Here is a 57,671-nt window from a genome sequence, read left to right on the forward strand (position 1 = left end):
CCGAAAAATTTGTTAGGCCGGATTTAAGCGGAACGGAGATACGGTGCTACGGCCTAGCTACGCCGAAATGCATAGGTTCCGCAAGTCACTCATTAATAGACAATTGCAAAATAACGTCAATGGTAGCGTAGTCGAAGAACCTCCATCAAATATACTGAAGGCGTTTCGACAGGCTCAACGTGACACGTTAGACATGAAATTACAAAGATGATACAGCCTCTTTATTTTCATAAGATACTGACTGAAAATTAGTTAAGCACTTACCATCGGAGCGATTCAGTCATTACGCTGCTCTCTGTTTTTCAAATACGTCATGATTGCTTCATAAACTCCTGACGAATTCTCCTCAAACATATAATGACCGGTATTTTCCAGGTTGAGTAACTGATAATTTTCAGCTATCATCGGCAACGTATACTGATAAAAACCGTACGACACATTGCTGGCAAGACCTAAAACCGGCATCCTTAACTTCGGATAATGTTTGGCATCAGCAATATCCTGATTAAAAGTCTGGTACCAGCCATTGGAAGCGCGTATCCGTTCCGGCTGATTATAAACGTAAGCATATACCTCCCGATCAAAATCAGGCATTTTCGAGCTGTCCACCATCACGTAATCGAAAAGCCAGTCGAGCAAATACCGGTAACGTCCTTCCAGCAATTTTTCAGGCAGTTCTTTAACTTGATTAAAACTCATCCACCACGTGTAAGGTTGCTGGTGATCTATTTTTTCACCAAAAGTTTCCGGTGGCGGCATGAGTTTTATTTGCATCATTCCTTCATTAGGATGCAGACCATCTGCAAGGATCAGGCGTTCTACCACTTCCGGATAATTATGCGCCAGGCTGGATGCGACCATACCGCCTATATCATGGCCCAACACATACGCTTTACCAATGTTCAATAAGCCCATCAGCTTGTACACATCAGTAGCCATTGTTTTTTTGTCATAACCTGATGCTGGTGTTGCCGAACTGCCCATACCACGAATATCGATTACGATAATCCTAAAATGATCGGCCAAAGGCAGCGCGACAGCACGATACGAATACCAGGTTTGCGGCCAGCCGGGCAGACAGATCAGGACCGGGCCTTTGCCCCCGCCATCTACAAAATGCAGTTGCGTTCAGTTCACTTCTACCAGATGGCTGGTAAAGCCGGGCCAATGTTTAATGAGCTGCTCATCATTATATACCTGTTCCATTTTATGCTATTTTGTTGTTACTTATTTCGTTAAGTGTTATTTCTGCGGTTTGCCAGTTTATACCAGGGTACCGGTCATTATCAAGCTTATGATGATGTGCCGCATACATGCTGTAGAGATATTGCATCTGCTGCCATTGCGGGTATAGCTGGTTTTCTCCATCAGGATTTTCTGTCCGCAACTTTTGAATGTAAGCCGAAAATTGCTCCAGTGTCCCCTGTTCTTTTAGTTTGAAATGTTCACCAAAAACGCGGCCGGTGAGCGCTGCGAGTCCGTTCGGACTTAGCTGAAAACCAGCAATACGGAGATACCGGGGCGCGGTATCATCCAATGCGGCGTATGCCGTGAAAGTAGCCGTATCTGCTATAGTGGTAAAGTCGATCTGCCAGTCAGCTTTTCCTGAATAGTAGGCAATTGTCTTTCCCTTTGTATCTAACAGTGGGATGCCATACTGCAAAACATAGGCAAAAGCGCCGTTGAATACCGAGGTAGCCTGAATGTTACTGGTTTCCAGCAGGGCTTGGAACTCCCTACGCAGGTCGAAATTTCTGTTTTCGCCCGCTTTTAATTGGGTAAAGTCTGTACAAAAATCGGATGGAATAAAACGGGGAACACCCGCTTTTACTGCGGCCTGGAGCAATTGACTTTGTGCTGTTACAATTACCTCGCGCAGGCCGGCGAGTACCGATACCACACAGGAAACACCTTTACAAACCGATACTAACCCATCTTCATCTGCGAAGTTGACGGCTATAATCTCTACCCCTGATTTGCGCAGTTCATTTACCTTCTCCTGATCGCTCTGTGCCCTTACCAAGGCCCTTACACGGGCACCATTTTTGACTAAGTGTTTGCATACGCTGCCTCCCAGGTTGCCGGTAGCACCCGCAACTAAAATAATATTGTCCATTTTTCTTTGTTATTGAGTTCACAAAGCTATGCCTGTAGGAAGGCAACCGAACTACCATTTGGTAGATAATGAAGTTAGCGGAGATTTTTACGGATGCGACTTAGGGCGTTCGGAGTGATGCCGAGGTAAGAAGCGAGCTGCTTAACAGAAATAAATTGCATAAAACCGGGCTTTTGTAGAAATGCCAGATAACGTTCCTCTACAGTCATGGTCTGGAAGCTGATGATCTCGCTGATCATACGCACAGCCATGCCTTCCCAAAGCTTTCGGCCAAACTCCTGCCAGGCCGGAATTTCTTTATAAAGCAAATCCATATCTTTCTTATGGATACAGTATAGTTCAGTATCTACAACTGCCTCAATGTTGAACCTGGAAGGCAATCCCGGATTCAGGCTGGAAATTTCAGTGAAAAACTCTCCTGGCTGCACAATCCAGGCCGTAAGCTCCTGGTCGTCGTTGTAAAAGAAGCGAAGCGCGCCTTTGTTTAAAAAATAATAGTGTGAGGCGATCTGTCCGCGTTTTAGTAACAATTGACTTTTTTCCAGCGTTTTCAGGGTAAAATACCCTAAAATCTGCTGAAGATCTTTTTCTTCCAACCAAACGCTGGAACGTATCAAATTTTTAAGCGCCTGCATATCCGATTCGGCATTAAAAGTACTTAATATTTTCGAATTGTTGCCTCCTACCTATGTATGCTGATTCAAAGCATATGGAATCCTGATATACAAGTAAGTTAAAGCGAAAGATCCGACAAGGCCAACTTTTGGCTGGCCAGCGCCATTATTATCTATCACAGGTACCTGAATCGGCAAACTATCCCCGAAGCCTGGTTGGCTTCACTTTAAGCCCATCATTGGGCATAATTTTTTAAGCTGCGTAGTGAATTCAATACAGCTGAAAGAGCATTTTCTATCCCAACACCTTTATATCAAAACCATTATAAGTTTTTAGCGTTAACCTATACAAACAAAATTTAAAACGCCACAATGAAACCTGTACAGCTAATGCTCACATTGATTTTATTATCAGCCTGCACCAATACACCAAAAAAAGCCGAAAACGAACGAGATGCTCAAACTGCAGTCAAAGATACTCATGTTGCACCTCAGGCAAAAGATGATGCTAAAGTAAAGAACTGGTCAGATGACTTTAAGAATTTTAGAGAAGCGGTTTATTCAAAAGATTTCAAAAAACTTAAAACGTACTTTGATTTTCCAATTGCTGATGAAGGAGGTGCTATCTGGAGTCTATGCAATTTAACAGACGCAGAAATAAAAGCAAGAAAAAACAAATTCAAAAATCCTGATCTGTTTTACGAACAAGATCTGGAACAATATTATAACAGAATTTTTAATGCTGATTTTGTTAAAACATTACTTAAAATTAAATCTGAGCAGCTATACGAAACAAACTATAATGAAACGCCGGAAACTACCACAACGGATACCAAATATAAACTGATTGCCGAATACAACAAGACCAATAAGGTATTAAGTTTAAATTTGGCTTATACCAACAATGCCAAAGATGAAGAGGGTAATGAGGTGAGCGAAGGGGAATACAATATTATTTACAGCTTCATAGTGATCGACGGCAAGTATTTAAAATTTAAGAAAATCGACATCGCTGGTTAGTTAAATTAGCATTAATGCTTATGAAAATGAAAAAATTGATCAATTGTCTGTTCCTGGGTATGCTGGCCATCACCTACGCCTGTAACCAGGTAACACCACGGAACACAGAAGCAACAGAAGTTGATCATGCCGATACCATAGCAAGGGCTATCGAAACCCCTACCCCATCGGCGCCCTCCGTTCAGTTGCCAGAGGAAAAACCGGAAGAAATCCGGGTTGATTATTATGATAGTGTAGATTTCCAAAAATACCGGGTAGATGCTGAAAAAGTAACAAAACATGCACCTATAGATTGGACAAGTTATCCTGAAGCTAAAGATTTTAAAACCAGGATTACGGAAGCTTACCAAACCAAAGAAGCTGACTTTGCCGGATACTATGTAATGTCCATATCTGGCTGTGGCGCTGGTTGTGTTATGGGGTTTATGATTGATGTAAGAGACGGAAAAATTTATGACCTGCCTTTAGGTGAAGAAAATTCATGTCTTTTTGCGGAAGATAGGGCATTGGGCAACCAAAAAAGCAGGCTTTTTATTGCTGCCGTTTGCAAGGACAATCCGGAAGACAAAAACGTTTACTATAAAGCTTATGTATGGGATGAGAATAAAAAAGAATTTGAAAAGGTGGAAGCCGCCGCATTTTTAAAAAAACATGATTAGTTTTCAGAGCGTATAATTAAATATTTTAAACATCGCTCTTATGCGTTTGTGCCATTTATAATAATTAATGGTGGTATAGAACAGGATAAACCTACACGACAGGTGCCTTATTTAACAGATATAAACCTTAGCCATGGCAGGCAAACGAGGATTCAGCTCATTATGTGTAGCGGCATCCTTAGATGGAAAAATTAAAGCCATTGGTGCCAAGCTCGTGATATTACGCCGAAGAATTTTTATTGCAGCCCTGATTAATAAACATGGTAAACCAAAACCTAAAGGAAATTTCAGGGAAGTGCCGCAACATTAAAGCATTTCTTTTTACAAGTCACATAATTAGTAAATATTCAAATGATAACGTCTCCATAAGTTAATCAACATATCATGATCAAACCGCTTCAAAAACTTGTCCTCTTTTTTAATATTTCATTAACCATTATCGCCTGCCAAAACAAAAAACGGCAAACGGAAAAAATGTTCGTAGATACTGTAAAAATTCAACGGGAAGTTGCTCAACAAACCGATTCCAAAAGTGCAGGTTCTGTTTTTCCAGGCACTGGTAATGCCGTTGAAGATTTTGTTCCGGCCAACTACAAAATAGATTTGGAAGCTACAGGCGACCTGAACAACGATGGACAAAACGATGTAGTTATCGTACTCATCAACAAGCAGGATAGCACGGCACTTCGCCCTACTTTGGTACTTTTTAACCAGGGTGAAAACTATAAACGCTATGATCAATCATTCTCGGCCGTGGAGCCTAAATACCGCGAAAATGGTTACTCCATCTACGACTACGAAAATCTAAAGATTGATAGCGGGAAGCTGGTGATTTCTATGCAGTCAAGCGGTCCGGCAGGAAGCATTGAAAGTACCTATCAATACATGAACAAAGATTTAATTTTAACACAGGTTAGTGCTTTTAGCATGGGTGCCGGCGGGCATACAGAACAGAAAATCAATTTGTTGAAAGGCACTTACACCCAAACCGATACTGACACGATGAAAGAGGATACGCCAAGCACCACAATTACCAAAACCTACAAAATGCCAACTGTACTTTTTAAAGATAGCGATCCGGGCAAAATCATGACTAACGCTTTTAATAAAATGGGAAATTAGATGATTTAACAGATAAAGATTATCAGAAAATCCAAATGAAAAACCTTTTTTTTTATTTTAGATGAATAAAAATAAAAACGTACTTCTTTTATGATCAGTAAACGGCTATATATGTTGTGTGTAAGCACCATATTATGTTTGCATTTAAAGGCACAAAACAGCGCAAAAATCCCTTCTGATGTAGTCCCATTTCAGGTGACAGTTAAAGCATCTGTCTTTAAAGGTAAAAATGCTTTGGCGCTCGAAATAAAAGGTGAAGCAAATGGAGACAGTACACTTGCGATCTTAAAGCATATTGACTTTCACAACGGAATAATCGAAGCTAAAATTTCAGGACAAACACTTGCGAACGCGAGAGAAACAGCCCGTGGATTTGTAGGGATAGCATTCAGAACAGCCGCGGATGCTTCGAAAATGGAGGTTTTCTATTTACGTCCTACCAATGGGCGGGCAAATGATCAGTTGCGCCGAAATCATTCCAGCCAGTATATTTCTATTCCCGGATATTCCTGGGAGAAATTAAGAGAAGAGACACCGGGAAAGTATGAAGCCTATGTAGACATATTGCCGGCAGAATGGATTAAAATAAAAATAGTAGTAAAGGATGAAACGGCCAGGCTATATGTAAATGGTGCTGCTCAACCTACTTTGATCGTAAACGACTTGAAGCAGGGTAAAGATATCCGCGGAAGTGTAGGATTATGGATAGGGCCAGGAACATTAGGCCATTTTACTGATGTCAAAATAACCAAAGAGGATTAACGATTAAAAAATAAACTGCGCTAATTAAAATTTAAGTCCAACGTAATTATCTGGTGGTACAACGTTAGCAAGCACATATGAAACAACTAATTATTATTGCAGGCATATTGATTTTAAAATTATCGACCTACGCACAAAAAAAGCTGATAAAAGACATTGATTTGGATGGAAAGATGGATACTGTTTACCTGGACGAACACGATGATAGAATTACATGCAGACTATCCACCCAAAACTTCAAAAAAATAAAAAGTAAGAGATTGGAAACGGCGGGAGATAATACTTTCATCGAACCCAAAAAAAGTGGTTTCGAAATTAAGGTAAACTGGATGCGTTCGGGTTATGCCTGCCAGTTTAGATACGAGAAAAAAGAAAAGCGAATGAGGTTAATCGGCGTGAGCGAGTACGCTTTTGGCAACGCCACGAACGACGGCAGTGGTGAAGCCAGTATAAATCTACTTACTGGCGACTACATGGGCAACTGGTATTATTTTGATCCTTTAGCAAATAACCAAAAAGGGGCACTAGTTAAAATCCCGACCATTAAAGCGAAAATGCAAATCAAAAAAATTTATTTGGAGGATTTTGATGAGGAACAATATCATTCAATATCAGAGAAACTTAGTGCGCTGATAGAGCGGCATAAAAATTTAGCAATAAAAAGAAGAGAAAGCATCAAGCCAAGCAGCGCTAATGATTAGACAGAAAATGGGCTACACCTTGCAAGTGTATGGTACAAAAAAAAATATAAATTTATTGATTCGGAAATCATAAAATTCGCAATTTAAGGGATAAAAATAATTTAAGAACGCAACTATAAGCTTGAAAAAGATATGCCTGGGTATTATGATACACATCCATCATCATATCGATGCTGATGTAATGATTACCCAATAAATGATGTACCAGACCTTATTTCGAACTATCGCAATGAAAAAAAAATTGTGTTTTAGTAGCCTGCAAACCCTTTTTTGCAAGGCGTGATAAAAAATCGATTATTAAACAAAAATAGCTGCGAGCCCGGGCCGCAGCTATTCGTGAATTGTTCTTACAGAGAAATTATTTGAAAATACCTGCCAGGGTTTTATTCAGTTCCTCTCCCCGCAAATCTTTGCCTACAACCTTACCTTCCGGGTCAAGCAGAAAGCTTGCCGGTACAGCTTTTACGCCATACTCCTTAACCGCGGCATTAGACCAGGCCTGCAGATCAGACACGTGTGTCCAGGTGAGGCCATCAGCTGCGATGGCTTTCAACCAGGCGTCTTTTTTAGAGTCGAGGGATACGCCTAAAATTTCAAAGCCCTTATCATGGTATTTTTTGTAAGCGGCAACTACATTTGGGTTTTCTCTCCTGCAAGGTCCGCACCAGCTCGCCCAGAAATCAACCAGTACGTATTTTCCTCTAAAATCAGACAGCTTTACGATTTTACCATCCTTATCCGGCATCGCAATTGCCGGAGCAACCTTCCCTTTAGCGGTTTTTGCATTAGTTTTTATGGAGGCACTAATTTGTTCGCCAATATCTGATTGCCGTGCCTCTTTCGTGAGCATCCCATATAATTGTTCTGCTACCGGAAAATTCGGATAGCTAATAAAGCGGTCGTAAATAATTCCTGCAGAACCTACAGAACCTGGATTTTTGAGGATGTATTCTTTTACAGTTGCAATATTAAGGGTATCCAGCGCTCTAAATTCTTTATCGAAGCCTCCACGGGTAGCTGTATCCATTTTGCCAGCTTTCTCCACCTGATCAAGCCTTCCGTAAATATTTCCGGCTTTAGCAGTGATTGTTTTCCAGGGGCCATTATAAAAGTTCATATACACATCATACGCTGGAGAACCAGTAATCAGCACCGGCGATACACTATCTGGTTTAGACACATTGATGGCAGCATTTTCTAATATAAAAACAATTGGGTTTTTAAGGCGTTTGCTTTCCAACTTGTAGAAGCCCGGTTGTTTAACTGTTCCTTTAAACATAAAACTGCCATTAATAACTTTGGCCGAATCTGTAACTACATATTTGTCTCCGGCTTCGTGACCAAGATATACCTTTTCGTTAACGGCAGGCAACTTACCGGTTATCATATACTTCCCGTTCTGTGCAAATAACGGGCCTCCACAACACATTAACGTTGCAGGTAAAAGGGTTAATAGGCTCTTAAATAAAATGTTCATACTTTTATCGCTTTTAACTTGGTCATTAATCTACTTTTCTACATTTTGTTTGATGGTTCCATTACCTGGATTTTTTGAGGCACCCTGTGGAAATGGCATTGTCCACATACGAGAGTTTGGTGCAAGGGTTAAGGCTTGTCCATTTTCCGTTTTACTTAATGTAACAGCGTAATTGGCATCCTTATTCAGGCGACGTGCATCAGCAAAAGGTGTAATACCCAAAATAAGCTCGTTTGCTTTGGTCCGCTGAATAAGTTTTACTGCTTCAATAGTGCTAGCTGCGCTTAGCGGCGCATAGTTTGCAGGAAAAATTCTTTTTACCCTCACTGTATTTAATGTAGACATTGCACCGGGAACATCGTTTAAACGTGCCTGACATTCTGCTTTGATGAGATAAACTTCTGTAGTGGTTAAACCACCTACATTGAAAAAACCAGTGGTAATACTGGTGTAATAAGTGTCCGCACCAACGGTCCGGAGTTTCCAGCGCGAAGCAAATCTTGCATCTCCCTGTTCAAAACGGGTTGCACGGTCAACACGAATTGCCTGTTCCCGGCCGGCATTGCTCGATGCGCCATGACGGAAATAATAATTTTCTACATAATTGAAGCCCATTGGCGAAGGGGCGTTGGTGTATACATTAACGGCCTCTATCTGCGTTTTGTAGGTATTATAAAATGCTGTCCAATCGAACAGTTTATCATTGTACTTCAATGCTTCGTTGGCAGCAGCCAGGGCGTCTGCATATCTTCCCATTTGCAAAAGTATCCTGGCTTTCAGCGCATTTGCAGCGCCCAGGTTAGGATGTAGCACTGTCGCACTGGTGGCGCCTAAAGCCGGAATGGCCTCATTGATGTCCTTTAGCATGAAATCATAGAGTTCTTTGATCGTTACCTGGCTATAAGCAGCACCAATATCAGCACTAAGAATCAGCGGTACCGATAATTTAGCCGCGGCGTTTGCTTCTTCATAACTATCTGCGTAATAATTAGCCAAAATATCATAATCAAAGGCCCTTAGTACCTTCGCCTGCGCAATCAGTTCAGCTTTTTGTGCATCGCTACCACCGGTAGTACCAGCTGCCTTTTCAATAATCAGGTTGCTGGTGTTTATTCCGGTGTACATGTTGTAATAAGTGCCTTCATCGGCATTGTTCAATGCAATCCTATCTGCCGATTCATTCCAGTTATAGTTTGCCTTATAGAGGGGATAGTAATTCAGGTTGGCACTGGTTTCAAACTTATCATTAAGCAAGAGCACCGCCTGTGTTATGTCTGTCCGATGGTTACCATACTCATCGCGTAGCAGGGCTTCATAGTCTGACAGCGCGGTAGGAATCTGGCCGTTTCCTACCGGAAGTATATCGATAAATTTATTGCAGCTGCTAAAGCTCAGCACTGAAGCAAGAGCCGCCAATTTTATGGTGTTTGAAAGTATTTTTTTCATCACTTATGTCTTTAAATGTTCTTTTACTGCTCATGCAGTATAAACGGTTTTTAGAAAGTCAGATAGGCTCCAAATACATAATTCGGCATGCTGTATCCATTAAGCATGTATTTTGCAGTTTGAGATTTAGCCAATGTAAAAGCGTTCTCTACATTAAACTGGAAGCGTATATTACTCATCCCTGCTTTTTTAGCCACCAGTTGCGGTACTCTGTATGCAAGTGAAATATTTCTTAAACGCATATTACTCGCATCAATCACATTGATATCAGCATAGCCGTACATACTGGCGCTTTGACTGTTGTAGGCAGGATCTTCCGCAAAAACCACTTTAGGTACATTGGTTGTCAGCTCATCACCAGGATTTCTCCACCGGTTTACGATATCTTTATTTACGGTGCTAATTTGTGTTACATAGCCATTAAGTGCACTATTATAGCCAGCTCCCAGCGTAGGTAAAAATGTATTCCTCATTTTATGACCGCCCTCGAAAGTTAGCAGAAAAGATAACGTGAAGTTCTTGTAATCCAGCGTACTGTTAAATGACCCACTATATTTTGGAACTGTCGTTCCGCTGTAAACGATAGATTGCAGATTAGTCGGCGAAGCCAATACCTTCTCTCCTTTTTCATTGTAAACCTGTGGCAATCCTTTATCACTCAAACCAGCCCATTGATAACTGTAAATGGCATTATATGGATTTCCAATACGTGGGAAGGATTGGGGGTAATCGAGCTGAAGAATATAGAAAGGTGCCTCAACATTTACATAGGTAACTTTATTCTTATTGTAAGCATACTGCACACCTAAATTCCAGTTCAGATCTTTAATGCGTATAACATCGCCCGACAGGGCCACCTCAATACCATTGTTCAACATCTTTCCGTTATTGATGACATAGGTAGAATAACCAAATCCCTCCGTAGGTACACCCTGCGTATTGGCAAGCAAATCGGTACCTCTTTTGATATAATAATCTATTGATCCCGATAGGCGATTTTTCAACACTGCGAAGTCAAGCCCTGCGTTGGTCGTGGTGGTTTTTTCCCAAGACAACAGTGGGTTTGGTCTGGTACCCACTGTGGCCTGCAAGCCACCCACATTGTAATTGGGATTAAAATTGAATGTCGTAAACGGCGCAGTATTGGTATAAACGTTACCGCCTATACCATGCGAACCACGAAGTTTCAAACGGTTTATCCAATCTACGTTAAAGAACGATTCGTTATGGATATTCCAGCCTGCACCCACCGACCAGACCGGAGTACGCTGATATTTTGAACTGGTACCCCAAAGGTTCGACCTATCCCAGCGAATACTACCGGTTAGCAGGTATTTTTCATCATAGGTATAACCTGCATTGCTGTAAAGAGAAACAAAACGTTCTACGTTAACTCTCATTACTGCCGCATCTGCTGCGGTAAAACTTCCTCCGCCAAGAATATTTCCAGGATAACTGCCCAACAATGGCTGGTTTAACAGACTGTAGGTTAGTGTATTTGGATTGTAGTTATAAAGTGTCTGGTTTCCGAATTCTATTCGTCTGTTTCTAATCTCAGATCCTAAAATTGCAGTTATGCTATGTTTTTCGCCAAAAGTTTTGTCAATATTAAGCTGTTGTCTGAAATTGTAGGCATTGCTAAATTGGTTTTCCTTATAATAGATATTTCCATAAGGTAGATTGAAAATTGCTGGTCCTCCCGCCACAGGGTTAACGGAGGCAAAGCTGTTTACCCTGTTTCGTACATAATAAGAATTTTTATCATTTAACTGTTCCAATCTCCTGTTTGAATACTCATATTGAAAACTCGGATTATAGGACAACCAGTCGGCAATTTTTATCCCAAATCTGATAAATGACCTGTTGGTGAAATTCTTTGTTTTGCCGAGGTTCATTTCCTGCTCATTTAATGGATTGATGTCCATACTATAGAGACGGTTATTATTAATCAGCGTCATGGTATTGGCCGATAAACGTGAGGCTGCAGTAGAAGTAAAGTTGCTTCCGTCGGCATTTACCAAACGGTCGTAAGGTAAATAGGCATATCCTGGTGATAAGGTTTTATAGGGTTGGGTATTTGCTTCAGCATATGAAAGGAATGTACTCAATTCCATATTCAGCCACTTGGTGATCTGTGTGGTGTTGTTAATATTAATACCAACAGATTCATCACCCGCAAATTTATCCTGCGTTTTATTATTGCGATAGGTTACCGAAGAATACAATGCATTTTTTTCGGTAGCATTCCCTACGCTCAGGTTATACTGCTGGTAAAATGGATTACGCTTGCTGTACTTTTCTACATCATCATAATACTGATATCCACCAGCCGCCAGTTGCGCTAATCTGGTGTTGAGATCTGCTTGCGATAGCGTACCGGCAGCATTTTTAAGAATGGCATTAATACCCTGGCTCGGATAGGCCATATTTTGCAATAGGTTGGACGCATAACTAGCAGCATTAGCGCCGCGCAAATTCGGGTTATTGGCTGCCCATTCCTTCTCTAGTTCTACGATATCTGACGAGCTGGTGAGATTATCAGTATAGAACCGGTATGGCGATATGGTAAATGTACTGGAGGCAGAAATTTGCGGCTTGCCAATTTTTGCTTTCTTGGTGACAATAACAATTACACCATTTGCGGCCCTTGCACCGTAGATAGAAGCCGCGGCGGCATCTTTTAACACCGTAACACTCTCGATATCTTCCAGATTCAGTCCGGGTATACCTTCTGTTACAGTTCTGCTATTCGCATTTAAATTGATGTTTTCTACAGGAAAACCATCAATTACGTATAATGGTTGTACCAAACCGTTCATAGATGTGGTACCCCTGATCAGACCATTGTTGTAACCCGGTATACGGCCTTCCAGCAGCGAAGGTAAACTGCTTAACCGCTGTTGATCCAGTTGTGTGGACGATACCTTCGAAAATGATCCGGTAACGCGTTCTCTCGAGAGCGTTTGGTAACCTGTTGAAACGGTCACTTCATCTAACTGACTGGTTTGAATGGCTAGTATTATATTGCCAGGATTTTGCGAAGCCTTGATTTCTCGGGTCTGATAACCTAAAAAGGAAATTACCAGTACAGCATCTTCATCAACATTCTCCAATTTAAACTCACCATCGCTATTGGTTACCACCTGTTTCTTCAATCCCTTTACACTTACGGTAGCGCCAGGAAGAGGCATATTCTTTTCGTTGAGTACTCTGCCAGTAATATCTATGGCCTGAAATTGTTTAATAATTTTTTCCAATAATGCAGGCTCCTTCTTTTTTACGAGTACGGATTTGTTGGCAATCGTAAAATCCAGCGACTGATTTTTGAATATCTGATCAAGAACGTCTTTCAGTTCAGCATTTTTAACGTTTATTGTAACTTTTTTGGAACTGTTTAACACCGAGTTGGTGATCACAAAATCGTAACCGGTTTGGTCGCTGATCTGGTCAAAAATGGTAAATAGCCCGGCATTTTTGGCCGACAAGGTAATTTTTTGTGCGTAGGTGCCCGCACTTACCTGCATGATAAAAGCAAGTATGAGTAAAGTGGTTAGCTTCATAACTCTCCATAGTTTGTGTTGCGCGCTAAGAAAGCGCACTGGTTTGGTGCAAATTTGGTACATTTGATAAGTTTGGTTTTGCTTTGAGCCTTGTATTTCGAGTTCGCGGCTTTTAGCGGTTAGTTAACTGTTTGGTTAATTACCGGACTTTTATTACCAGTTCGATTGGCGTCGGGCTGGTATTTAAATTTATTCTGCGTCATAGCCCGTTGTGGTCCCGGGAATGATTCTGAATTTCCGATAGATTAGATTTTGTAGATTTCTATTGTATAACGGTTACCCTCCTTCCTTCAACTTTGAATTTCACATCGTTCGAATAGCTGAGCATATTCAGCACTTCGCTGATATTTTTATGAAGCGAAATGTTTCCATTAAACCGCTCACCAGATATTTTACCGGCATACACCACTTCAATATCGTACCAACGACTGATTTTTCCCATTACCTCTTCAATGGGCTCATTTCTGAAACGGAAATAACCATTTTTCCAGGCCATTACATTTTTAATGTCTGCGGGCGAAATTTCGATACCCTGCCCATCCTGTACTGTCGATTGCTCTCCAGGCTTAATGATTTTTATCTGTTTTCCTTGATTGGACACCTGCACGCTTCCTTCAATAAGTGTAGTTACTGCTTTGCGATGATCAGGATAGCTATTCACATTAAAATGCGTACCCAATACCTTTACCTCCTGAAGATTAGTTTTTACAATAAAAGGATGTGTTTTATCTTTTGCGATTTGAAAATAGGCTTCACCGGTAAGTTCCACTTCACGAAATTTCGCCGATGCAAATGATGCCGGGAATTTGATCGATGAGGATGCATTCAGCCATACTTCACTTTGATCTGGCAAACGAAGGCGGTAAGTTTCACCTCTGGCAGTTGATAAAGTATGCAGGTGTATCTTATCGGTATCTTTACACTCTGTTGCAGTATAAATGAGTTGCCCCTCAGCAGTTTTACTGATGATGATTCCTGCTTCACCGGCCAGCTGGCCATTATTGACAGCAGACAAGACTATCTTTTTGCCATTATCTAAGGTGAGGGTAGCAGCACTTTTGCCAGGAGAAATATCGTTCACAATAACATTGACGAGATTTTGTGGCTGCCGCTGATATTTGTTATAAATTACGCTGATGGCTATGATGAATAAAACTGCAGCAGCTGCAATGCTGAACCAAAGTTTACGTCGCCTAGCCCTCGGCTTTACAACCTCTGCTGGCTCAATCTGCGCTTTCAATTCAGCCCACTTTTTATCCGTATCAGAAAAAGAGTAGGCTTTTAGTGCGTCAGCAGATTCTTCCCTGATGGCACGAAGTTCCGCTAGCAATAGCTGTTCATCGGCATTCAGAGAATCTGACAACTGTTCATCTGCTTCCAGTTTGTCTAAAATCTTATTCCAGTCGGGAGTAAAATTGCTGAAATCTTTATCCATATTACAACACTGTCGTAGATGCATAGATAATGGGTGACAGCAAATCGAAAAATTTCTATTTTTTTTCCAAAATAAATTTAAAAATACCCTGAAAATGAACAAAAGCAGCACAAAACAGAATTAAATGATTCCGAAGTGCAGAATACGCCCTACTTAATTGTGTTTTGACCGTATTAATGGAAATACTTTGCCTTTTAGCGATTTGGGAATAGCTCATTTTATCTATCGCATGCATGATAAAGATATTTTGCCTGTTTTCCGGAAGTTTCTGAACCAATTCTACAATTTTTAGGTAACGCCGGTGTCTGATTTCATTAAATTCCGTCTCATCAACGTCTTCTTGCCCCTCTTCCAAGATGTTAAGCATCGAATTTCTCTTTTCGGTTGCTGCACTTTTACGTATGAAATCGATGCATTTATATTTTACAGCCCGGCGCGCATAGGCTTCAAAACCTGTGGTCAGTTGAATGGTATGACGCCTCTGCCAGAAGTCTAAAAAAAAGTCCTGCACCATATCTTCTGCTGTAAACTGATCATGAACATATTCCATAGCCACAGCACATAGAAATTGATGATTGCTGCGAAACATCAATTCAAATTGGTCGATATTAAGTGTTTTACTTTCCTCTCCTTCCATTAACTAAAATTTAATGAGCAACATAGTTAGCTAAAAGCAACGAATTTACGAAATGATTATTCCATCAAAAAAGGCTGTGCTTTATTTATGGCTGGCATTGCCTTCCATCTTCTTTTATCGGGATGATATTAAAAAAATAAATCAGGCAAAAAGAAAATAGCAAGTCGAATTCAAGCAGTATTTAACATGGAAGGAAATAGTTTCCGGTTTATCAGTGTGACATTTCAAAATAACTTTTTGAAAATCAATATAAACAGACTGGTTTTGAAAAACACACTTGAATCAAATTTTTTAAACTTTTCTGAAACTTTCTTACCTGATCTGCGTTTATACCCAAGATACTATTATTCGCCTTCGACTTCGATCGCCGTGACCGTATTGGCATCACTTTAAATCGATAACGATGGAAAAATATATACTTATAATTGAGGATGACGAGGATATTAGTGAGGTATTTCAGGTGATCTTTGAAATGGCAGGTTATCATACTACGGTACTCACCGTTGCGCCTGATCCTGAATTTATTCATAAACAAAACTTTCGTTTGATTATAATGGATATCAGGCTCGTAGGATCCAGGTATAATGGCAATGAGTTATGCCGAATTTTCAAGTTGCGATATCCGGATAATAAAACACCTGTTCTATTGATGTCGGCTGAGTCGAACGGAGATATTTTAGCAAGAGAGTGTGGAGCAGATGGCTTCATGAATAAACCTTTCGATGTTGATGATCTCCTGGCGCGCGCTTCTGAAATGATGGTTTAGATGTATGCTTTTTCACATTGTTATCACGATTCCTGCCGCCTTAGTTAATATTCGGAAGCGCCTTTTCAAGCACTGAGAAATCAAATAACGGTGTCCAAGACGCCAACATATTTGTTATTTCGGTTTTAAACAGCATTTTTAATGAGAATAATATTTACAGCATAAAGAATAATGCCTAGTTAGGTATCTTAACGTATATAGTTGATGATGCATCATAAGCATCAAGTGAAAGTGTTAGGGTGTCGTGGTTAATCGTAAAGTAATTTTTAGTTTCACTTTCTCTACCGTCAAATAAAATTTGTTTCTCCTGCCTTCCGGTAATCATAGATGTGAATGCTTTTATCGAATAGCTTCCTGTCTTTACCACTTTACCATCTTCTCTCTTTTCATATTCCTTATCGGTAAATATAAATGTATTTCCTTTTCCGGAGGCCACAACTTTTTTTGTTCCTGTCAAGCCATCTATGGCTGCTTTCAATTCCCATTTACCGGCAAGCGGGCTAATATTAGAAGGCTGTTTTTTACAGGAGATTACCATTAACAAGGCGAGAGTGATAACTAATAGATTTTTCATAACCAGTTTTAATTAATGTGTAAATATTTTTATGCCGGATGATACAATTGTGTTCGATAAGCACAGTGTAGATGATCGAAAAACAAAATGCACGAATTCCCGCTTTTAACTACATAAACTAAAAAACAAGTTTAAACGCTACAATATTGGACTCGACAAAGAGTTTGAGTTCGATGTACATCAGCACATCAATGATTAAATCAATCCTACACTTTCAAATTTTGCTGAAAAAACACAAAGTGGTATTCAATAGATTTCCTCCAATAATCCGTATCATGGTTTCCGGGTTGTGAGATAAATGTTATAGGGATTTTAAGCCGATCGGCCAATGATTTGAGTTCTAAAGTAGCGGAGAATAAAATATCTTCCGTTCCGCAATCCAGTAAAAACGGTTTCTTTACCGGATAATTCTTTATCAGTTCAGAGATGCTATAGCGATTCCAATTATGGTTCATATGGTTTCCGAGCAGTCGTTCGAGGTCATCAGTAAGCCTCTTATTACCGAAAAACTGTAAGCTAGCTGTTTTAAGATTATCAAAATCTAATGCCAAAGCTCCGCTTGTACTTCCTGCCGTGTTAAAATAATCATGGTGCATTATAAAATACCTTAAAGCACCGTAACCGCCCATACTAAGCCCACTGATAAAAATGTTTCTCCTGTCAATGTTAAAGGAATGATGAACCTTAATCACCAGTTCTTCAAAAAAGAAGTCTTCATACCTTGACCGCTTATCAAACGGACTGTTAACATACCATGACACAAATCCGTCTGGCGTAACAATAATAAAATCATACTGGTCAGCCAGTTTTTGCAGATCAGTTGTTTTTGACCATTGCTGGTAATTTTCACTGTATCCATGAAGCAGATAAACTAACGGATATTGCTTAGCTTGCCTATATGTTTTAGGTTTGAAAACCAATACGGTGTCGGATTTTGCCAGATACTTTGATTTCAGAATCCACTTTTCCTGTGCCTGTACAGCAACTGATGTAAATAGCCCAATCATAATCACTATTGCCTTGATCATATTCTGTATTTTTGTTGTAACAAATTTCTAAAAGCATTTTTGCGTTGACAATAACGAACAAAATTGTGAGTGACTTAAAGAGATCATTATGCGTAAAAAAAATTCGACCAATGCTGTTAATGAGCAATTTTTGTTTCAGGTCTGTGAATTAAATTCAGCTCTAGCAATGATCAGCGGACGCTGGAAATCGCAAATTGTGTACTCCATTTCCCAGGGGAATAACCGCTTCCATCTGCTTAAAAAAGAATTACCTCATATTTCTGAACAGGTATTAGGCAGACAGCTCAAAGAACTTGAAAAGCATGCTATTATCATCAAAAAAGAAATCCCGGGTACAGTCCCTATTGGAATTGAATATATTTTAACCGGCAAGGGGAAAGATTTGGTACCCATCCTCAAAACCTTGTGTGATTGGGGAAAAAGCTATGCCGAAGCCAGAAAAATAACAATTTAAGGCATTAAGCTGCCAATTAACGGGTCGAGAAAAAACTGATATAGATCCAAAGCCCTGCATAAAATAACAGTGCGATGCCGAAAAGTATAGCCATTACCAGCCCCATTTGTTTCCAAAAACTCATTTTCTTTTTTTCTACTCCAAACTCATCCGGAAAGTAGCTGCCCTTAATTAATGCTGCTGCAACTGTGACCATGATGATGACAATAACCCAGCGTATCCGATGAATCATATCTTTAAAATGAAGCCAGCGCGCAACTGTTTTTTCGGCAAGCGTGTTGTTCACAGCGGTTACATATTCTCCCATATCTGAATCACCTATTTTCATATCAAGCTGCTTTTTATCCTTTAGATAAAAAAAAGCATATGGCCTTGCTTCCATTTTTATTACATTTCCATTCCTTAATATGGTTACTTCGGTGTGGTCAAAACCTAGTTTGCGTTTAAATACTTTGCGTACCTGGATTACCTTTACTTGCACAATGGCCTGATCTTTAACGGTCGCACTCCAAAGCAGTTTGCTTTGTATAACCATGTACTCAGTTGCAAAAGTTAACAGAACACCATATGCCAGCAGATAGCCTAAGAAACCATACCATTTGGCCTTTTCTACAAATCCGGTTCTTAATGCAGCATATATTGCAACCGGGGAAACACCAATTGCCACCCATTTTACCAGGCCGGACAATACTTTGATTTCGGTCATTTCAAACGTCAAACGGGAGGCCAGGTAGATAAATAGCCAGATACTGAAGTAGGTAATAATGACCGTAGTTTCCAATTTGCTGAGTTTATGTTCCATGTAGTTCAGTTCCTGTAAGGGTATTGATTAGTGGTTTATGGGACATCCAATATCCTTATTAATAACAATTCACAGACCAGCATTTAGGAAAAATAATAAAATTCAACCTCTTTTTTTAAGATTCGGTGTATACTTTATAAATGCGAAGATAAATTAATATTATTTGTTCCAATTGGAAGATGGATCACCATATTTTCTTTTTAGATGATAGTACCTGAATAACAAGCCGTCGTACCATAAGGCGCCAAGCAGTAAAAGAACAGGCAGTAAGAGTATCTTCAACTGAAAATGCCAATATCCGAATCCACCGAGCATTCCGCCTAAAAAGAATCCACCAATGATCATTATTTTTAGAAAAATGCTTTTGTGAAGTGCTTTACGTACACCATTTTCTTTATAAAATAATAATTGAGAAAGGGCTATCCCGAGATCTGTAAAAAGTCCAGTTAAATGTGTTGTCCTTACCACCGACTGCGATACTTTTGTTACGAGTGCGTTCTGAAGACCCATTGCAAACAACAAAGCGGAAGCTATTATAGCCTGGTTCGAATTACCTGAAGCCGGAAATATGATTGATCCTATACTTATGGAGAAGATGATCGCAATCTCTAAAGATATGGGAATAATGTAAGATTTGTGAGATTTGTATTTTGACGCATATTCTATAATGACACCTGAGACAAAAGCCCCTGATAAAAAAAACAGAATATAACAAAGAAAGGTGAAAGCTGTACTATAATGGTTAAGGAGCAGCTGTTCCGCGAAAAAGGCAAAATGTCCGGTCAGATTAGTGGTTAAAGTATGTACCGACAAAACTCCCGAGATATTCACAATCCCCGCCACCGTAGATAATATGGAGGCTAGCTTTAAGTTATGGGCGTATGTTCGCCCTTTCCCTTTGTGTCTGAACATTGGATTTTTTCTTCGAATTTACGAATTCAAACATAACTGTATATGCAATATCATTTTCAAAAAGGTATTGCGACTCATCAATGTATGGGGCTAAATCGTCTTATTCCAGCGTCATCCGCAGAACACTATCTTTTTCCGATGCTTCTCCAAAGTTTTAACTTGTGAGAGGAACTGATTACACCGGTTACAAAGACCGTCATTTCTTTTTCTACAGACCAATCTGTAATTTAGTACGGATGTTATAGTTATTCTGATAGCAAGGATAGGGTAAGATATTTATTTATAGGATACAATTTACATCAATATTGTTCAGCAATGGGTGTTCAAATTATCTGATTGATCAGATTACTTCTCGAATCTTGTAGTTTTAAATTATACCATATTTAATCAATGAACGCGGCAACAAATCATTTAGAATATCTGTCTCTTAAACCCGCTTATGCACTTACGGATTTCGTGGAAAGCATCTGGATGATGAAGTATTATGCGGATGAGGCAGCAGAAAGCATCATTGTTCCGGATGGAAAAATAGATGTAGCCCTGCTGGCGGTGAAAAACGGCAGTTTTGAGATGTTTATATCTGGTATATTTACCGGTCCGATCATCAAACCGCCATTTCCTAAATCAACGATGTTTGTCATCAGTTTTCACCCCGTAGCAGCGGAATATATTTTTAAACAGTCTTTTGCAGATTTAAAAAACGCGAGGAAGAAACTTACCGCCGGTTATTGGGGATTTTGCAAAGATGATCTTGTGGATTTTGATCAATTTTACAGAAAAGCCTGCGAAATTATTGCTGTACAACTTGAAAAGGAAATCGATGGACGAAAAAAGAAATTGTTTGAGTTGATTTATCTATCAAAGGGAACTACTACAGTAAAAGAACTGTCAGAACAAGTGGGGTGGAGCAGCAGGCAGATAAACCGATATTTCAACAATTGGCTAGGGGTATCATTAAAATCATATCTCAACATCATCCGTTTTTCAAATTCACTGAAACAGCTGAAAAACGGTGATTTCTATCCTGAACTGAATTATGGAGATCAGTCTCATTTTATCCGCGAGGTAAAGAAATTCTCAGGCGTAAAACCTACAATTTTAAATAAAAACAAAAACGACCGATTTATTCAATTGAGCATGATGCCTGAAGATTAATTTTGTTTGGTGAATCAAACAGGAAATACGATGAGTTTAAATCATATCAATTTGGTGGTGAAAGACGTAGATAAAGCCGTAAGCTTATTTGCAGGCTATTTAGGATTTAATTTAATAACAAACCGCAACAGTAAAATGGCAGTACTGGAAAACACCCGTCATTTTGTAATGGTTATTGGGGACAGGTACTAAACAAGAAAAGCGATATGCCGGAATACCCGGAAAATTTCCATATCGGATTTTATCAGGAGGATCAGGAAGCTATTTGGGATATTTATGGCAAACTAAAGGAGAAAGAGGGTCTGCGATTGGAAGCAGAACCTAAACAGATCAGAAATACGTTTGGGTTCTATTTTTATTTTGAAAATCTCATGATAGAGATCAGTTTGAATCCATTCAAAGAAAACGTTAATTAACTTAATAACCATCAGGCGAGCTTATTTTTTTGCCGCCGGGTGTTTAAATTATACCCTTAATGGCTGCATATTATAATTATCAGACTTTGGAAAAAGCTCTTATGCGCTGTGCGATCCGGATCAAGAAGTAGTTACGGCAAAAAAAACCGGGATTTAAAATGTTGAAATTCTAAATCCCGGTTAGTACCCGGAGCCGGAGTCGAACCGGCACGGTTTCCCACAGGTGTTTGAGACCAGCGCGTCTACCAATTCCGCCATCCGGGCATTCGTGTTGGACGGGGTTGCAAATGTAGAAATTGAAAATTAAAATCCAAAAATTATTTTTAATTAATTCTTAACTCATTTATTGTACGCCATTTATATTTTCAGGACGCTCATCTTTTAGCTTTCGATCTACAATAAATGGAGCAAATGGCAACAAGGAAGCCAAAAAAATTAAAGCTGCTTTACCAAACTTCCATTTCTGCTCCTGCCAGGCTAAAACCAATGTAGCGGCATATAACACAAATAATAAGCCATGGGCCCACCCTGTATATTTTACATACAAAGGAAGGTTGGCAAAGTATTTTAAAGGCATCGCTACGAATAATAAAAGCAGGTACGATATTCCTTCTGCTACGGCCACTTTACGAAAAATGGAAAGGGAACTGTTCATTGATCTGATTGTTTGCTCCGAAAGTATAACAAAGCCTTTGTCTAACCAAAACTAAAAAATGATTTTACAATAGAGTGTTTTAAAAGGTGGAAGGTTTTAGGTGGAAGGTTTAGGGTTTAGGCGATCGCAATTACAAAACTCGGTTAAGTATCCACTCTATCCCTATTAATCACAGAGGGCAACGAGCGCAAACACAAAGAACATGGCGTTTCTCATTGAGTTATGGCAACATATTATCGGACTTCGGACATCCGACTTTTCCAACCCATCGCGTTTTTTACCACAGAGCGTACCGAGTGAAGGCGCAGAGAACGCGGAGCCGCTCATCAGCCTATTACAACATATCTTCGGACTTCGGACCCCCGACATCCGACTTTTCCAACCCATCTCGTTTTTTTTACCACAGAGCGCACCGAGTGAAGGCGCAGAGAACGCGGAGCCCCTCATCAGCCTATTAAAACATATCTTCGGACTTCGGACCCCCGACATCCGACTTTTCCAACCCATTATTGTTTTTTACCACAGAGCGCACCGAGTGAAGGCGCAGAGAACGCGGAGCCCCTCATCAGCCTATTACAACATGTCTTCGGACTTCGGACATCCGACTTTTCCAACCCATCGCGTTTTTTACCACAGAGCGCAACGAGTGAAGGCGCAGAGAACGCCGAGCTCCTCATCAGCCTATTACAACATATCTTCGGACTTCGGCCCCCCGACATCCGACTTTTCCAACCCATCTTGTTTTTTACCACAGCGCGCACCGAGTGAAGGCGCAAAGCGCACGGAGGTATCATTCAGTTATGACGAAATATCTTCTGACTCCGGACCTCAGACCTCCGACTCAAAACTAATCTTCCCCTTCTATATAACTATGATTAAGCCAATTTCTCTCTGATGCGGTCGATATACTTCTGACGATAAAAATTATCCTTTATAGCAGGTAACAAAGCCTCAGAGTCTTTTGGGTTACTGTCGAATTGCTTCGTCAGATCCTGTAACTCGCTAGTTAAATCCCTTTCTATGGCCTCAACATCAAGTTTTACCTGCGCACTCTTTTCTGCATCGGGCTCAAACTCCAGATCCATTAAAGCCTCATTGATATCCATCATTTCCATCAAGAAAGATTGTGGCAGCTGATAGGCTTCATCAGCTTCTACAATACCTTTCAGTTCCAATACATATTTTAATCGTTTCTTAGCATTGCTTAGCGTCTGGTAAGCTTTATTGTTCAATGTCGACAGATCCAGTACTTCCTGCTGCTTTTCTTCGCTTTCATTGGCGTAAAAATCGGGATGAAACTGCTTGCTAAGCGCATAAAATTTGGCTTTTACTGCATCTTGATCTGGATAAAACTGAACCGGTAATTCGTAAAAATCGAAATAATTAGTATCTGATGCTGCTACACTCATGATGTATGTTAAATTAAAAAACCGCAGATGTACTGATCAGCTTTATGATCTGCACATCTGCGGCAATAATATAAATTTGGTTTTACTTACCGAAAGACTTTAAAATATCATTGCCAAAGGCAAACACCATTAAACAGATCAGGATAACAAAACCCACAATCTGAGCCCTTTCAAGTACCTTTTCGCTTACAGGCTTACGCTGTACCATTTCGATCAAAAGGAAAACCACATGACCTCCGTCTAAGCCTGGGATAGGTAATAAATTCATAAATGCCAAAGCCATGGAGATCAAGCCTGTAAGCGTCCAGAATTTAACCCAGTCGAAAGTACTGCCATATACCTTGGCAATACCAATCGGACTGCTGATATTACGCGCGCTCAATTTGCCGGTAATCATTTTTCCGATACCTTTCGCGTTGTCTACAAAAGTACTCCAGGCCATATTGGCGCCTACAGGAAGCGATTCGATAAAGCCAAAATCTACATGTGCAGTTTCAGGCATTTTCAGGTTCGGGATAATTCCGATCGTTCCCTCTTTACTCACCTTAAGATTGAATGTAATTTCTTTCCCCTTCCGCAAGGCTTTAACTGTAATAGGTTTTGACTTATTTGCAGAAACCTCTTCTTTAAACTGATCGAAAAAAGTGATCTGTTTGCCATTAACCGATAAAATACTATCACCAGGTTTAATGCCAGCTGTATAAGCCGGATATACCGGTTTCTCGAACTTTTTGCCAAATAGATTACCAAAAAATGATGGCCTATCTGCATTTTCATCAGGTGCACTTACCTTTCCCACACGCTCCATAACATATCGTGGAGAGATAAAATTTTCTTTGTCGTTTTTTGATATTTTATTCAGAATGGTATCCGGCACCGAAACATAAAGCGTTTTATTGTCTCTTAAAATAGTTAATTGTGCTCCATCAAACAAGACTTTGCTGGATATCGCATCTTCAAAGCGGATTAGTTTATTGCCATTGATGGCCAAAATCCTGTCTCCGTTTTTCAAACCGATTTCCTTGCCGATTATCCCTACAGAAATACCATCATTGAGTTTACTGTTAACGGTATAATTTTGCCCGATGTTGAAGGTTAACATCCAGAAGATGAAAATACCAACAATAACATTAACAATAATCCCCCCTAGCATGACGATTAAACGTTGCCAGGCTGGTTTAGACCGGAATTCCCAGGGCTGTGCAGGTTGTGCCATTTGCTCGGTATCCATACTTTCATCAATCATCCCTGCAATCTTCACATAACCGCCAAGTGGCAACCATCCCACCCCATATTCAACATCGCCTTTTTTGAAGCTAAAAAGTTTGAAACCCCAGGCATCAAAAAATAAATAAAACTTTTCTACTTTAATACCAAATGCCCTGGCTGCCAAGAAATGTCCTAATTCGTGTAATATTACCAATAAAGACAATCCGAGCAGCAGTTGCCCCGCCATAATCAATCCGTTCATATTCTCTTATAAAATTTTATGTTAGATGTTAAACTTTACTTTTTGTTACCAATCTGCCGGCTAAGATACGGCTATGTTTGTCAGTTTCTAAAAAATCATTCAATTGTGGTTTTTCAACAAAACCGATTTCTTCCATACACTGTTCGATCACCTCACTCATCTGCAAGAAACCAATTTTATCTTCCAAAAATGCCGCAACCACAATTTCGTTCGCTGCATTTAAAATACAGGGCATGTTTCCTCCCCTCCGTAAAGCACTAAATGCAAGGTCCAGATTTCTGAATGTTACAAGATCTGCCTTTTCGAAACTGAAAGTCGGGTAATCTAAGAAGTTAAAACGTTTAAAATTGTTTTTTAGCCTATCGGGATAATTTAAAGCATATTGGATCGGCAGTTTCATATCCGGAACACCCAGCTGGGCCTTCATAGAACCATCGGTAAACTGAACAATGGAGTGAATGATCGATTGAGGATGAACAATCACATCAATCTGATCTACCTCCAGGTTAAATAACCATTTGGCCTCGATTACCTCCAAACCTTTATTCATTAAAGACGCCGAATCGATCGTTATTTTTGCCCCCATTACCCAGTTGGGGTGTTTTAATGCCTGCTCTTTTTTTATGGTTGATAAGAAATCTTTTGTTTTGCCTAAAAATGGTCCGCCCGATGCCGTTAAATAAATTTTCTCAATCTCATTTTGCTCCTCGCCGACCAGACATTGAAATATGGCAGAGTGCTCGGAATCAACCGGTAAAATTTTCACCTGGTGTTCAGTGGCCAGTTGCGTAATCAGTTCGCCTGCAACAACCAAAGTTTCTTTGTTGGCCAAAGCAATGTTTTTTCCCGCTTTTATCGCGGCAATAGTTGGTTTTAGTCCCACCGAGCCCATTAATGCGGTAAGTACCACATCGCTATCAGTGTAGGCCGCAGCTTCTGATAAAGCAGTTTCGCCAGCCAAAACTTTTATATCAAGTCCAAACAAGGCCGCTTTAACTTCGTTGTATTTGCTTTCATCACAGATTACCACCATTTCCGGCTTAAATTCCTTCGCTTGTTGAATAAGTAATGTAGCATTCTTCAGTGCAGATAACACAGCCACCTTAAAAACTCCGGGATGGTCCCTAACCACTTCCAGTGCTTGTGTACCTATACTTCCTGTTGAACCTAATATGGTTATTCTTTTCAAATCGTTTTAATATCGTTACAGTCACCGTGGTTCGTGTCCTAAAGAACCATGGCGATCAGTTATTCTTTTCAAATTATTTAATACCTGCTTAAATCAATTAAGCTTTATTCTATTTCCGCCATGGTTTGTGTCCTCATGAACCATTATAGTTTCGTTTCGTGACGACACGAACCGAGGCGGTATTTATTCATTTTATCAACGCCTATTTCTGTCATTCTGAAGGCAGTAAAGAATCTTTAACCAGCCCGCTTAATAGCCATGGTTGGTGTCTTCACGAACCATTCTCGCTTTTCGTTCCATCAAAACATGAACCGATACCTAAATCTTTTTAAACAGATTTAGCTTCGCTGAGCCTTCTTGTTCTCGACTGTATTGCATTCGAAATGACAATCTATTTTAAGTTATTATTACCAAAAGATTGCCAGCCTGTTGCCGGCAGGCTTCGTCGTTCCTCCTCGCAATGACGGATTCTTTAAACAATATACTTTTCCAATCCATCTGCCAACTTTCTATCGTTACTTAAACGCGGTACTTTATTTTGTCCGCCTAATTTCCCCTCACTTTTCATATAATTTACAAAGGCATCTTTTTGCAAAGTACGTATAATCAATGGCTGTAAAACATTGCCTTCAATCAGGTCAAAGTAATAAATATTTTTCTTTTGCAAAGCCTCATCCACTTTTTTACTAAAAGCGGCAAGATCTTTCGGTGAAGAGGAAAACTCCACAAACCATTCATGATAAGGCAATTGACCTGCTTCCGGATTAACCTGTGGCGCTACGGTAAATTCTGTAATTTCTACCTGCTCTTCATTCGCGATGCTCAAAATGGCCTGTTCTACCTCTTCGCCTATTACATGCTCGCCAAATGCAGAAATAAAATGTTTTATCCGCCCTGTTACTACAATTTTATAGGGATTTTTTGAAACAAACTTAACGGTATCACCAATGCTGTAGCCCCATAAACCTGCATTGGTATTTAAAATCAAAGCATAGTTGGTATTCAGTTCAACCTCACCCAGGGATAGCCTTATTGGGTTATCATTATAATATTCATCAGCAGGAACAAATTCGTAAAAAATACCTGCATCAGCCAATAATAATAAGCCTTTGTCTTTCTGCGAGTCCTGATAGGCGATAAATCCTTCTGAAGCGGGATAAGTTTCGATAGCATCAACTTTTCTGCCGATACTCTGCTCAATTTTTGCCCGGTAAGGTTCAAAATTTACACCACCGTAAATAAATAGACTAAAATTCCTGAATATTTCGGCAATTTTTTTTCCTCCGGATTTTTCCGAAAGTTTATCAAAATACATTTGTACCCAGGGCGGGATCCCGGAGATCAAAGTCATGTTTTCATTGATGGTTTCCTCCACAATGGCATCTACCTTTTGTTCCCAATCTTCAATGATATTGGTTTCATAAGAAGGCAACCGGTTATTTTGCAGATAAGCTGGTACGTGGTGGGCCACAATGCCGGATAAACGACCTACATTAATTCCATTTTTTACATTCAACACCGGACTCCCTTGTAAAAAGATCATCTTTCCGTTTACAAAATCAGCCTTCCCCGTTTCGTTAATGTAAGTTAAAATGGCATTCCGCGCGGCTTTGATGTGCTCTGGCATTGATTCTTTAGAGAGCGGAATATATTTCACACCCGATGTAGTACCTGATGTTTTAGCGAAATAAAGCGGCTTACCTTTCCAAAGTACGTCGGCCTCTCCAGCTACGACCCGATCTACATATGGCTTTAATCCTTCATAATCCTGAACCGGGACATGGTTTTTGAAATCAGCATAGGTGTTGATATCATTAAAATGATGATCTTTCCCAAAAGCTGTATTTTTAGCCTCTTTAATAAGCTGTTTTAATATTTTATTTTGAGCATCAACGGCATTATACTTCCATTTGTTGATCTGCCAGACTGCAAATGCCGCAAAGGGTTTACTTAACGCTGCTTTTAATCCCATTTTTATTTAATAATCTTAAAGTTGTCGTTTTTAATAATAATCTGATATGCTTCTTCGCTTAATCTATCATTTTTAAATGAAAATTTCGCAAATGCCTCGATAAATCTATAGGAATTGGATTGATAAGATTGAACATCTAAGCCTACCAGTGTCATCACATTTTGATTTTCGCCTTTAATCCCGGTATATATAAAATCAACTCTATCAAAATAAAAATGATAAAAAGCTACATTTTTAAAGTTCTCATTAAAATTGATTTCAACATTGCCCTTTGAAATTTCTAATCCGTCTTGTTCTAAGAATCTAGTGACAACCCTATTAAGAGACTGCTTTGGACTATCTAAAAACAATACAATTAAATTTGTTTTGTAACCGGCCTTTTTTGCTATCTCTATAAAAGTTTTGAATGAAGAATTATTAAAAACAGTTTCGAATACGATATTTTTACGTTCAATGATTGCCTGATCGAATACACTTTTAGTTCTATCTTTATAAACATCGGTCATAATTACCTCAAATCCTGCGAAATCATTCAACCGAGATCTTATGAAACTAGATTTTCCAGCTGCATTCGGACCGGTAATTACAAAAAATTTAGGTTGGGGCATATTTAAGAAATCCTTTCCTGAAAAGTATCTACGATTTTTATTGGATGGCCATCGTGATCGTATTTAACTTCGAAAAGCACTAAAAAAGTTTCTCCTGTAGGCATTTCCTTTCTCCAGTATTCATTGTCATTCGCCGCTTGATAATAATATGGATTACCAAGCTCAAATGCTTTTTGCCTACCTAAATCGGCAAAATTGTTTAGATTACTTAGTATTTTATCTATTAGCATATCTCTCAGTTTAAACTATATTATGTAAAATATCAGGATGCTGATCGCCTTTATACTCGCTTGAAATTTTGCGGTACGCAACGGTTAAGGCTACACTCGATAGTGGAACGATAATAAAAGAACTTAAAATATTAACAATAAAGGCAATTAAAGGCCATTGCAAGTAATTTAACAATAGGTAAATTAAATATCCGCCGCCAAGAACAACCAATAGCAGTAATATTTTAGTGAAGTTACCTCTTGTAGTTGCTAAACTTAGTTTGATGGAATCAAATGGTGCTGCACCTTTATCGATAATAAAAAATGGGAAAAATGAAATCCTTAACCAGGTGATAAAAATGGCAATAATCCCTACCGAGATGGCCACATTTTTAACAATTGATAAATTAATTCCGGTGTAAATAAATGGAAAAGCAACCAAAATCACGATTAAATAAACACCAAGAATACAGCCTACAAAATAGAGGGTAGCTACCAGAAACCTGATAATCTGTTGCCTGGTTGGAAGCGTATCTACAATTTTCACATCATTTTCTTCATCGTCCATTAAATGGAAAATATATTTAAAAAGCGAAAGATTAATGGTAAAATAAAGCAGAACGAAAATAATGACCATGATCACGCTTAAAGCTTTGCTTACATCCTTGATAAAAAAGGCCATTAAGCTCGATGCGCTGGCAGTGATAAACATCAAAAAACATAATGTAGCAATCGAGAAATAGTGTTTTCTGGTAATGCCCCACGCCTTCTGCATCACATCGTTAACGGCAAAAGTGCTTTCTTTTAGATAATTGATCATTGTTATTTGAATACCACACGTTTAAATAAATCCTGTATAAATCCTAAACCATAAGCAGTTAATTGGATAAATGAGGATATAATGCTCAAAAATGCAACTTTTAACGATTTATTTACAGACCATGAATGAAAAAATATCAACATAAAGTAAATCAATAAGAAGAAGTTACAAACATATGCCAAAGGCGGATAGATAAAGTTACATAAAATAGTGAAACCAAAACCCAAAGTAAACAAGGCAGGAAAAAAGTGAACGGGCTTTAACTCTTTTGGAAAATGTTTATAAATATTGATCCTGGCCCTTCCAAAAAAGTGCAGCTGTTTATAAAACTGGCTAAAGCTGGTACGGCGCTTATGATAAACCTTGGCATCGGGAATCAAACCGATTTTAAAACCGTTCTCATGAATGCGGATACTGTATTCGATATCTTCTCCCAAACGCGTTAAAATAAAACCACCAACCTTTTCCCAGGCCTGACGGGAAACGCCCATATTAAAACTACGGGGATGAAACTGTCCTACGTGCTGTTTGTTTCCTCGGATGCCACCGGTAGTGAAAGGTGAGGTCATGGCATAACTGATCGCCTTTTGCACAGGCGTAAAACTATCATGCGCCGCATCAGGGCCACCATAAGCATCTAAATGATGTTCATAGAGGTAATTTTTAACAATCTCCAGGTAATTGGCCGGAACGAGAATGTCGGAATCAAAAATAACAAAGTAATCACCTTTTGCCCGCTCAAAACCAAAATTACGGGCAAAACCTTGTCCGGCATTTTCCTTGAAATAATATTTAACATCCAGTCGATCTGCGTAGGAAGCCACGATCTCCCTGGAATCATTTTTAGAACCATCTTCTATCACCAAAACCTCAAACTGTAAATAAGTCTGCTTAGTTAAAGTGTATAACAATTCGTCAATTTCCTGCGGACGGTTGTAAAGGGGGATAATGATGGAGAAAAACATTTTTTGGAGGTTGAAGCTTGAGGGTTTAAAGGTGGAGGGTTTGGGCGGATAAAACCTTCCGCCTTCTAACCTTCTACCTTAATTCCTTTTCTATCAAATATAGGTTTCTTTCTGGTGCATTGCGGGTTACCAGCTCAGCTACAAAACCAGTTAAGAACATTTGCGAGCCAACTATAATAGCAACCAATGCAATATAAAATAAAGGCTGGTCGGTAATTTCTCTTTTGTAAGGAATATGTGCAGCAAGGTGATAGAGCTTTTCGCCGATCATCCATAGTGCCATAAAAGTACCAATAAGAAAGCTCAATACTCCCAAAGAACCAAAAAAGTGCATCGGGCGCTTGCCGAATTTACCCACAAAAAAGATCGAAAGTAAGTCTAAAAAGCCATTGATAAACCTGCTGACACCAAATTTAGTGGTACCATATTTACGTGCACGGTGTTCTACCACCTGCTCGGCTATTTTACCAAATCCGGCCCATTTGGCAATTACCGGGATATAACGGTGCATTTCACCATACACTTCGATGGTTTTAATCACATCGCTACGGTAAGCTTTTAGGCCACAGTTAAAGTCGTTCAGTTCTATACCGCTCATTTTGCGGGTAGCAGCATTAAAGAGTTTAGTCGGTATGGTTTTCGTAATGGGATCATAACGTTTCTTTTTCCAGCCCGAGATCAGGTCCAGTTTTTCTTCTTTAATGCGGCGGTACAACTCCGGAATCTCGTCCGGACTATCCTGCAGGTCTGCATCCATGGTAATCACCACATCACCTTGCGTAGCTTCGAAACCAACGTTTAAAGCGGCAGATTTACCATAGTTACGCCTAAATTTGATACCTTTTACGGCAGAATTTTGAAGTTTTAAATCTTCAATTACGGCCCAGGAACGATCGGTGCTACCATCATCAACCAAAATAATCTCATAGCTGAAATTATTTTCATTCATCACTTTATCAATCCAGGCCGTTAACTCTGGCAGTGATTCATCTTCATTAAATAAGGGTACTACAACTGATATATCCATTTTTGAGTATTATCGTCATTGCGAGAAGGAACGGACGAAGCAATCTATTTAAAAGATTGCCACACCCCTAGGCTATTCCAAAGCTTCGTTCGCAATGACGCATTATTAAAAACGTGCAAATTTCATCAAATTAAATGATAAAACCTGCACGTTCAAAATTTTATAAAAGAATTAAAATCTATCCTTTTTAAGAATAGCTGAACTGATTAAACTTATGATCAGGCCAAGTAAGGTGTAAGCAATAGCAGCACCAAAAGCCGTAAAAATCCACATATATCCCCGCATCATTTCAATGCCTTTAATTTGCTGTTCATTGCCATTCGCCTTTTCTATAGCCGCATCAGCTATTTTATCTAAAGCTGTTGGATCTAAAACTTTGTAATAAAAAATGAAAAGTAAACCAACAAATAAACCTGCATAGGCAGCTACCTTGAAACCCGTTGAAAATGCCCTTCCATAAGTAATGTATCCCCCAAGTTCTTTTTTATGTGTGATCTGTGTGTAAATTATCGACATAAAAAATACACCATAAGATAAAACCATGGCAATAATTTTTTCAGCAATGGGTAAATCCGGGTTTGTCGAATCGATGCCAAGCAACTTTAACAGATAAATTAATGCGATTGAATATACTGCAAAACTTACTGCGACCTTAAAAGCCAGTGAATTAGGTTTCTTTTCTTCCTGAATTATCTGCTGTTCCATAATTTTAGTTATTGATTGTTGTGATCAATGTATAAGATGCAGCATCGAAAGCTTTGTTACGGCTAAACTGAATTAATTCTTTTTCAGTTTCCTTACTGCCTTCAACATCCAGGAAGAAAACCATAAAAGGCACGAACAGTTCCTGCATTTCTTCGCTGATATTTAATTTTGCAGCCGTTTTACAGATCTCTTCTACACTGCTTTCGGCCAGCTGTTGATTGCTGATTAGTTCTTCGTAAATTTCAAACTCATCCTGAAACTCATCGTCTTCCACCAGCAAAAATTCTTTCAGGAAATCGCCCAGTTCAGGATCCAAATCTTCATCCTTACATTCTTTAATATATAACAAAAGGTTTAAAAGTTCAGTTCCACGGTCAATGGTTTCCTCTTCAATATTGGCCCATTCGTCGCTCTCTAAATAATCATCTTCCAGTTTTTGTACATCACTGCTGAAGAAATTTACCATCAGCAAATCGAAAAATACTTCGCGTAATTCTTCAAATTTAGGATGGGTGTCGAAAACCGCATCAAAAGCTTCTGCCTTATCTAAAAAGTTAACATCAAGCTCAAAAGCAGCCAGTAATTCTGTTTGAAAACTTTCGACATTGACTGCAGAAACCTCGGCATATTTATTAATGGAAGCGCTTAGCGCTTGTTTTACTCTATTATCCATGATTAAGGTTTTTAAGATTACAGGATTTTAAGATCATTAAATCGATCCGTCATGCTGAATTTATTTCAGCATCTATATACAATGGCAGTTAAGCTCTTTTCAACTAATTTTCCCAGTATTGGTTATTGTTACAAACCAGCTTTACCTTACCCGTAAGCTCGGTACCCAACAGCGGACTATTTGCTGATTTAGAATAATTGCTTGCAGAGTGATATAACCACTTTTCTGTGGTATCAAATACAGTAAAGTTGGCTTTAGATCCTTCTTCAATTACCGGAACAGTTAAATTTAACAATTTACGCGGATTAATGGCCAATTTCTCGGCAATTAACGCAATATCTAATCCAGCTTTTAATAATAATGGCAATACCGTTTGTAGCGCAATAATGCCATAGTGGGCAATTTCGAACTCCACATTTTTAAATTCAATCTCCTCTGGCCGGTGCTGAGAAGTAATCGCATCGATGGTTCCGTCTTTTAAACCTGCAATTAATGCCTTTACATCAGCTTTTCCGCGCAAGGGTGGTTTAACCTTATAATTGCTATCAAAATCACTTAAAAGTTCTTCTGTAAACACGAGGTGATGTGCCGTTACATCGCATGAAACCTGAACACCATCTTTTTTTGCCTTACGAATTAAGGCCACAGCACCAGCGGTTGAAATATTGCTGATATGGATTTTAGTCTCATTATAGTCCGCTAAAAAAATATCACGGGCAATATGCATTTCTTCTGCCAAAGCCGGTAAACCTTTCATGCCCAGAAGTACTGAATTTTTACTTTCATTAATCTGTGATTTACCTGCGATGGATTTATTTTCGGGATAAACCATTAGGAGTGCATTAAAACCTTTGGCATATTGCAAAGCGCGGCTCATAAAACCATCATCCTGTAAGGCTTTATCACCGTCAGAGAAGGCTACGGCACCTGCCTGTTGCATATCAAACAGTTCGGCCAGTTCTTTTGCCTCATGGTTCTGACTAATGGCTCCAACGGGCAAAACGTCAACCAGGTTATTTTTGGCCTTGTTCACGATATATTCTACCTGGGATTTCGACTGAATAACCGGGCTAGTTTGCGGTAACAGGGCCAATCCTGTAAAACCGCCAGCTTTCGCGGTTTGCATTAACGTCCCAATGTCTTCCTTTGTTTCAAAACCCGGATCTCCTGCTACACAGTTTAAATCGAAAAACCCTGGTGTTAAAAAAGCACCCTGTGCATCAAAAACGGTTTCATTTTTATCGGCAGATAATTGACCTATGTTTTTAATTTTACCATTTTCTACCCTTACGTCGCATGGTTGACTATTAAACTGACTTTGCGGATCGGCAATGGTTACATTTTTAACCAGGAGATTCATATTGTTTTCTTTGTGTTGTTAAAAAATCGGATGAGCAAAATTTCTGCTGCAATAAAAATCAGCGACAAAATTAGACAAAGTTTCCATAAAGTTTGCCCGATTTTATTGTTGCCGGCAATTAATTTAACGGCATCTTTATCGGTATCGAATATTTTCAGGTTACTTTTATCTGCCAGTTGCTCCAGTTCTGTTTTGCTGAAGTAATGTAGGTCAGATTCGGTCCGGCCATTGTTAAAGCTATAAATAGCAAGCAGCGAATCGGCAAGTTTGAGGTTATAAAAGCCAGCATTTTTAATCTGATCGGCTGTATAAATCAATGTCTTCCCATTTACCTGTCGTATTTCAGGTATGGCTTCAAAACGATCGGCGGTAATTTTCAAACTCTGGTTTTTACCTATTGAAACTTTTTTACTTGCCAGTGTATGATCATTACCAATATGATAATATAGTGGTATTTCATTTCCGCCACTCAGGGCTAAGCGATAAATTAACGGTACAAAAACCGGATGACGCGCCAGATTTCCATCATTGGCGTTCAGCCCCGAGGCTGACAAATAAACCTGACCGTTCCCTACTCCATATTTAGAGAAAAAAGGCCTTTTCCCCGGCAACCACATGATATCTTCTTTGTTAGCTGTATTTTTCTCTGCAAAAGAATAGTACCGGGAAACAATTGGTAGATCCAGATTTTTGGGAATTTCTTCAAAAACAGTTTTGAAAATAGGATGACGCAGATCAATCTGGTCAACCTTATCCGGGGTAGTATTTAAACTTTGAATGGCAGGAAGCGATAATCCGCTTAAAAATGAATTATAAGTTTGAATGTCGGCATCCAGATCTGGGAAAAGCACTACTGTACCTCCTGTATTAAGATAGGTTTTTAATTGTTGTGCCAATCCACTCGAAGGATTTTTCAATCCATTCAATACAATTAGTCCGTAACTGGTAAAATTGCTATAGTTGATATTGCTTTCTGGATTTTCGACTAAATTGTAGTATGCGTCAGCCGCAAACAAAGCTTTAATATAATTACCCGCGTTAGGTCCGTTAATACTCAAAACAGGGAAACTTTTATCTACTTTAAAGCTAAATGAAAGGGTATCGTCAAAGGTTACCGGAAAATCTTTAATGCTCACCACACCTTTTTGCCAACCCGCATTCAGTCCTGAGAAATTCAGGGTATCCTTAACTGTTTTACCTGCGGGAATACTTACTGCGCCCAATCCTTTTTGCTGGTTGTTGATGCTTAATTTTAAGGGAATATTTTTTGCGTCTTCTTCCGAATAATTTTTTAGCTGTACCACCAAACGTTCATTTGCACGGGGCTGATGGTTTGGTGAAAGTGTCCAAACGCTATCTACCGCAATATTTGGTAAAATATTGGCATTCAATTTCAAAAATGAGTACTGAATATCGGCTTTTGTTTCTAGCTTTTTGGTGGATGAGATATTTTTTTGAAAATCGGAGATTAAGAAGCTGTATTTATTTTCAGCGCCTGATAAAACATTTTCCTGACGGTTTAAAATCTGCTGGAGATTGCGGCTCGCTGCCGAGATTTTTACCTCATCCAGTGCTTTTAAAAATGCTTCTTCATTTAACAAACGCTGGTGTTTCCCTTCGAAATCATTTGTTAATAACTGAAACCGGTCGTTGATTCCGAAACCTTTAACCAGTTCTTTTGCCCTACGTTTTGACTCGTCCAATAAACTGCCGTCTTTATTAACGGCTTCCATACTGTAAGAGTTATCGATGTAAATACTAACGATATTGTTTAATGCCGTAGCTTTTTGGTTGTGAGCAGGAATGTAAGGCTGGGCAAATGCGAGTACTAAAAAGATGATCGCTAAAATCCGCGATGCAAGAATAAGCAGGTTTTTAAGTTTTTCTTTTGATGAATTTTGCTGCTCTACTTCTTTTAAAAGCTGAACATTAGAAAAATAAATCTTTTTAAATTTTCTGAAATTGAATAAATGAATGATAACCGGAATGGCAACCGATAGTAGTGCAAAAAGAAAGCCCGGATAAAGGAAATTCATTAAAAACCAAAGATAGAAAAAATATGGAATTGGGGATAATATTCCTCCTTAATTATTATCAATGTTTCTCATTATCGGTTGGCAATGACATCAACCGATAGAAAAAAAGTAGCATCATCTCTCTACTCCACTGCGTTCCGGTCGAGATCTGCGTAGATAGATCTCTCGGCTACGTTACACTCCGCTCGAGATGACATTAATTTGTGATAACTATCTACTTAATTTCATTTTAATAACTAAACCCGGGAAATTCGATATTTACAATTTTCCATTGGCCATTGCTTAATGCAAAATACAATTTAAAAGGTCCGCTTATAATTTTAGATTGTTTTTGAATCACATCCCGGTAACCCGCAACGCCTTCTACAAAACCCATACCTTTAACCTCATCAAATAATTCGAAATTAACATCAATAATATCATAACGCCCCCCAACGTATTCGTCTGATTGTCCGAAAATACCTTTCAAACGCCCAATGATCACATCTTTGCCAATAATTTTATTTCCACGCAGGATAAAAAAATCGTTCAGTTCCATTGTAATCGCCTTTGATTGTTTAAACCATGCGTTCATAAACCTGATGGCACTATTTACGATATCAGCCTGATGGTTAAAAATAGGTGTTTCCTGCATTTCTTTGATGTATCAATCTAAATGAAGCTGTATCATTAAACTAAACTCTATCTCGTTTAACTTCCTGATAAATCCTTCGACAAGCTCAGGATGACAGTTTATTCTGGATGAGGTTCAATAATGATACAGCGTCAAAAACTTGGCGAAGTTAATTATTCTTTAGCCTTTCTCTAATTTCGGCAAGAGAATAATCAATTAACAGTTTGCCATCTCTGAAAACTTCTTTTAATTCACCCTGCGCTTCTTCTTCCCAGGTACACTGATCCTTTAGTTCATACTCTCCCCGGGCATTTTTAAAAATCTGTAATAAACCTTTGGCTGATTTTTTGGTACCATCATCGGTAATGGGATCTTTAAATATTTCACGCCCAACACCATCTACTTCGCCGTAGGTGGCTTTCATAGCGAAACCAAAAGTATCGCGCGTATTATATTGGTAAGTAAAAGATCCGATGCCGAACACGACATTGGTAGACGCAAAACCTTTGGCTTTTAAACGCTCACAGATCTGTGTAGCCCGCTCAGTGGTAATGCTATCGCCATAAATAGCACCAATTTGAGGCACGAGTTCTTTAAAACCCTTATCGTTAGTTTTTCCGCCAAAAACATCCCAAAGCAGTTCGATTACACCTTTTTTTTCGTTTTCATTTTTGCCGTTCGGATTTCCACAGATAATATCAACAGGATCACCGGAATCAGGCCTGATAACCACCTTACCAGGTCGGGCAACAATATCATCTTTCAACACAGGCAGGTATTCTGTTAACACTTTCCACAAATCCCAGGTATCAGAAACGATGGAAACTATTCCTTTTGGATAAACTTCTAAAATCAATCTTTTAAAAGTTTCGAGCTCTCCGGTATTGGTTCCCATGCACATAACCGAATGTTCAGTAGCGGCAACCGAGCCACCAATCAGTTCTTTGTCGGAATCTGCTTTATAATATTCTTCCAAAAAATCGATCGCCGGGATGGTATCCGTTCCTGTAAAACTCAATAAGTGGCCAGCTGCTGAAGTTACCGCAGCTTCTATCCCACCCATGCCGCGCATAGAAAAATCGTGACCCTGCCAGTCTACAAATTCAGGAACGGATGAAGTTTCTGCTGCATATTGATCTAAAATGGTACGGTACTGTTTGGCAATGGTGGCCGAATTACATGGTAACCATACTACAGCTGATAGTAAAGTTTCAAAATAGTTAGTCAGCCAGAAAAATTCGGGTTTGGTATTGTACATCGTAAACATGGGTACCCGCAAAGGCACTTCGGAGCCTTCAGGAAGTGATTTAAAAACCATGGGGATATAACCCAGATCGTGCAAATCGGCAATGTGTTGTGTGCCTACCAGGTTTTCGCCCAGGTAATTATTGATTCTACGCGCATACTTACCTAAAATTTCGTCTTTTGGCCGTTTGAAGAAATTTCGTTCAAAATCTTCGATAATGTATTTTTTAATAAAATATTGCAAGCCAAAAAGTACAACATGATTTACATTTTCGATCCTGCTTTTTCTAGGCGTCCAGTTAGAATAAACCAATGTGGTATTTTCAGGGTATTGTCTTCGGTGGTCAACTTTATAACCATCTGTTAATAATAATGGATTCATGGTTTGATGTATTTTGATCTTATTTATTTCTTCCCTTTTCGTTTGGATACAAGCTTTGCAAGGTATCACTTTGCCAAAATTGTTTAGTTTCAACATCCAAACAGCTTAATTTCCCGGTAAATGCAGCACCGGTATCGATATTCCAGACATTACAGCCCTGCATGGGCAAATCTGTGTTATAATAGAGCGTTGGCGTATGGCCAATGTAGATTTCGTGATACAACAATAAACGTTTCGGATAAATTGCATCATCTTTTTTAATCCGGTTATCCATGGTCAGGGCCATTTCCCAAAGCGTTCTGTCCCACGAATAATTGGAAGAATAGCGCTCTTTTTCTGGTCCGTGCATGGAAGAAAAACCTGCATGGATAAAAAGGTTGTTCTGCCCGTCAACATGATAATCTTTCATTCGCTTAAAGAAATTTAAGTGTTCTTTCTTCGCGTCATCAGATAAATTGCGATAGCTCTCCATGGTTAGTTTACCTCCATGCGCAAACCAAACCTCATCTACAATGCCTTTTTTGAGCCAGTCTATACACCAGGCATCATGGTTGCCTTTGATAAAGATGCATTGATGACTTTCATCCAGGCGGATCAAATGATCAATTACCTGCGCGGATTCACTCCAGCCATCCACATAGTCTCCCAGAAAGATGAGCTTATCTTCCTTTGAAATGCCTGCACGTTCGAATAACTGGATCAGGCCTTTTAATCCGCCATGGATATCCCCTATTACCAATGTCCTGCCCATGTTAAAATGTGATATATTCAGCAGGTACAACAGCTGTAAGCCATACGTTGTTGGCTGATAAATAAAATTTATATCCTGCTTTGTTCATTGCTCCACTGTTAATAATGAGGATAATCGGCTTTCCTCTCCTGCCTCCCACTTTAATGGCGGTTTCTTTATCGGCACTTAAATGCACATGCTGTCTGCTCATTTTCTGCAATCCCTGCGCTTTAATATCTGGCAGGAATTTTTCAACTGTGCCATGATATAGGTATGCTGGCGGTTCCGCCTCATCAAGGTTCAGCTCTATTGAAATGGAATGCCCTTGATTTGCCCTTATTTTGGTTTTATCTGCGTTAAATGCAAACCTTTTTTTATCGTTATGCTCAACAATATATTCAAGCAGTTCAAAATCTAATTTTAAATCATAAAGGTCAAATCTGGCAATCAGTTCATCCACCTTTGCCCAGCCATTTTCATCTAGCTTGAGCTTTATGGTTTCTGGTGAATGCCTCAAAATGTAACTTAACGACTTACTGACTCCTTTTGTTATCTTATTATCCATGCGTTTATCCCTTTGTAATTTTCAACTTCCGGTTTAATGTTTCATCGTTAAAAATGAGAGGTTTCTCAGAAGGAGTAATTAAGTTTTCCAGTGTTCCATTTTGAACAAACCGATATTGTTCTTTCACAAACTCACTAATATCTTCAATCAATAAAATATCATCTGTTGCAAAAGACCTGATAAAATTATCCCTCAATCCGATCTGGATGGCCCTTCTTTCTTGTTTTGAGCCATAAGGATCGTGATCTGGATCCCACTGCAACCTAATATTGGAATTTTCGATTTCATCTCTCCATTCTTCATGAGAAATATTTTTAGATTGATCATATGAGGTGTAAACTCCATTTTGGAGATAATTGCAAAATGCTGAAATTTTAAGGTGTATAGCTAATGTCACTTCCTGACCTCCTTTTGTTCCCCAACCACTTCTATACATCATCCATAAAAAATTGGGTTTTATCCAGGTCATTCTGCTTAAACTGAACTCTCCTCCAAAATATTGGTTTTTGATTGCAAATTCACCTATTTCTTTTCGGTAAGCCTGGTAAACTATGATTTTTTCATCGTCATATTGAGCCATAATATGGCATCCTGACTTTGGCCATTCTAATATTTGATCTTTATATTTTTTTAGTGTAATTTTCATTCTGTTATACTGTTAATGACTCGTCTCACTGATTAATGCGATTGAGTTTCTCTTCATAGATTAAGTAATTCTCATCGTCGAAACAAACGAAGATTACCTTTTCTATTTTTTCTTTTTGAGCAAAATTATTTACCGTTCTAATGGCAATTTCTGCTGCTTTATCTTTTGGGAAATGATAAATCCCGGTGCTGATGTTCGGGAAAGCGATAACCTTTATGTCATTTTCTGCTGCAAGCAGCAAACTGTTTCGGTAACATGCTGCAAGCAGTTCATTATTTCTTTCACTGGCACCATTCCAAACCGGCCCAACGGTATGGATCACATATTTTGCAGGTAAATTACCTGCTGTTGTAATTACCGCATTGCCAGTGTCGCACTTCCCTTGTTTATTTCTGATGGCCATACATGCATCTAAAATCGCCTTGCCACCTTTTCTGTGGATAGCGCCATCAACTCCACCCCCACCTAATAGCGAACTGTTCGCTGCATTAACAATGGCATCGGCTTCGATTGTTGTTATATCCGCTTTGATTAATTCTATGATCATCGCCTTCTACTTAAAATTCCTCATTTACGTTCTTCAATAAAGTATTCATTTTTTCGCAAAGTTTTTCAATTTCGGCTTTCTTTACGATGGAGTTTAACCAACTTTCAGGAATAGATTCAAAACCATAAATTAAACCGGCCATACCACCGGTAATTGCACCAGTTGTATCGGTATCGTCGCCTAGGTTAACCGCTTTCAGAACAGCATCCTCGTAACATCCGGTGTTTAGTACGCACCATAAGCTTGCCTCCAGGCTATGTAAAACATAACCAGAAGAATAAATATCATTTTCACCGACATTTGAGATATCACCTACCAATACCCTTTTGAACAAATTGATTTCCTTTTGTTCGAAATCATGAGCGGCGATAAAATCTCTGATCTTTAACTGCATACGAGCATAAGCCTCTGTTTTATCACTCCCTTTTAAGAGCTCTAAACCATACACGATGTAAATAAAGCAGGCAAAAATGGAGCGAAAATGTGCATGAGTGATAGATGAAACTTCTTTTACGCACTTGAAAACAACATTCAGATCATTTTTATCCTGTAGATAAAAGAGCAGAGGTAAAATCCTCATTAAAGAACCATTTCCGTTATCCATCTCTGACGCCCCACCACACAAAACCGGGTCTGTTCCAGGTTTTATCAAGGTAATAGCCTCACTTGTAGCAATTCCGATATCAAAAACTTTTCCGTGAGGTGTCCAGATTTCAGCATTATACCATTGGAGAAATTTTTGAGAGATATCATCCAAATTATAACCACGGCACAGACTTTCAGCAAGGCAAAGCGCAAGCGAGCTATCGTCGCTCCAGGTGCCTGCCGGCTGATGATGTGTACCGTAGCCCATCATATCCGTAACCGGGTTCCGTTTTAAATATCCCCTGGACTTGAATTCAACCGGTACCCCCAAAGCATCGCCAACTACCAGTCCGAACATTGCGCTATGGATAATCATGTCCTTCATCTTTTTCGCTTTTATTTACGTTCTACCAAATTTTTAAGTTTTGCCACGACAGCAGCACTAAGTTTATCGAAGGTATCGTACTGATCGATTCCTTTCCGCTTACAAACGATATCGATATTACCCTTTCTCCAAAACCCTTCCTCGCAACAAACCATCAGCTTTCCCGAGTCAGCAAACAAACCTAACTCCATCAGCGAAATGGGTGATTTGGAATTTGATTCAAGGAATAACAATATCACGTCAGCACTTTCCATCGCATCTAATTCCCAGTTTACCTGCTCCCTTAACCAGATATTTTCTATCGACTGTGTCCAGCTGTGATCCCAGGATTTTCTTCGTGGATTGAAAACGACTACATCATCTAAGGTTTCTTCCATCTCTGCCTGATGAATAAATTCTTGTTGCCAATCAACCGAATGCCCCATATCGATGGTTCCGGCAAGAAATACCGATACATCAGATGGCGAAATAATCTCTGGAGGAAGTACCGTTCTCATATTATACTATAGAATATCCATTAATTTGATCTGCGTTACGCCGGCATGATCAACATCTTTAATCGAATCTGTCGTAAAAATCTGCTCAAAATATTGATCAAAAACCTCAAAACCCTTACTGAATATTCCATGACTGACCGCGAGATATAATTTTCCTGAATTTTTAGCCTTTAGTGCCTCTGCCAAACCAATAAAGGTTCCGCCACCATCACAGATATCGTCTACAATTAAACAATCTGCCCCAGCCAGATCATCGCTATATACTTTGAAACCGGAGAGTTTTCCTGTCTTTACATCACGGCTTTTAGAGCATTCTACTACTCCTGTTCCACCCAAGAATTCGGAAACTTTGTAAATTTTCTTCAAAGCGCCGCCATCGGGAGAAATCAGCTTTACCTCATTCCCAATTTTTTCGATCACCTGTTTTATAAATTCATGATTATAGATGGTCACGCAGTTATTCAGCAACGCCGGGGTTACCTCACTATGCGGATCGAAAATGGTGACACTTGCCAAAGTCATGGCATTGATGATATCGGCATAAACTTTTACGGTTAAGGGCTCGCCTGGAACCATTACCCGATCCTGCCTGGCCGCAGGAAAATATGGAATAAAAAGATTTATTTCCTTTACGCCCATTCTTTTTAAAGCGTCAACAGTAATACACACCAGCCCTAAATCATTAAAGGAATTTATTCGATTTGTTATGGTAACGGGTTTGGCAACATCAAAATGATTTGAAATTTTTATATGCGGCTCGCCGCCTGCAAATAAGAAAGATTTGTGCTCGATTAAGTTATTTTCGCCTAGCGGACTAAAACCTGGATTAAGATTCAACATATATTTGCGTATTATTTACACAAATATAAAAATGATTTTTAGAATGAGAAAAATAATTTGTGTTTATTTTACGCAAACCTAATATCAAACTGGAAATTTTCTTTTAGAAGTTGATTATATTTTTTCTTATCGAAAGTAAAAAGTTTGCCCGGACGACCACTAGCACCCATTTTTACCACTTTGTTAGTTTCTTTAACAATTCCAAAACTCAGGATTTTTTTTCTGAAATTTCTCCGGTCAATATCCCTCTCCAAAATGGAATAGTATAAATTCTCCAGGTCGGAGAAGAGAAATTCGTGATCTAACAAATCGAAACCAATCGGCTGATAGGTCAATTTACTTTTTAAACGTTGATGGGCAAGTTTAACCATTTCATTATGATCGTAACCTAATGCCGGCACCTGCGCTACCGGAAACCATTTGGCATCTTTGGCATCGGTATCGGCTTTCAATACAAAATTTTTAGGATTCACCAGGGCAAAATAGGCCACAGAAATGACCCTAAACCGCTCGTCCCGTTTTACGTTGTCGCCAAAAGTTGCCAATTGCTCCAGGTAATTTACAGTTATGCCTGCTTCTTCCTTAAGCTCACGTTCCACTGCGGTAATTAAAGGCTCATCGTCCAAAATAAATCCACCTGGAAGCACCCACCGATCGGCCAGTTTACCAAATCGCTGTTGAACAGCCAATACATAAAGCGTTCCCTTTTCATAACCAAAGACAATGGCATCAACAGCAATTTTAATATTTTGATCGATCATTATTAAGTTTGTGTAAAAACAACACAAATTTAATACTTTTATCATAAAAGACCGAACGCCATAGCTTAATTTCCTACCTAAATTTCTTCATAGCAGCCCAGAGTTTATCATCCATACCATAAATATCAGGACGGTATTCGATCTGATTATGTTGAGGCCAGGCCGTAATGTAGGTAATCAGTAAAGGCACAGGTTTCTTTGGCCCGAACCAGGCGGGCTTTAATTGAAAGGCCTTGGTTGTATCTGCCTTTTGGGCCAGGCGTTTTTTATACCATTTTATATGGGTACTATCTATTGGAGGTAAGTCAACCTCTGCCCTAAGTTTGTCATAAGTATAAGAATCTTTCACCAAAAGTTCAGCAAATTCAAGTGGTTTTTCGACGCGTACACAACCATGACTGATGGCCCGGTTCGTCAGGTTAAATCCGTTCTTGTTATTGGTATCGTGGAGGTAAATACTTGAGCTGTTATCAAAGATAAATTTAAATTTTCCTAAGGCATTTCCTCCTCCAGATCCCTGCTTAAATCTGAACGGTAATTTATCACGGGAATACCTTCTCCAGTTGATCGTATCAGGCTCTCCAATCAGCTTGTCTTTATAGTATACTTTAATGTTACTGTTCGACAAATAATAGGGGTCTTTTCTGGCCATCCAATAGATCTCACTTTGCGCAATACTTACTGGAATATTCCATACCGGATTGGCCTGAATGGAACTGATTTTACTGAATAATAATGGGGTCTCATGGTTCTTCGGTTTATCATCTAGATTACCCGATTTTGCAAAGGCTTTTAGCTTCTCTTCGTAGTCTTTTTCACGCCTCCCGCCTACGCATACTTTCATGGTAATCAGGGTATCCTTTTGATCAAACCAGGTCAACCTAAAATCAGGAATATTTACCTGCACATAATTGCCTCCCGTCTCCGGCATTCTCCAACGAAAACGCTCCATATTCAATGATAAAATCCGCTTTTCAGTTTCTGAATTTGCATTTAAATAAGCAGCTTGCAAAGCCCGGTACTGAGCTGATTTCGGCTGAACAGTTCTTAGGGTATCAACTAAGCTTTTACCCGATAAAAGATTAATCATTCCAAAACTATCAGGACGCTTAACTTTGATGTAGTAACGTGAAAAAATCGTCCGGGGATTTACTAAACCATATTTAAGATAGTTATTATAATTGAGGTAAGCATTTACAGATAATAGTTCCAATCTCGCAATTACAGGATAACTTTCCTGCACTTTTTTAAACTTATTGGCTGTTAACTCGGCCAGCAAACCTTTAATTTCATCTACCTTAAAGATTTTTGGGTTAAATCCATGTACCCTGCTTTGATCTAAATAACTCACTAAGGTATCTAACTGGCCATTGATGTAGAATTGCGTAACCAATCTAGGTTGCGTATTATTAATCGCGTAGAAAGCTTTTATGGATTTAGGATTTACGAATTTACCCGAAAGACTGTCCATTGTTTTCACAAAAACGCTATCGTAAGCTACAGTATCAAAATCTTTATAAATCTTATTTTTGAAATGTTCAGCGAGTACTTTACCAATCTCCGGTGGGCTTTTAAACCACCCACATGCAGATATAACTAAAATTAAGGGCAGAATAAGAAAGTGAAACTTTTTCAAAAGCGTAGAATTTTAATATAAAATAAACTTTAATGATAATAAAAACAGCATAATGGCAAATTAAGTGCCATTATTTTTTGTTTTACCAAATCAAACACTATATTTGCCAGCGCTTATCAGCTAACGTATTGATACTGGCAGAAATAATTTATGAATTTAACTTTGAACCATCACTTACATTTACACCATCGCCGATAGGCGATATGATATGTTTGTTTTGTACTTCAAAACTTTTTTCCGTAAAATAATTTCCTGTTCACTCTATATTCAATACTTTGAAAACACTTAAAATTGCTATCCAAAAATCGGGTAGGTTAAACGAAAAATCTGTAGAAATACTTAAAAACTGTGGTTTATCTTTCGAAAACTACAAAAGTTCACTCATCTCCACTGTTACCAATTTTCCTTTAGAAATCCTTTTCCTGCGCGATGATGATATTCCTGAATATGTACAGGATGGCATTGCCGACCTGGGTATAGTTGGCGAAAATGTGATTGTAGAAACCAAAGCTGAAGTAGATTATCTGCAAAAATTAGGCTTTGGGAAATGCACCTTAAAAATTGCCGTTCAGGCTACCAGTAACATCCAAAAACTGGAAGAGTTAAACGGTAAAGCGATCGCTACTTCTTATCCGGTAATCCTCGAAAAATTTTTACAGGAAAAAGGTATAACATCTGACATCAGAACCATTTCAGGATCGGTAGAAATTGGTCCGGGTTTAGGATTAAGCGATGCCATTTTTGACATCGTTTCGACAGGCGGAACATTAAAAAGTAATGGCCTGAAACCATTTGCTGACGTCATGCAATCTGAAGCCGTTTTAATCGGAAATAAGGCTATAGCCAACAATCCGGAGGTTGCAGAATTATTGCAACGTATCCGCTCTGTACTGAGTGCAAAATCAAACAAATATGTGGTGCTGAACGTATCGAAAGACAACCTCCAAAAAGTAGTTGATTTATTGCCAGGCGTAAAAAGTCCTACCGTGGTTCCACTCTTCGAACCGAACTGGGTAGCCGTTCATTCCGTAATTGCCGAGGAAGATTTCTGGGACAAAATCAACAGCCTGAAAGCTGCGGGTGCCGAAGGTATTTTGGTAATGCCAATTGAGAAAATAATACGATAAAACTTCAAAAATACCTATTAACTATTAGTTAATTTTAAAATATAAACCATTGAAAATCTACAATTATAAAGATTTATCTAAATCGAAAATTGAAGAACTGTGTTCCAGACAGATTGAAGATGATAAATTGATTGAAAGTCGTGTTGCCGACATTGTAAAATCAGTAAAAGCAGAAGGTGATAAAGCCCTTTTTAATTTCGCCAAAGCCTTTGATCAAGTTGAACTGGAAAAACTTTTTTTAGATGGCGAAGAGCTTAAAGCAATTGCAGCCACTATCCCAGCTGAAGCAAAAAAAGCGATTGATACTGCGTACGAAAACATCAGAAATTTTCACCTTTCGCAGTTGAAAAAAGAAGATAAAGTAGAGACGATGCCAGGTGTAGTTTGCTGGCGGGAAGCGAGGGCAATTGAAAAGGTTGGACTTTATATTCCGGGGGGAACAGCAGTGTTGCCAAGTACATTTTTAATGCTGGCCACACCAGCACTTATTGCGGGTTGTAAAGAAATTGTCGTATGCTCTCCGCCACAAAGTGATGCCCGCCTGCCGGACGGACAGGGCAAAACCAATTGTTACCTGGCTTATTGCGCAGTGTTATTAGGTATCGAAAAAGTATTCCTGATCGGAGGCGCACAGGCAGTAGCTGCTATGGCTTTTGGAACAGAAAGTGTACCACAGGTATATAAGATCTTCGGACCTGGCAACCGCTATGTAACCACAGCTAAAACCATGGTTCAAAATAAGGTGGCTATCGATATGCCTGCCGGACCATCGGAAGTATTGGTCATTGCTGATGAGACTGCCAATCCGTCATTCGTTGCAGCTGATCTTCTTGCGCAGGCAGAGCATGGTATTGATAGTCAGGCTATTTTATTATCTACCTCTAACTATATCATCGCTGAAACCTTAAAAGAAGTTGAAAATCAGCTGGCTATTTTGCCTAGAAAAGACATCGCTGCCAAAGCGATTGCCAATTCATATGCTGTTTTAACGAAGAATCTTGATGAAGCAATGCAGTTTTCAAATGAATATGCACCAGAACATCTGATATTGGCCACTGAAAACTTTGCAGACATCATACCTTCAATCACCAATGCGGGATCAGTCTTTCTTGGCAATTTCACTCCCGAGAGTGTTGGCGATTATGCCTCGGGAACCAACCATACTTTACCAACCAGTGGCTTTGCAAAGGCTTATTCAGGCGTATCAACAGATGCTTTTTTGAAGAAAATCACTTTTCAGCATTTATCTTCACAAGGCTTGAACAATATTGGCGCTACAGTTGAGATACTGGCAGCAGCAGAAGGCTTAGAGGCGCATAAAAATGCGGTGAGTGTTAGATTAAGCCTTGAGTCAAAAGACCGAAGTCAGGAGTCGGAAGATAAATAAGTATAAAGCAAAACCGAAAATAAGATTAAGTCATTTCAATAAATCCTGTAGAAAGTATAACGTATAAGCTTTAGGCCAATGCCAATCCCTTTTACCTTTTACCTTTTACCTTTTACCTCAAAAAATGGACATTAACGATTTAGTAAGAGAAAATATAAAAAACCTTCGCCCCTACTCTACCGCAAGGGACGAATTTAAAGGTCAGGCGTCAGTATTTTTAGATGCCAATGAGAACAGTTATGGTTCACCGCTGCCTGCTAATTATAACCGCTATCCGGATCCTTTACAGCTGGACCTGAAAGATGCCATAAGCAAAATAAAAGGTGTGCCAATAGAGAATACTTTTTTAGGAAATGGCAGTGATGAAGCAATAGATTTGTTGTTCCGCGCTTTCTGTAATCCTGGAAAAGACAATGTAATTGTGCTGCCTCCAACTTACGGAATGTACGAAGTTTCGGCCAATATAAACGATGTAGAAATACGCAAAGTCAGCCTGCTTCCAAACTTCCAGTTGGACATGGAAAAAATCGCAGAAACGATTGATAAAAACACCAAATTAATTTTCATTTGTTCACCAAATAATCCGACCGGAAATTCGATAAACCGGGAAGATATTGAAACCATTTTAGCCAACTTTAATGGTATCGTTGTAGTGGATGAAGCGTATATTAATTACGCCCGTCAGAAGACCTTTATCCAGGAGCTAACCGAGTACGCAAACCTCGTGGTTTTGCAAACTTTTTCGAAGGCCTGGGGGCTTGCCGCTTTACGTTTAGGCATGGCTTTTTCTTCGACAAAAGTGATCGATGTTTTGAACAAAATTAAGCCACCTTATAACATCAATCAGGCCACTCAGGATTTAGCATTTGAAGCGCTAAAAAATATCGTTCAGGTGAACGATTGGATTAAAGAATCTGTTGCAGAAAGAGAGCGTTTAAGTAATGCATTAAATACAATAAAAATTGTAAAAAAAGTGTATCCATCTGATGCAAATTTTATCCTCGCAGAAGTTACAGATGCGCTTAAAATTTATGATACGTTAGTGGAGCAAGGCATCATCGTACGCGATCGTTCTAAAGTTACCTTATGTGAAGGATGTTTAAGAATTACGGTAGGCACAAAAGAAGAAAACGACAAGCTGTTAAATGTTCTTGAAAAATTTTAAGATGAAAAAAATATTATTTATAGACCGGGATGGCACTTTAAATATTGAGCCAGATGACGAACAGGTAGATAGTTTTGCGAAGCTTAAATTTTATCCGCGTTCGTTATATTATTTATCGAAAATTGCAGCCGAACTGGATTACGAACTGGTGATGGTGACCAACCAGGATGGATTGGGTACACTTTCAAATCCTGAAGAAAATTTTTGGCCGATCCATAATTTCATGCTGGACACTTTTGCCGGCGAAGGTGTTCATTTCAGCGAGATTGTAATTGACAGAACTTTTGCAAAAGACAATGCGCCTACCCGAAAACCTGGCACAGCTTTATTGACGAAATATTTTAGCGAAGATTATGACCTCAAAAACTCTTTCGTCATCGGCGATCGGCTGAACGACGTTATTCTGGCCAAAAATTTAGGAGCAAAAGCAATCTTTCTTCGCCAGAACGATGCCTTAGGCTCTACAGAAGCGTTAGATAAACATGAAACACTATTGGATGTAATTATTCTGGAAACCAAGAAATGGGAAGATATCTATAACTTGCTTAAAGCAGGAAGCCGGAAAATCCATCATGAACGTAAGACCAATGAAACCGACATCACCATTAACCTCGACCTGGACGGAACAGGAAAGGCTAAAATTGAAACCGGTTTAAACTTTTTTGATCATATGCTTGATCAGATTGCCAGACACGGTAGTGTTGACCTGGAGGTAATGGCAAAAGGTGATTTACATATTGATGAACACCACACTATAGAAGATACCGGTATTGCACTCGGCGAAGCCTTTGCTAAAGGATTGGGTAATAAATTAGGCATCGAAAGGTATGGTTTTTGCTTACCAATGGACGATTGTTTGGCACAGGTAGCAATTGATTTTGGAGGAAGGAACTGGATCGTTTGGGATGCTGAATTTAAACGTGAAAAAGTAGGTGATATGCCAACGGAGATGTTTTATCATTTCTTTAAATCATTTAGTGATGCCGCAAAATGCAATTTAAATGTAAAAGCAGAAGGCGATAATGAGCATCATAAAATTGAAGCTATTTTTAAAGCTTTTGCAAAAGCCATTAAAATGGCGGTTAAACGTGATGCAGAAAAAATGGTATTGCCGAGCACCAAAGGAATGTTATAAGAAAGGTGGAAGGCTGAAAGGTTTAAGGCGGAGGGTTTAACGTCCATCCGTTGTTAAATAAACGCGATAGAGCTGAATAGCCCGCAGCGTAGCGAGGACTATAAGCGATAGCGGGACTACAGGCCCTATGAAAAACTGACTTTCATTTTCAAATTTTATAAAAAGTGTCTTGTCTTGATACTCGATACTAAATACTTGATACTAATATGGTTGGAATTATAAACTACGGAGCAGGCAATATTTTCTCACTTACCGCAGCATTAGACCGCTTAAGTGTGACCTACGGCATGGTCAATACAGAAAATGACCTTGAAAAATACAGCCACATCATCATCCCTGGTGTTGGCCATGCAGGTGCTGCAATGGAAAAACTAAAGGGGACAGGTCTGGTCGAAGCCATTAAAAAACTGATCAAACCCGTGCTTGGTATCTGTGTAGGCATGCAGCTCATCACTGAACATTCTGAAGAGGGTGATGCAGCGCTTCTAAATATCGTTCCGGTGAAAACCAAAAAATTCGATAAGTCGCTGAACATCAAAATCCCCCATATGGGCTGGAATGCCGTGAGGCCAAAAAACAGTTTATTATTTAAAGGCATTGAAGATAATACACAATTTTACTTCGTGCATTCGTACTTTATTGAATATAACCCTACTTTTGATATCGCATCTGCTGATTATGGTTTGAAGTTTTCAGCAGCGGTACAAAAAGATAATTTTTACGGCGTTCAGTTTCATCCCGAAAAATCGGGAAAAGCCGGAGAACTAGTATTAAAAAATTTTTCAAACTTAAGCTTATAAAATGTACATAATACCTGCAATTGATATTTTGGATGGAAAAGTTGTCCGTCTTCGTGAAGGCGATTACAACCAGAAAACGGAATACGATGTTTCCATTCCTGAAATGATAGAGAAATACCGCTCGAACGGGACAGATTTTATCCATATTATCGACTTGAATGGAGCCAAAGGTGATTTTAGCAATCAAAAAACACTTTTTGAGATCATTAAAAAAACCGATATGAAAGTGCAATATGGAGGAGGCATCAGAACAATTGAGCAGGTGACCAACTTGCTTGATGCAGGTATCCATAGGGTAATTGTGGGCACACAAGCCATTACCAATCCTGATTTCTTGCGACAACTGAGCGAGGCTTTTGCAAAAAAAGATGATTATGCTAATCGAATTGTTATTGCGATTGACGTTTTAGATGAAGTAATCAAATATTCAGGCTGGATGGAAAGCTCGCCAATCAAGCTCATGGACTATGTGGATAAATGTCTTTCGCTGGGATTTTTCCGTTTCTTATGTACCGATATCAGTAAAGATGGAAAATTGGGAGGTGCAGCGATTGAATTATACCAAAAATTATTGGAACACTCACCAATGATCAAATTAATCGCTTCGGGTGGTGTAAGTTCAATGGATGATATTTATGAACTGGCTAAATACCCGATCAGAAGTGTGGTCGTTGGAAAAGCTATTTACGAAGACCGGATCACTATTGAAGAGATTAAAGAGTGGAATTTGAAGGCGCTATCTAGCATATAGCCCCCCATCCCCCTGAAGGGGAGTTAATTAGCATAACAGAGTATGACCTATAAAAAAAATGAGGACGAATCAGACTTCTTTGAAGTCAATGAGCCTAATATGTTTTATGGCGCATCACCCATAATTTTTGGAAATGCTAAAAAATTAAGAAATACCGTAACTGAAGCAGAAAGTTTATTATGGCAAGTAATTAGCAATAAACAATTAGGAGTCAAATTTAGAAGACAACACCCAATTTCGTGTTTTATCGCTGACTTTTATTGTCATGAGGCAAAATTAATTATTGAATTAGATGGAAGTATACATGATCTACCAGAGATTATGAATAAGGACATTGAACGACAAAAGTGCCTTGAAGGATTTGGAATTAAAGTAATTAGATTTAAGAATGCTGAAGTATATAATAATTTAAACTCAGTTTTGGAAAAGATAAAAGATGCCGTATCGGCAAAGCAATTGGCAACTCCCCCATCGGGGGGCGGGGGGCTTAGTAAACGAATAATCTCCTGTCTCGACGTTAAAGACGGCCGTACGGTAAAAGGTGTAAACTTTGTTGATTTACGCGATGCCGGCGATCCGGTTGAACTGGCCGCCCAATACGCGCAACAAGGTGCAGACGAATTGGTATTTCTGGATATTACGGCCACGCATGAGCGTCGAAAGACCATGATTGAGATGGTAAAATCGGTTGCGCGACAGTTAAACATTCCATTTACCATAGGCGGAGGCATAACCGAAATTGCCGATGCCGAGGCACTTTTAAATGCTGGGGCCGATAAAATCAGCATTAATTCTGCAGCCGTGCGCAATCCTAAACTGATTGAAAAACTCGCAAAGGCTTTCGGTGTGCAATTTGTGGTTTTAGCGGTGGATACCAAACACGTAATGGGCAAAAATATGGTCCATTTAAATGGTGGAAGACTAATTACTGAGCTGGAAACCGAAAACTGGATTAAACAGGCCGAAGATTTAGGCGCCGGCGAGATTTTGCTAACTTCTATGGACCATGATGGTACTAAAGCGGGATTTGATTGCGGTTTATTAGGTAAAATTAACCAAATGATCAATATCCCAATCATTGCATCTGGTGGGGCAGGAAATATGGAACATTTTACCGAGGTATTCCAAAAAGCCAATGTTGATGCCGCGCTGGCCGCTTCCGTATTTCATTATGGCGAAATCCTGATTCCGGATTTAAAACAGGAATTGAAAAGGAACAATATTCCGGTAAGAATATAAGTTAGTCCGAAGTCGGCAGTCCACAGTCTGGAGTATGCTCTTCCGAAATAAAAAAATAAAATGACAATCGATATTAATTCCCTTGATTGGGATAAAACTGCAGGCTTACTACCCGTAATTATCCAGGATTATAAAACCTTAGAAGTTTTAATGCTGGGTTATATGAATGCCGACGCTTTGGAAAAAACCCAGACTGAAGGTAAAGTAACCTTTTTTTCACGCTCTAAAAACCGCCTTTGGACAAAAGGTGAAACCAGCAACAGCTTCCTTTATGTAAAGGAACTTTTTGTAGATTGCGATAACGATACCATCCTGATCAAGACCGATCCTGTTGGTCCAACCTGCCATACCGGAAGCCGCAGTTGTTTTAAAACCGATTTTAACCAGAATTTCATTTTTGAACTCGAAAACATCATTAATGATCGTTATGAAAACCCGGTTGAAGGCTCTTATATCAACAAAATGCGGAACAAGGGGCTTAATAAGATTGCGCAAAAAGTTGGTGAAGAAGGTGTAGAAACCGTTATTGCCGCGCTAGCTGAAACGGAGGAAGAATTTATAGGCGAAGCATCAGATCTGGTTTTCCACTTATTGTTTCTGTTAAAAGAAAAAGGCCTGTCTATTCAGGATATTGCAAAGAATTTAGAGAAAAGACATCGATAAGGTGGAAGGCAGGAAGGTTGAAGGTGTAAGGTTTTAACTATTGAGGATCGATTCTGAACCAGAACTAAAAAGCTTTGAAAATACAGGATAAAATTACCGAGGTAATAAAGTCGAGAATTTTAGGCTGGCATTTTTCGGCTATTTTCATCTCTGCATTTTTAATATGTTCTTTACTTTACAAATTAGTTATTCCAATTTTATTTTGGATGGCTCTAGGAGAAAGCGCAGAATCTGATAGAATCTCGAATTTACCTTTTAATATGTTTATTGGAGAATGGATAGCGTTAATTTTAACTACTCTACTATGCGCGTTTCTTACATTGATAAATTTGAAGAAATTAAACTTTCGACGGGCAAAATCTTATCTATTAACCATATCAATAATTTCTATATTATATTTATTGAGAACTCAAATTGGTGACTTTCTATTTGAAGTTTTTCAATAATAATTGTTCATTAGATTAAATTGTAAATTAAATTGAAAACGAGTATTAATTTTGATGAATTAAATATATTTGTAAAGAGTAAAACACCTACAAACTATTATTTTAAAATATTTTTATTCCTTTTCAATACCACTGCTATCACTGGATTATTCTGGTTTGCTTTTAGCCTGCAAGAAGGAAAGCCAAACATTTTTCCATTCCTCCTACCGATTGCGTATTTTTTTACACTTGGCAAATATTTAATTTGGAATACTTTTGGAGAAGAATTTTATATCATCAGTACAACTCATATATCCTATCAGCACAGTTATGGATTTTGGACAACTAAACTTAAAACAGCTAAATATTATTCTATTAATGAATTACAGAATAAAGGAAGCGAGGGTGTAAGCTTTATTTTCCAAGATTATACTGACGAAAAATTACCAACAGAAGTATTCAGTACAGCGCTACCCATCTCTGTTGCTGATTCAGCGAGAATTTTTAACCGATTAAATGAAATGAAAGTTAATGAATTTGGTGAAGGCATAAATTTTCCAAAGATTTTTGCGAATTAAATGATACTTATTTAAAGGCATAAATAAGGTTTAAAAAAAAGGTAAATAGCTTTAAGTTACCAGATGCTTAAACCCTATACCCTAAACCTTAAGCCCTAAACCTCAAGAAAATGCTCAAGCACATCAAAACACTTCCTGGCCACCAAAACCCTGTTTATGCCCTTGCCCATTCTGATCAGGATGAATTATTTTTTAGTGCGGGTAACGATAAAGGCATTGTTGAATGGTCTTTAGCTGAAATGGCTTTTGTGAAGGTTAAAATGCCTGTACAAAGTTCAGTTTATTGCCTGCATTTTTTCAATCATCAGGTATTTGTGGGCGAAAGAAGTGGTGCTTTTAGTGTTTACGACCTGAAAGAACAAAAGGTAATTGTAAGGATAAATGCACATATCAAACCTATTTTCGATATACAAACGGTAAAAAGTAAAAATGAGCTGATCACCACTGGCGAAGATGGAACCGTAGCGGTTTGGTCGTTAAATGATTTTAAGGAAATTTACCGCTTTCAGGCAGCTTATGATACCGTTCGCACCATTGCTATCGCTCCGGATGAAATGGAAATTGCATTTGGCTGTAAAGATCACCTGGTTAAAATTTATAGTCTGCTTGACTATAGCCTGAAGCAAATCCTTGAAGGGCATAAACTTCCGGTTACTGCGTTAGCTTACCACCCTGAAAGCAGGTATTTAATTTCAGGTAGCCGCGACGCACAGCTTAAGATCTGGAGGCTGCCAGATTATGAGTTGATACAAACTGTACCCGCCCACATGTTTACCATTTATGATATTGCCTTCCACCCCACCCGGCCCTACTTTGCCACCAGCAGCCAGGATAAAAGCATTAAACTTTGGGATGCAGAAAATTTTAAACTCTACAAAATATTAAGTTTGGAGAAGGCTGGCATCGGTCACACCCATTCCATCAATAAAATCATTTGGAGTAATGATGGCAGATACCTAATCTCTACAGGTGATGACAGACAGGTAATGGTTTGGGAGATGGAATAACTTAGTTTGTTAGAAACCGTCGTCACCATGAATTTATTTCAGGGTATCTCATTAAAGATGCTAAAACAAATTCAGCATAACGATTTCAGCGTAATTAGAGCAAAACACCATCATTTTTGAATAAGATATAATTGACGAAAGTTATCCCACAAAACGTTTAATAATTCTCAATTTGTGCGAATATTTCCCCAGTTCTTTGTTAAAAATCCCCTGATCATCAATTGGATCAATTTTAACCTTTGCGGAAGAATGAATGATTTCATTCGGGCTTAGCATAATGCCAACATGAGTTATTTTGCCTTCTTCATTATCAAAAAAAGCAACATCACCTGGCTGACACTCGGCCAGAAAGCCAACCAATTCACCTTGTTCGGCCTGCTGGGCAGCATCGCGGTTTAATTTAATGCCCAACATTTTAAATACGGTTTGTGTAAAACCCGAGCAATCTAAGCCAAATAAATGCCGTCCGCCCCATAAGTATGGAATGTTCTGAAAAAATGTAGCGGTTTCCGTTAGTTTATCTGTAAAATTCACAGCACGATTATCGTATGCTTCGAAATTCAGTTTAAATCTTTCTTCGCCAGCATAACAATATCCATCTTCTAAGAAAGGAAGATTACTTGCCGGACTTAAATGATATAAACTGCCATCATTGGCCGTTAACGCGTTATTGAAACTTAAAGGCGCGAGCAAATGGCAGTCGTGCATTTGGGCAAACTGATCCTGATCAATAGGTGCCAGCTGCCTGAAATCCATCCAGCCTTGATAACCATCATAACCGTTCTGGATCAGCCACCAACGTTCTTCTTTCTGAATGATTTCAACATGATCACCAAATAATAATTGTGAAACAATTTCTGCTTTATCTGATGCCTCTGCTCTTAACGGAGCCACCGCGACTCTACAAATACCGTATTGACTTTTCATATATTCTGCTCAAGAAACTATTGTAAAACTAATAAAATACATTCATTGCCTAACATTTTGCATACAAATTTGTTATTTTTATGATGTTCATTTTTAATATGCCCGCCATGAATTTTAAAAAGATATTAATTGCCGTTGATAATAGTACCTGCTCGGAAAAAGCGGCGAAAGCCGGTTATGATATGGCTGAAAATTTCGGGGCAGAAGTAGCGCTGGTTAACATTATCGAACCTATACCGGCTAATGTAAATCCAGACTTAACACTGGCACCGGTTTTCTT

Annotated in this window: 60 protein-coding genes, 1 tRNA gene and 1 pseudogene (1 of these 62 running past the window's edge); 23 read left to right on the forward strand and 39 right to left on the reverse strand. The window is 39.0% G+C overall.

All coding sequences use genetic code 11. The features are described from left to right. Window positions 1-276: 276 nt before the first annotated feature. The 3 genes from QZ738_RS16380 to QZ738_RS16390 all read right to left on the reverse strand — a co-directional run bounded on the left by QZ738_RS16380 (window position 277) and on the right by QZ738_RS16390 (window position 2,733). Complete coding sequence (locus tag QZ738_RS16380) at window positions 277-1,122, reverse strand: alpha/beta hydrolase (RefSeq protein ID WP_367268604.1); 846 nt, start codon at window positions 1,120-1,122, stop codon at window positions 277-279. A gap of 85 nt (window positions 1,123-1,207) precedes the next feature. After that, entirely contained in the window at window positions 1,208-2,116 is a 909-nt protein-coding gene (locus tag QZ738_RS16385) for an NmrA family NAD(P)-binding protein (RefSeq protein WP_293788812.1), read from the reverse strand. Between the two features lie 74 nt (window positions 2,117-2,190). Continuing rightward, the gene (locus QZ738_RS16390; protein WP_293788813.1) at window positions 2,191-2,733 is read right to left on the reverse strand and encodes a Crp/Fnr family transcriptional regulator; all 543 of its coding nucleotides are present in this window, start codon (window positions 2,731-2,733) and stop codon (window positions 2,191-2,193) included. Window positions 2,734-3,102: 369 nt separating this feature from the next. Here QZ738_RS16390 and QZ738_RS16395 point away from each other — a divergent pair, with 369 nt between their 5' ends. The 6 genes from QZ738_RS16395 to QZ738_RS16420 all read left to right on the forward strand — a co-directional run bounded on the left by QZ738_RS16395 (window position 3,103) and on the right by QZ738_RS16420 (window position 6,994). Next, window positions 3,103-3,750: a hypothetical protein gene (locus QZ738_RS16395; protein WP_293788814.1), complete on the forward strand. Its 648-nt coding sequence runs from the start codon at window positions 3,103-3,105 to the stop codon at window positions 3,748-3,750. 20 nt (window positions 3,751-3,770) lie between these two features. Beyond that, the gene (locus QZ738_RS16400; RefSeq protein ID WP_293788815.1) at window positions 3,771-4,409 is read left to right on the forward strand and encodes a hypothetical protein; all 639 of its coding nucleotides are present in this window, start codon (window positions 3,771-3,773) and stop codon (window positions 4,407-4,409) included. 133 nt (window positions 4,410-4,542) lie between these two features. Next, window positions 4,543-4,719, forward strand: a complete 177-nt coding sequence (locus QZ738_RS16405) for a hypothetical protein (protein WP_293788816.1) — start codon at window positions 4,543-4,545, stop codon at window positions 4,717-4,719. Window positions 4,720-4,793: 74 nt separating this feature from the next. Next, window positions 4,794-5,531 (forward strand): hypothetical protein, encoded by a 738-nt coding sequence (locus tag QZ738_RS16410; RefSeq protein WP_293788817.1) that lies wholly within the window; start codon window positions 4,794-4,796, stop codon window positions 5,529-5,531. A gap of 90 nt (window positions 5,532-5,621) precedes the next feature. Then, window positions 5,622-6,293 carry a hypothetical protein gene (locus QZ738_RS16415; protein WP_293788818.1) on the forward strand — a complete coding sequence of 224 codons (672 nt, stop codon included), beginning with the start codon at window positions 5,622-5,624 and terminating at the stop codon, window positions 6,291-6,293. A gap of 77 nt (window positions 6,294-6,370) precedes the next feature. Then, complete coding sequence (locus QZ738_RS16420) at window positions 6,371-6,994, forward strand: hypothetical protein (protein ID WP_293788819.1); 624 nt, start codon at window positions 6,371-6,373, stop codon at window positions 6,992-6,994. Window positions 6,995-7,352: 358 nt separating this feature from the next. On the opposite strand, the gene QZ738_RS16425 is transcribed toward QZ738_RS16420, so the two are convergent. The 5 genes from QZ738_RS16425 to QZ738_RS16445 all read right to left on the reverse strand — a co-directional run bounded on the left by QZ738_RS16425 (window position 7,353) and on the right by QZ738_RS16445 (window position 15,549). Next, the gene (locus QZ738_RS16425; protein ID WP_293788820.1) at window positions 7,353-8,471 is read right to left on the reverse strand and encodes a TlpA disulfide reductase family protein; all 1,119 of its coding nucleotides are present in this window, start codon (window positions 8,469-8,471) and stop codon (window positions 7,353-7,355) included. Window positions 8,472-8,501: 30 nt separating this feature from the next. Further along, on the reverse strand, window positions 8,502-9,917 hold the full coding sequence (locus QZ738_RS16430) for a RagB/SusD family nutrient uptake outer membrane protein (RefSeq protein WP_293788821.1): 1,416 nt from the start codon (window positions 9,915-9,917) through the stop codon (window positions 8,502-8,504). 50 nt (window positions 9,918-9,967) lie between these two features. After that, complete coding sequence (locus QZ738_RS16435; protein ID WP_293788822.1) at window positions 9,968-13,477, reverse strand: SusC/RagA family TonB-linked outer membrane protein; 3,510 nt, start codon at window positions 13,475-13,477, stop codon at window positions 9,968-9,970. A gap of 262 nt (window positions 13,478-13,739) precedes the next feature. Further along, window positions 13,740-14,912, reverse strand: coding sequence for a FecR domain-containing protein (locus QZ738_RS16440; protein ID WP_293788823.1), 1,173 nt, complete (start codon window positions 14,910-14,912; stop codon window positions 13,740-13,742). Between the two features lie 55 nt (window positions 14,913-14,967). Further along, window positions 14,968-15,549 (reverse strand): RNA polymerase sigma-70 factor, encoded by a 582-nt coding sequence (locus QZ738_RS16445; RefSeq protein ID WP_293788824.1) that lies wholly within the window; start codon window positions 15,547-15,549, stop codon window positions 14,968-14,970. A gap of 403 nt (window positions 15,550-15,952) precedes the next feature. Between QZ738_RS16445 and QZ738_RS16450 the strand changes: the two genes are divergently transcribed. After that, window positions 15,953-16,315, forward strand: coding sequence for a response regulator (locus tag QZ738_RS16450; RefSeq protein ID WP_293788825.1), 363 nt, complete (start codon window positions 15,953-15,955; stop codon window positions 16,313-16,315). Window positions 16,316-16,490: 175 nt separating this feature from the next. Here QZ738_RS16450 and QZ738_RS16455 read toward each other — a convergent pair whose 3' ends face one another. After that, on the reverse strand, window positions 16,491-16,889 hold the full coding sequence (locus tag QZ738_RS16455) for a hypothetical protein (protein ID WP_293788826.1): 399 nt from the start codon (window positions 16,887-16,889) through the stop codon (window positions 16,491-16,493). Window positions 16,890-17,095: 206 nt separating this feature from the next. Beyond that, window positions 17,096-17,917: an alpha/beta hydrolase family protein gene (locus QZ738_RS16460; RefSeq protein ID WP_293788827.1), complete on the reverse strand. Its 822-nt coding sequence runs from the start codon at window positions 17,915-17,917 to the stop codon at window positions 17,096-17,098. Between the two features lie 88 nt (window positions 17,918-18,005). Here QZ738_RS16460 and QZ738_RS16465 point away from each other — a divergent pair, with 88 nt between their 5' ends. After that, window positions 18,006-18,371, forward strand: coding sequence for a helix-turn-helix domain-containing protein (locus QZ738_RS16465; protein ID WP_293788828.1), 366 nt, complete (start codon window positions 18,006-18,008; stop codon window positions 18,369-18,371). 16 nt (window positions 18,372-18,387) lie between these two features. Here QZ738_RS16465 and QZ738_RS16470 read toward each other — a convergent pair whose 3' ends face one another. Together QZ738_RS16470 and QZ738_RS16475 are read right to left on the reverse strand one after the other, a co-directional pair. After that, on the reverse strand, window positions 18,388-19,173 hold the full coding sequence (locus QZ738_RS16470) for a hypothetical protein (RefSeq protein WP_293788829.1): 786 nt from the start codon (window positions 19,171-19,173) through the stop codon (window positions 18,388-18,390). Window positions 19,174-19,332: 159 nt separating this feature from the next. Further along, window positions 19,333-20,085 (reverse strand): YoaK family protein, encoded by a 753-nt coding sequence (locus QZ738_RS16475; protein WP_293788830.1) that lies wholly within the window; start codon window positions 20,083-20,085, stop codon window positions 19,333-19,335. 390 nt (window positions 20,086-20,475) lie between these two features. On the opposite strand from QZ738_RS16475, the gene QZ738_RS16480 reads away from it, so the two are divergent. Genes QZ738_RS16480 through QZ738_RS16490 form a run of 3 tightly spaced genes read left to right on the forward strand, consistent with a single transcriptional unit; the run spans window position 20,476 to window position 21,656 of the window. Then, window positions 20,476-21,240: an AraC family transcriptional regulator gene (locus QZ738_RS16480; RefSeq protein ID WP_293788831.1), complete on the forward strand. Its 765-nt coding sequence runs from the start codon at window positions 20,476-20,478 to the stop codon at window positions 21,238-21,240. A 30-nt stretch (window positions 21,241-21,270) separates the two neighbouring features. Continuing rightward, on the forward strand, window positions 21,271-21,432 hold the full coding sequence (locus QZ738_RS16485; protein WP_293788832.1) for a VOC family protein: 162 nt from the start codon (window positions 21,271-21,273) through the stop codon (window positions 21,430-21,432). 14 nt (window positions 21,433-21,446) lie between these two features. Continuing rightward, entirely contained in the window at window positions 21,447-21,656 is a 210-nt protein-coding gene (locus tag QZ738_RS16490; protein ID WP_293788833.1) for a hypothetical protein, read from the forward strand. A 184-nt stretch (window positions 21,657-21,840) separates the two neighbouring features. On the opposite strand, the gene QZ738_RS16495 is transcribed toward QZ738_RS16490, so the two are convergent. From QZ738_RS16495 to QZ738_RS16620, 26 genes are all read right to left on the reverse strand, one after another. Beyond that, window positions 21,841-21,920, reverse strand: a tRNA-Leu gene (locus QZ738_RS16495). Between the two features lie 79 nt (window positions 21,921-21,999). Further along, window positions 22,000-22,311 carry a DUF3817 domain-containing protein gene (locus QZ738_RS16500; RefSeq protein ID WP_293788834.1) on the reverse strand — a complete coding sequence of 104 codons (312 nt, stop codon included), beginning with the start codon at window positions 22,309-22,311 and terminating at the stop codon, window positions 22,000-22,002. An 875-nt stretch (window positions 22,312-23,186) separates the two neighbouring features. After that, window positions 23,187-23,720 carry an iron-sulfur cluster co-chaperone HscB C-terminal domain-containing protein gene (locus QZ738_RS16505; protein ID WP_293788835.1) on the reverse strand — a complete coding sequence of 178 codons (534 nt, stop codon included), beginning with the start codon at window positions 23,718-23,720 and terminating at the stop codon, window positions 23,187-23,189. A gap of 82 nt (window positions 23,721-23,802) precedes the next feature. Beyond that, window positions 23,803-25,191 carry a site-2 protease family protein gene (locus QZ738_RS16510; protein WP_293788836.1) on the reverse strand — a complete coding sequence of 463 codons (1,389 nt, stop codon included), beginning with the start codon at window positions 25,189-25,191 and terminating at the stop codon, window positions 23,803-23,805. Window positions 25,192-25,219: 28 nt separating this feature from the next. Then, window positions 25,220-26,380 (reverse strand): 1-deoxy-D-xylulose-5-phosphate reductoisomerase, encoded by a 1,161-nt coding sequence (locus QZ738_RS16515; protein WP_293788837.1) that lies wholly within the window; start codon window positions 26,378-26,380, stop codon window positions 25,220-25,222. A gap of 472 nt (window positions 26,381-26,852) precedes the next feature. After that, window positions 26,853-28,352 (reverse strand): GH3 auxin-responsive promoter family protein, encoded by a 1,500-nt coding sequence (locus QZ738_RS16520; RefSeq protein ID WP_293788838.1) that lies wholly within the window; start codon window positions 28,350-28,352, stop codon window positions 26,853-26,855. Window positions 28,353-28,354: 2 nt separating this feature from the next. Beyond that, window positions 28,355-28,960 carry a zeta toxin family protein gene (locus QZ738_RS16525; protein WP_293788839.1) on the reverse strand — a complete coding sequence of 202 codons (606 nt, stop codon included), beginning with the start codon at window positions 28,958-28,960 and terminating at the stop codon, window positions 28,355-28,357. 2 nt (window positions 28,961-28,962) lie between these two features. Next, window positions 28,963-29,190 carry a hypothetical protein gene (locus QZ738_RS16530; RefSeq protein ID WP_293788840.1) on the reverse strand — a complete coding sequence of 76 codons (228 nt, stop codon included), beginning with the start codon at window positions 29,188-29,190 and terminating at the stop codon, window positions 28,963-28,965. Between the two features lie 10 nt (window positions 29,191-29,200). Beyond that, on the reverse strand, window positions 29,201-29,989 hold the full coding sequence (locus QZ738_RS16535) for a hypothetical protein (RefSeq protein WP_293788841.1): 789 nt from the start codon (window positions 29,987-29,989) through the stop codon (window positions 29,201-29,203). Between the two features lie 2 nt (window positions 29,990-29,991). After that, the gene (locus tag QZ738_RS16540) at window positions 29,992-30,954 is read right to left on the reverse strand and encodes a glycosyltransferase (protein ID WP_293788842.1); all 963 of its coding nucleotides are present in this window, start codon (window positions 30,952-30,954) and stop codon (window positions 29,992-29,994) included. A gap of 73 nt (window positions 30,955-31,027) precedes the next feature. Next, window positions 31,028-31,981: a glycosyltransferase family 2 protein gene (locus tag QZ738_RS16545; protein ID WP_293788843.1), complete on the reverse strand. Its 954-nt coding sequence runs from the start codon at window positions 31,979-31,981 to the stop codon at window positions 31,028-31,030. Window positions 31,982-32,152: 171 nt separating this feature from the next. Then, a complete protein-coding gene (locus tag QZ738_RS16550; protein ID WP_293788844.1) occupies window positions 32,153-32,686 on the reverse strand; it encodes a DUF4199 domain-containing protein in 534 nt (177 codons plus the stop codon). A 4-nt stretch (window positions 32,687-32,690) separates the two neighbouring features. Further along, window positions 32,691-33,359 carry a hypothetical protein gene (locus QZ738_RS16555; protein WP_293788845.1) on the reverse strand — a complete coding sequence of 223 codons (669 nt, stop codon included), beginning with the start codon at window positions 33,357-33,359 and terminating at the stop codon, window positions 32,691-32,693. Between the two features lie 103 nt (window positions 33,360-33,462). Beyond that, window positions 33,463-34,719: a dihydroorotase family protein gene (locus QZ738_RS16560; RefSeq protein WP_293788846.1), complete on the reverse strand. Its 1,257-nt coding sequence runs from the start codon at window positions 34,717-34,719 to the stop codon at window positions 33,463-33,465. Continuing rightward, complete coding sequence (locus QZ738_RS16565) at window positions 34,716-36,755, reverse strand: BatA domain-containing protein (RefSeq protein WP_293788847.1); 2,040 nt, start codon at window positions 36,753-36,755, stop codon at window positions 34,716-34,718. The genes QZ738_RS16560 and QZ738_RS16565 overlap by 4 nt, the downstream gene beginning before the upstream one ends. Before the next feature lie 229 nt (window positions 36,756-36,984). Further along, window positions 36,985-37,389, reverse strand: coding sequence for a hypothetical protein (locus QZ738_RS16570; RefSeq protein WP_293788848.1), 405 nt, complete (start codon window positions 37,387-37,389; stop codon window positions 36,985-36,987). Window positions 37,390-37,537: 148 nt separating this feature from the next. Continuing rightward, entirely contained in the window at window positions 37,538-38,995 is a 1,458-nt protein-coding gene (locus QZ738_RS16575; RefSeq protein WP_293788849.1) for a nicotinate phosphoribosyltransferase, read from the reverse strand. 19 nt (window positions 38,996-39,014) lie between these two features. Next, entirely contained in the window at window positions 39,015-39,746 is a 732-nt protein-coding gene (locus tag QZ738_RS16580; protein ID WP_293788850.1) for a metallophosphoesterase family protein, read from the reverse strand. Window position 39,747: 1 nt separating this feature from the next. Continuing rightward, the gene (locus QZ738_RS16585; protein ID WP_293788851.1) at window positions 39,748-40,290 is read right to left on the reverse strand and encodes an RNA 2'-phosphotransferase; all 543 of its coding nucleotides are present in this window, start codon (window positions 40,288-40,290) and stop codon (window positions 39,748-39,750) included. A gap of 4 nt (window positions 40,291-40,294) precedes the next feature. Continuing rightward, window positions 40,295-40,936, reverse strand: coding sequence for a DUF4291 domain-containing protein (locus tag QZ738_RS16590; protein WP_293788852.1), 642 nt, complete (start codon window positions 40,934-40,936; stop codon window positions 40,295-40,297). A 25-nt stretch (window positions 40,937-40,961) separates the two neighbouring features. After that, complete coding sequence (locus QZ738_RS16595; RefSeq protein WP_293788853.1) at window positions 40,962-41,483, reverse strand: O-acetyl-ADP-ribose deacetylase; 522 nt, start codon at window positions 41,481-41,483, stop codon at window positions 40,962-40,964. Window positions 41,484-41,493: 10 nt separating this feature from the next. Next, window positions 41,494-42,453 (reverse strand): ADP-ribosylglycohydrolase family protein, encoded by a 960-nt coding sequence (locus QZ738_RS16600; RefSeq protein ID WP_293788854.1) that lies wholly within the window; start codon window positions 42,451-42,453, stop codon window positions 41,494-41,496. A gap of 11 nt (window positions 42,454-42,464) precedes the next feature. Continuing rightward, window positions 42,465-42,950 carry a nucleoside 2-deoxyribosyltransferase domain-containing protein gene (locus QZ738_RS16605; RefSeq protein WP_293788855.1) on the reverse strand — a complete coding sequence of 162 codons (486 nt, stop codon included), beginning with the start codon at window positions 42,948-42,950 and terminating at the stop codon, window positions 42,465-42,467. Window positions 42,951-42,956: 6 nt separating this feature from the next. Next, on the reverse strand, window positions 42,957-43,790 hold the full coding sequence (gene prs / locus QZ738_RS16610) for a ribose-phosphate diphosphokinase (RefSeq protein WP_293788856.1): 834 nt from the start codon (window positions 43,788-43,790) through the stop codon (window positions 42,957-42,959). Between the two features lie 68 nt (window positions 43,791-43,858). Then, entirely contained in the window at window positions 43,859-44,551 is a 693-nt protein-coding gene (locus QZ738_RS16615; protein ID WP_293788857.1) for an NUDIX domain-containing protein, read from the reverse strand. A gap of 73 nt (window positions 44,552-44,624) precedes the next feature. Next, window positions 44,625-46,187 carry a L,D-transpeptidase family protein gene (locus QZ738_RS16620; RefSeq protein ID WP_293788858.1) on the reverse strand — a complete coding sequence of 521 codons (1,563 nt, stop codon included), beginning with the start codon at window positions 46,185-46,187 and terminating at the stop codon, window positions 44,625-44,627. Between the two features lie 275 nt (window positions 46,188-46,462). Between QZ738_RS16620 and hisG the strand changes: the two genes are divergently transcribed. The 11 genes and pseudogenes from hisG to QZ738_RS16675 all read left to right on the forward strand — a co-directional run bounded on the left by hisG (window position 46,463) and on the right by QZ738_RS16675 (window position 56,464). Continuing rightward, window positions 46,463-47,314 carry an ATP phosphoribosyltransferase gene (gene hisG / locus QZ738_RS16625; RefSeq protein ID WP_293788859.1) on the forward strand — a complete coding sequence of 284 codons (852 nt, stop codon included), beginning with the start codon at window positions 46,463-46,465 and terminating at the stop codon, window positions 47,312-47,314. 49 nt (window positions 47,315-47,363) lie between these two features. After that, a complete protein-coding gene (gene hisD / locus QZ738_RS16630) occupies window positions 47,364-48,701 on the forward strand; it encodes a histidinol dehydrogenase (protein ID WP_293788860.1) in 1,338 nt (445 codons plus the stop codon). Window positions 48,702-48,825: 124 nt separating this feature from the next. Further along, the gene (gene hisC, locus QZ738_RS16635) at window positions 48,826-49,866 is read left to right on the forward strand and encodes a histidinol-phosphate transaminase (protein WP_293788861.1); all 1,041 of its coding nucleotides are present in this window, start codon (window positions 48,826-48,828) and stop codon (window positions 49,864-49,866) included. A gap of 1 nt (window position 49,867) precedes the next feature. Beyond that, the gene (hisB, locus tag QZ738_RS16640; RefSeq protein WP_293788862.1) at window positions 49,868-51,001 is read left to right on the forward strand and encodes a bifunctional histidinol-phosphatase/imidazoleglycerol-phosphate dehydratase HisB; all 1,134 of its coding nucleotides are present in this window, start codon (window positions 49,868-49,870) and stop codon (window positions 50,999-51,001) included. A 206-nt stretch (window positions 51,002-51,207) separates the two neighbouring features. Next, window positions 51,208-51,801: an imidazole glycerol phosphate synthase subunit HisH gene (hisH, locus tag QZ738_RS16645; RefSeq protein WP_293788863.1), complete on the forward strand. Its 594-nt coding sequence runs from the start codon at window positions 51,208-51,210 to the stop codon at window positions 51,799-51,801. A 1-nt stretch (window position 51,802) separates the two neighbouring features. Beyond that, complete coding sequence (gene hisA, locus QZ738_RS16650) at window positions 51,803-52,552, forward strand: 1-(5-phosphoribosyl)-5-[(5-phosphoribosylamino)methylideneamino]imidazole-4-carboxamide isomerase (protein ID WP_293788864.1); 750 nt, start codon at window positions 51,803-51,805, stop codon at window positions 52,550-52,552. A gap of 99 nt (window positions 52,553-52,651) precedes the next feature. Further along, window positions 52,652-52,981, forward strand: a pseudogene (locus QZ738_RS16655) (endonuclease domain-containing protein); the annotation flags it as partial. A 27-nt stretch (window positions 52,982-53,008) separates the two neighbouring features. Continuing rightward, on the forward strand, window positions 53,009-53,791 hold the full coding sequence (gene hisF, locus QZ738_RS16660; protein ID WP_293788876.1) for an imidazole glycerol phosphate synthase subunit HisF: 783 nt from the start codon (window positions 53,009-53,011) through the stop codon (window positions 53,789-53,791). Window positions 53,792-53,851: 60 nt separating this feature from the next. Beyond that, window positions 53,852-54,454 (forward strand): bifunctional phosphoribosyl-AMP cyclohydrolase/phosphoribosyl-ATP diphosphatase HisIE, encoded by a 603-nt coding sequence (hisIE, locus tag QZ738_RS16665; protein ID WP_293788865.1) that lies wholly within the window; start codon window positions 53,852-53,854, stop codon window positions 54,452-54,454. A gap of 478 nt (window positions 54,455-54,932) precedes the next feature. Further along, window positions 54,933-55,457, forward strand: a complete 525-nt coding sequence (locus QZ738_RS16670; protein ID WP_293788866.1) for a hypothetical protein — start codon at window positions 54,933-54,935, stop codon at window positions 55,455-55,457. 110 nt (window positions 55,458-55,567) lie between these two features. Then, window positions 55,568-56,464, forward strand: coding sequence for a WD40 repeat domain-containing protein (locus QZ738_RS16675; protein ID WP_293788867.1), 897 nt, complete (start codon window positions 55,568-55,570; stop codon window positions 56,462-56,464). A gap of 141 nt (window positions 56,465-56,605) precedes the next feature. Here QZ738_RS16675 and QZ738_RS16680 read toward each other — a convergent pair whose 3' ends face one another. Continuing rightward, complete coding sequence (locus QZ738_RS16680) at window positions 56,606-57,391, reverse strand: C40 family peptidase (RefSeq protein ID WP_293788868.1); 786 nt, start codon at window positions 57,389-57,391, stop codon at window positions 56,606-56,608. Window positions 57,392-57,498: 107 nt separating this feature from the next. Here QZ738_RS16680 and QZ738_RS16685 point away from each other — a divergent pair, with 107 nt between their 5' ends. After that, on the forward strand, window positions 57,499-57,671 hold the start of the coding sequence (locus QZ738_RS16685) for a universal stress protein (protein WP_293788869.1). Its footprint extends 280 nt past the window's final position; only the first 173 of its 453 coding nucleotides appear in the window; the start codon lies at window positions 57,499-57,501; the stop codon falls past the right edge of the window.

Origin of the sequence: uncultured Pedobacter sp. (assembly GCF_913776295.1) — a bacterium.
Classification (GTDB): domain Bacteria; phylum Bacteroidota; class Bacteroidia; order Sphingobacteriales; family Sphingobacteriaceae; genus Pedobacter.

Excerpts from the sequence above, each read along its gene's own strand:
- QZ738_RS16430 (WP_293788821.1), bottom strand. The coding sequence starts at position 9,917 with ATGAAAAAAATACTTTCAAACACCATAAAATTGGCGGCTCTTGCTTCA.
- QZ738_RS16520 (WP_293788838.1), bottom strand. The coding sequence starts at position 28,352 with ATGGGATTAAAAGCAGCGTTAAGTAAACCCTTTGCGGCATTTGCAGTC.
- QZ738_RS16615 (WP_293788857.1), bottom strand. The coding sequence starts at position 44,551 with ATGATCGATCAAAATATTAAAATTGCTGTTGATGCCATTGTCTTTGGT.
- QZ738_RS16475 (WP_293788830.1), bottom strand. The coding sequence starts at position 20,085 with ATGTTCAGACACAAAGGGAAAGGGCGAACATACGCCCATAACTTAAAG.
- QZ738_RS16400 (WP_293788815.1), top strand. The coding sequence starts at position 3,771 with ATGAAAATGAAAAAATTGATCAATTGTCTGTTCCTGGGTATGCTGGCC.
- QZ738_RS16420 (WP_293788819.1), top strand. The coding sequence starts at position 6,371 with ATGAAACAACTAATTATTATTGCAGGCATATTGATTTTAAAATTATCG.
- QZ738_RS16680 (WP_293788868.1), bottom strand. The coding sequence starts at position 57,391 with ATGAAAAGTCAATACGGTATTTGTAGAGTCGCGGTGGCTCCGTTAAGA.
- QZ738_RS16395 (WP_293788814.1), top strand. The coding sequence starts at position 3,103 with ATGAAACCTGTACAGCTAATGCTCACATTGATTTTATTATCAGCCTGC.
- QZ738_RS16535 (WP_293788841.1), bottom strand. The coding sequence starts at position 29,989 with ATGATCAATTATCTAAAAGAAAGCACTTTTGCCGTTAACGATGTGATG.
- hisC (WP_293788861.1), top strand. The coding sequence starts at position 48,826 with ATGGACATTAACGATTTAGTAAGAGAAAATATAAAAAACCTTCGCCCC.
- QZ738_RS16595 (WP_293788853.1), bottom strand. The coding sequence starts at position 41,483 with ATGATCATAGAATTAATCAAAGCGGATATAACAACAATCGAAGCCGAT.
- QZ738_RS16435 (WP_293788822.1), bottom strand. The coding sequence starts at position 13,477 with ATGAAGCTAACCACTTTACTCATACTTGCTTTTATCATGCAGGTAAGT.
- QZ738_RS16565 (WP_293788847.1), bottom strand. The coding sequence starts at position 36,755 with ATGAATTTCCTTTATCCGGGCTTTCTTTTTGCACTACTATCGGTTGCC.
- hisIE (WP_293788865.1), top strand. The coding sequence starts at position 53,852 with ATGACAATCGATATTAATTCCCTTGATTGGGATAAAACTGCAGGCTTA.
- QZ738_RS16460 (WP_293788827.1), bottom strand. The coding sequence starts at position 17,917 with ATGATCAAGGCAATAGTGATTATGATTGGGCTATTTACATCAGTTGCT.
- QZ738_RS16505 (WP_293788835.1), bottom strand. The coding sequence starts at position 23,720 with ATGAGTGTAGCAGCATCAGATACTAATTATTTCGATTTTTACGAATTA.
- QZ738_RS16500 (WP_293788834.1), bottom strand. The coding sequence starts at position 22,311 with ATGAACAGTTCCCTTTCCATTTTTCGTAAAGTGGCCGTAGCAGAAGGA.
- QZ738_RS16440 (WP_293788823.1), bottom strand. The coding sequence starts at position 14,912 with ATGGATAAAGATTTCAGCAATTTTACTCCCGACTGGAATAAGATTTTA.
- QZ738_RS16405 (WP_293788816.1), top strand. The coding sequence starts at position 4,543 with ATGGCAGGCAAACGAGGATTCAGCTCATTATGTGTAGCGGCATCCTTA.
- QZ738_RS16570 (WP_293788848.1), bottom strand. The coding sequence starts at position 37,389 with ATGCAGGAAACACCTATTTTTAACCATCAGGCTGATATCGTAAATAGT.
- QZ738_RS16465 (WP_293788828.1), top strand. The coding sequence starts at position 18,006 with ATGCGTAAAAAAAATTCGACCAATGCTGTTAATGAGCAATTTTTGTTT.
- QZ738_RS16525 (WP_293788839.1), bottom strand. The coding sequence starts at position 28,960 with ATGCCCCAACCTAAATTTTTTGTAATTACCGGTCCGAATGCAGCTGGA.
- QZ738_RS16490 (WP_293788833.1), top strand. The coding sequence starts at position 21,447 with ATGCCGGAATACCCGGAAAATTTCCATATCGGATTTTATCAGGAGGAT.
- QZ738_RS16600 (WP_293788854.1), bottom strand. The coding sequence starts at position 42,453 with ATGAAGGACATGATTATCCATAGCGCAATGTTCGGACTGGTAGTTGGC.
- prs (WP_293788856.1), bottom strand. The coding sequence starts at position 43,790 with ATGTTGAATCTTAATCCAGGTTTTAGTCCGCTAGGCGAAAATAACTTA.
- QZ738_RS16485 (WP_293788832.1), top strand. The coding sequence starts at position 21,271 with ATGAGTTTAAATCATATCAATTTGGTGGTGAAAGACGTAGATAAAGCC.
- QZ738_RS16675 (WP_293788867.1), top strand. The coding sequence starts at position 55,568 with ATGCTCAAGCACATCAAAACACTTCCTGGCCACCAAAACCCTGTTTAT.
- QZ738_RS16580 (WP_293788850.1), bottom strand. The coding sequence starts at position 39,746 with ATGGGCAGGACATTGGTAATAGGGGATATCCATGGCGGATTAAAAGGC.
- QZ738_RS16455 (WP_293788826.1), bottom strand. The coding sequence starts at position 16,889 with ATGAAAAATCTATTAGTTATCACTCTCGCCTTGTTAATGGTAATCTCC.
- QZ738_RS16590 (WP_293788852.1), bottom strand. The coding sequence starts at position 40,936 with ATGAAAATTACACTAAAAAAATATAAAGATCAAATATTAGAATGGCCA.
- QZ738_RS16480 (WP_293788831.1), top strand. The coding sequence starts at position 20,476 with ATGAACGCGGCAACAAATCATTTAGAATATCTGTCTCTTAAACCCGCT.
- QZ738_RS16585 (WP_293788851.1), bottom strand. The coding sequence starts at position 40,290 with ATGGATAATAAGATAACAAAAGGAGTCAGTAAGTCGTTAAGTTACATT.
- QZ738_RS16510 (WP_293788836.1), bottom strand. The coding sequence starts at position 25,191 with ATGAACGGATTGATTATGGCGGGGCAACTGCTGCTCGGATTGTCTTTA.
- QZ738_RS16450 (WP_293788825.1), top strand. The coding sequence starts at position 15,953 with ATGGAAAAATATATACTTATAATTGAGGATGACGAGGATATTAGTGAG.
- QZ738_RS16445 (WP_293788824.1), bottom strand. The coding sequence starts at position 15,549 with ATGGAAGGAGAGGAAAGTAAAACACTTAATATCGACCAATTTGAATTG.
- QZ738_RS16470 (WP_293788829.1), bottom strand. The coding sequence starts at position 19,173 with ATGGAACATAAACTCAGCAAATTGGAAACTACGGTCATTATTACCTAC.
- QZ738_RS16605 (WP_293788855.1), bottom strand. The coding sequence starts at position 42,950 with ATGAGAACGGTACTTCCTCCAGAGATTATTTCGCCATCTGATGTATCG.
- QZ738_RS16425 (WP_293788820.1), bottom strand. The coding sequence starts at position 8,471 with ATGAACATTTTATTTAAGAGCCTATTAACCCTTTTACCTGCAACGTTA.
- QZ738_RS16545 (WP_293788843.1), bottom strand. The coding sequence starts at position 31,981 with ATGGATATATCAGTTGTAGTACCCTTATTTAATGAAGATGAATCACTG.
- hisB (WP_293788862.1), top strand. The coding sequence starts at position 49,868 with ATGAAAAAAATATTATTTATAGACCGGGATGGCACTTTAAATATTGAG.
- QZ738_RS16555 (WP_293788845.1), bottom strand. The coding sequence starts at position 33,359 with ATGGATAATAGAGTAAAACAAGCGCTAAGCGCTTCCATTAATAAATAT.
- QZ738_RS16560 (WP_293788846.1), bottom strand. The coding sequence starts at position 34,719 with ATGAATCTCCTGGTTAAAAATGTAACCATTGCCGATCCGCAAAGTCAG.
- QZ738_RS16550 (WP_293788844.1), bottom strand. The coding sequence starts at position 32,686 with ATGGAACAGCAGATAATTCAGGAAGAAAAGAAACCTAATTCACTGGCT.
- hisA (WP_293788864.1), top strand. The coding sequence starts at position 51,803 with ATGTACATAATACCTGCAATTGATATTTTGGATGGAAAAGTTGTCCGT.
- QZ738_RS16385 (WP_293788812.1), bottom strand. The coding sequence starts at position 2,116 with ATGGACAATATTATTTTAGTTGCGGGTGCTACCGGCAACCTGGGAGGC.
- QZ738_RS16575 (WP_293788849.1), bottom strand. The coding sequence starts at position 38,995 with ATGAATCCATTATTATTAACAGATGGTTATAAAGTTGACCACCGAAGA.
- QZ738_RS16415 (WP_293788818.1), top strand. The coding sequence starts at position 5,622 with ATGATCAGTAAACGGCTATATATGTTGTGTGTAAGCACCATATTATGT.
- QZ738_RS16410 (WP_293788817.1), top strand. The coding sequence starts at position 4,794 with ATGATCAAACCGCTTCAAAAACTTGTCCTCTTTTTTAATATTTCATTA.
- QZ738_RS16530 (WP_293788840.1), bottom strand. The coding sequence starts at position 29,190 with ATGCTAATAGATAAAATACTAAGTAATCTAAACAATTTTGCCGATTTA.
- QZ738_RS16540 (WP_293788842.1), bottom strand. The coding sequence starts at position 30,954 with ATGTTTTTCTCCATCATTATCCCCCTTTACAACCGTCCGCAGGAAATT.
- hisH (WP_293788863.1), top strand. The coding sequence starts at position 51,208 with ATGGTTGGAATTATAAACTACGGAGCAGGCAATATTTTCTCACTTACC.